Below are 57,671 nucleotides of genomic sequence, written 5' to 3'. Positions count from 1 at the left end.
GGGCACCGGGTCCAGGTTCAGCAGGTTCAGGGCATCCCGTTCCGGCTGTGGCAGGGACGCCAGAAAAGCCTGAATGGCCGCGGGACTGTCCGGAGAAGGAAGCCGTGCCAGGATTTTTTTCAGGATTCCCCCCCCTTGCAGCATCCGCATCGGCTCCAGCAATTCTTCAATACGGTCTACGATGAGCCCCTGGGCACGGGCGTTCTGGAGGGACAACTCGCAAAGCACGGCCACGGCACGGTCCATCTTCACGGGGGGCTGCGTCTGAGGAACTTCCGCAGCCGCCGCACGATCCGCGGACTGTGCCTGTTCCCTTCCCTTGCGGCGTCCGGCCGTCCTGACGGCGCTCCGCAGGTCATTCACGGTCGTGCGCATCCTGGTGGCGACGTCCGCCGTTGCCAGGTCGCGGGCCACGGGGTCGCTCATGCAGGCCAGCAGGGCCGTCATCTCACGGGCAAAGGCGGCGCTGGCGGCGGCGTCAGTCAGCAGGCCGCGTTCCTTGGCGCGTTCAATGCGGACCTCAAAGAAAGGACGGGCCTGCTCCACCATCTCTGAAAACGCTTCCTTCCCTTCCCTCTTCATGAAGGAGTCCGGATCGTCCCCCTCCGGAAGATTCACCAGGTAAACATCCTTGCCGAATGGGGCCAGCTCCCGGAAGGCGCGGTCCGCCGCCGCCATGCCCGCCTTGTCCGCGTCAAAACATACGACAATGCGGGAGGCATAGCGTGAAAGCGTTCTGGCGTGCTCCGGCGTGAACGCCGTTCCCAGGGGAGCCACGGCAAAGGAAATGCCGGCCTCATGGCAGGCGATGACGTCAAGCTGCCCTTCGCACAGCAGGGCCTTGCCGCTCTTCCCCATGGGACCGCGCGCCCTGTCCAGGGCAAACACCACATCCCCTTTCTTGAAAATGGACGTTTCCGGGGAGTTGACGTACTTGCCCACGTTTTCCTGGGGCCGCAGAATTCGTCCGGAGAACGCCACGCATTCCCCGTACACATTGTTAATGGGGAACATCAGCCTGTCCCGGAACCGGGCGTACAGGTCCCCGCGCTCTCCGCGGTTGGCAAGGCCGGAATCTATCAAAACCTGGTCCGGAAGCCCCTCCTTACGCGCCCAGGCCAGGAACTCCCGTGAAGAATCAGGAGCCCAGCCCACCTGCCAGCGCTTCGCCATGTCCGCCCCGTATCCGCGGGAATTCAGGTAGGCCCTGGCCTCCGCCGCCTTCGGGGAGCGGAGCAGGAGCCTGTGAAAAAACTCGGCCGCCTTCTTATGGGCCACCAGCAGGGCCGTGCGCGCCTTGCGCCGCTTTTCCTCCGCGGCGTCATACACTTCCTCCACCAGGGTAATGCCGGCTTTTTCCGCTAGCCGCCGCACGGTATCCGCAAAGCCCAGGTTTTCCATCTTCATCACGAAGGTGATGGCGGATCCCCCTTCCCCGCAGCCGAAGCATTTGAAGTTCTGCCGGGTCTGGTCCACGATGAAGGAAGGCGTCTTCTCATTATGGAACGGGCAGCACGCCTTCCACCGGGACCCGGCCCTTTTCAGGGAAAGATAGGAACCCACCACATCTACAATGTCAGTGGCTTCCAGAACGCGCCGGATGCTGTCTTCATCAATCCTTCCCATAAGGCGCGGCCAGTCTATCACAGCCCCGCCGGGTGCACAAGAAGACAGAATCAGGACGCCATTCACAGGAAAACAAGGGGAGGAAACAACCGGGCGCGCACTGGAAAAACAGAGGAGCTCCCGTGTTCCCTCAGGAAAACCGGGTGAAACGGCGCGGCGGCATCCGGCCTCCCCGTCCGCACGGAACGCATTTCCCCATTGAGCGCGGGCTCGGAACGTGTTAGCCTGTCTGCATGAAGCACATTCACCTTCTGTTGCTGGCTCTGCTGGCCCTGTTTGCCGGCTCCCCGTTCCGGGCGGCCGCGGAGGAATCCTTCCGCGACCGGGTAGTGGTCATTCCGGTGGGGGAGGACTCCCTGACCAGCAAGCAGAGCTTCGGCTTCATGAACCGCATCCTGAAGCGGGCGCAGGAGGAACAGGCGCGCGCCGTGGTGTTTGACCTGAACACGCCCGGCGGCCTGGCCTGGGAAACCAGCGAGATGATGATGAAAAGCATCCAGCCGCTGACCATCCCCACTTACGCCTACGTGAATCCCAAGGCCATGTCCGCCGGGGCGCTCATCTCCGCGGCGTGCGACAAGATTTACATGGCGCCCGTCTCCTCCATCGGCGCGGCGGGCATCATCACCTCCTCCGGGGAGGAGATGGACCCCGTCATGCGCAAGAAGGCGGAAAGCGCCTTCTGGGCCTTCACCCGCTCCGTGGTAACGGAAAAGGGCTACCGCCCGGAAGTAGTGAAGGCCATGATGATCCCCTCCGACCAGGAGCAGCAATTCGGCCCCGTCAAGCTGGAAAAAGGCGCGCTCCTGACCCTGACGGGCAAGGAGGCCGCCACGCGGCTGGAAGACGGCAGGCCCCTGCTGGCCCAGGGAACGGCCACCTCCGTCACGGACCTGCTGGCCCAGGAGAAGGTGGACGCCCCCACGGTCACGGCGGAACCCACCGCCTTTGAACGCATCGGCCTCTGGATTGCGTGGGCCTCCCCCATACTGATCCTGCTGGGAATCGGCGGCATCTACATGGAATTCAAGACGCCTGGGTTCGGCATCGGCGGCATCGTGGCCATTGCCGCGTTTGCCCTGTTCTTCTTCGGCAACAACATCGCCGGGAACCTGGCCGGTTATGAAACGGCGGCCCTGCTCATTCTGGGCGTGGTCCTGCTGTGCGTGGAATTCTTCGTCATCCCGGGCACCTTCATTGCGGCCATTGCGGGCGGTATCTGCATCTTCCTGGCCCTGTTCGGCGGCATGATCAGCTCCTGGGAATGGGACCACATCATCCGGGACGGACAGTGGGACGACGTCAACACGCTGGCGATGGTCCTGGGCATCCCCCTCCTGAAACTGGCCCTGGGCCTGACCGGGGGCGCCATCCTGATCGCCGTGCTGATGAAGTACCTGCCGGACTCCGTCCTGATGCGCCGCGTCACGAACGCCACGATCAGCGGTGGCCCCGCCGGGGAAGCCGTCAACATTGCGCGCGTGCAGGTAGGCGACCGGGGGAACGCCGTCACGGAACTGAAGCCCAACGGCAAGGCCATGATCCATGGCGAAATATGCGAGGTTTTCTCTCGACAAGGCATACTGATTAAGGGTACCCCTGTGCGCGTCGTGGACATCCGTCCGTTCGACCTCGTCGTCGTCAAGGACGAATCCCCCTCCGGGGACTGACGCCATCACGCTTTTCACTCACTGCCATGCCTCTCACCGTTGGACTCATTTCCCTGGGCTGCCCCAAGAACCTGATCGACTCTGAAATCATGATCGGCCACATGCAGAAGGCCGGCATGACCATGACTCCGGAACCTGAGCTGGCGGACGTGATGGTGGTCAACACCTGCGCTTTCATTGACCAGGCCAAGCAGGAAGCCATCGACGCCATTCTGGACGTCGTGCGCGCCAGGGAAAGCGGAGCCTATCCGGAAAACCAGAAGCTCATCGTGGCAGGCTGCCTGTCCCAGCGCTTTCAGAAGGAACTGCCCGCCCTGCTGCCGGAGGTGGACGCCTTCATCGGCCCGGACCAGATCACCAGGCTCCCGGAAATCATCACGGAGGTGATGGACCGGACCGTGCAGGACCGGAACTTCATCCAAGGCAAGTGCAAGTATGTTCCGGACTGGGACACGCCGCGCTACCGCCTTACTCCCCCGCATACGGCCTACATCAAGATAGCGGAAGGCTGCAACCACGGCTGCGCCTACTGCATCATCCCGATGATCCGGGGACGCCACCGCAGCCGCTCCCAGCAGGACGTGGTGCGTGAAGCGGAAGCCCTCATCCGGTCCGGCGTGAAGGAAATCTGCCTCATTGCGCAGGACATTACCTACTACGGCATGGACAAATGGACGGATGCGCGCCCGAACCGCCGCAGCGCGGTGGACTCCTCCCGCGGGGAATCCCTGGCCTCCCTGATCCGCGCCCTGAACGCCATTGAAGGGGAATTCTGGATCAGGCTTCTTTACACCCACCCCGCCCACTGGAGCGACGAACTGACCGCCGCCATCGCGGAAAGCCCCAAGGTGGCCCGCTACGTGGACATCCCCCTCCAGCACATTTCCGACAACATGCTCAGCGCCATGCAGCGCGTGACGGACGGGGACTACATCCGCAACCTCCTGCGGGACATCCGGAAGGCCGTTCCGGGAATCGCCATCCGCACCACCTTCATCACCGGATTCCCCGGAGAGACGGAGGACGACCATCAGGAATTGATGGAGTTCATTGAGGAGTTCCGCTTTGAACGGGCCGGCATCTTCACCTTCTCACGGGAGGAAGGCACGAAGGCCTACAAGATGCCGAACCAGGTGCACCACCGCACCAAGGCGCGCCGCTACAATGAAGCCACCATGCTCCTGACCCGCCTTGCCTCGGAAACGGGCCAGGAACAGATCGGCAGGCAAATCCGCGTGCTGGTGGACGCTCCCGGCGTTGCCAGAACGGAATGGGACGCCCCGGACATTGACGGCACCGTTTCCGTCCCCCTGACGCTGCCCGTCGGCCAATTCGCCACCGTCACCGTAACGGATGCCGTGGCGTATGAACTGACGGCGGAATAAGATTCCGCGGGCGACTGGATGGGAGCATCAGAGACAAGAGCGACAGGCACGGCGCAAGCCGGGATATATCTGATCCCTTATCACTCATCTCCGGCATCTGAGCCAAAGGCGCTTATTGTTTCACGCTTGATTCCGGGAGAGGCGCGCTGGCCGGAGGGGCTTCCTGCGGTGCGGCTCCCGAAGGTGACGGAGAAGCGGAATCCGGAACGGGGACCAGGGAAGTATCCATCCGGGACAAATCCAGTTCGCGGGAAGCCGCAGCGGCTTCCGGACTGACGGCGCCCATGTTCGCGGGCAACGGAAGCAGGGCTCCGTCCGGACCGACCATGTCGGGAGCGGTGACGGGATAAAAGCCCATCATTTCCTGTGGATTGACGATTTCCGACAGGCTCACGTAACCCTGGCTGCCGTCCTCAAACTCAACCTTGGCGAACAAATCACCGCAAACCAGCACCTTCCCGGTTTTCACGCCGCCCCTGACGGTTCCGCTCGTGGAAAAATTATTCTCCGGATTCTGCTCGAACACCATCATTTTTTCCTTCTTGAACGTAACGGATTCCCCCGGCTTGTAAAATGCCTGGTCCGCCTTGTTCTTGGCCGCCATTTTCTTGGAAGTGATGCCTACGGGATCCAGCGCTGAACTCTGGCGGTCCCAGGCATTCAAATGCTTGTTCGGACCACAGGAAGCCAGCAGCACCAGCAGAGCGGAAGGGAGAAGTGCCAATTTCATTTGCCGGGCATCTTAACTGCCACAGATTGCGGATGGAAGCAGAATTTGCGCCTGTTGATGCAGGATGCCGTTTCAACAAGAAAAATCCCGGCTTTCCCGCCAATAAGCGTTCCTTCGTGCTGGACAGTCAAGAAAACTTCCGTACAGGCTTGCGGCATATCAACCTCACTTCCAAATGATCAAGGGATTTTTCCCGGCGCTTTTCCTGGTTGTTTCGTCATGCTGCATGATGAAGGCAAAAGAAACCCAGGGCAACACTCTGATGCGCCCCCTGATGACTCGGACGGCGCCCCCTCCCTTGCCCTGCCGCGGGTCCGGCGCCTGCTTCGATTACTTCTCCACGCCGCTCTGCAAATACAAAATCCGCAGGGCGGAAGAAATCATGCCCGGCTCCTGCCGGGCCCCTTCACTTCATGGAAGGAAGACGGAAAAAAGCAGAGACCGGGACTTTCCATCAACAAACAGGGAACCCCGGCCATCATGCTGTTCCCCGCGGCGGAACCCATTCCATCCCTGAAACACGCTCCCGGCAGGCAGCCGGGGCCGGGAAAAGTAAGCGGTTCCGCAGGCGGGGAAAAACAGGCCGTCCTTACGGATTCCCTTCCCCGCTCTCTTCCCGGGGAAACCTCAAATCATGGCGCAAAGGCAACGTATTAGGCTTGCCGCATTCCTCCCGGCAATGCTATTCTGCCACCTGCGGTTCCCACGTTTGGCACAGTTCCATCCGGGGGAACCGTTCAAGCATTTGTTCTGTTATGGATGAGAAGAGATTAGCCGGCGTAGTTCTGCCATTGTTCTCCCTGCGCCGCAACAACGACCACGGCATCGGGGATCTGACGGCTCTGCGCCAGTGGATTGACTGGGCGGCGGATGCCCATGTGGGATTTCTCCAATTGCTGCCCGTCAACGCCCTGGGCCGGGACGAAAACCCTTCCCCCTATTCCGCCATCAGCTCCGTGGCTCTGGAGCCCCTGTACCTTTCCCTGGAACCATGGACCATTCCCGGCCTGGAAGAACGCGTATTCAATGAAACCGGGGACACGCTGCCGTGGGAACAACCCTCCGGCCCGAACCTGGTGGACTACCCCAAGGTCAGGTTCTGGAAAATGTGGATTCTGCGGGGCGCATGGAACAACTTTAAAACCAAGCCGGAATATGAGGGCATCATGCCCAAGTTCAGGGAATGGGTGAAGGAGCAGGGAAGCTGGCTGGAAGACTTTGTCTGCTTCCAGGTTCTCTGCGACCTGTTCGGCACGGAAATCTGGTGGCACTGGCCGGAGCAGGACCCGGCCCGGGCCAAAACCATCGCCGCCGATTACGAGGAAGAAAAGGACTTTGCCCGCTGGCTCCAGTGGCTCTGTGAAAAGCAATGGGAATTCATCCGGATTTATGCGGACGAACGCAACGTGAAACTGATGGGGGACATCCCCATCGGCGTTTCCCTGTGCAGTGCGGACGTCTTTTTTGAACGCTACCTGTTTGATACGGACTGGTGCGGAGGCGCTCCTGCGGAAGGCAACTACGCGGAAGACCCCTTCACGGGCAAATGGGGGCAAAACTGGGGCATTCCCCTGTACAAATGGGAAGTCATGGCCCAGGACAACTTCGCCTGGTGGCGGCGCCGGGTAAAATACTGCACCAAGATTTTCAGCATGTACAGGATTGACCATATCCTGGGCTTTTACCGCATTTACTCCTTCCCGTGGAAGCCTACGGAAAACGAGGTCTTCCTGCCGCTCACGCTGGAGCAGGCGGCCCAGAGAACGGGCGGCAGGCTGCCCGGCTTCAAGCCCCGCGGGGATGACAACGCCGTGGACCGCAACCTGAACCTGACGGACGGAGACCTGTACCTTCGCCTCCTGATCTCTGCCGCCCCCGGCGTCAGCGTGGTGGGGGAAGACCTGGGCTGCGTGCCGGAATACGTGCGCCCGAACATGCGCCAATTGGACATTCCCGGCTTCAAGATTCCCCATTGGGAAATCAAACCGGACGGCAACATCATCCCCGGAAAGGAATATCACGAATGCTCCTTCGCGGCATTCGGAACGCATGATTTTGAAACCATCATGCAGACCTGGAACGACAGCTACGCCAAAATCGAGCGTGCCCGCAAGCTGGGTCTGTGGGAGGGAGTCTCTCCCAAAACGCCGTCCAACCCGGAACAGGAAAACATCGTGCGCCAGGCGGAGGACGGAGCGCGCCTGCTGAAATGGTTTGCGGACTTCGCCGGGATGCAGCCGGACACTTGGCTCTCCTACTGGAACCTGGAAATCAAGACGGCCATGTACAATGCCCTGTTCCGTTCCAACTCCCGTTACGCGGCCATTCTCTGGCCTGCCCTCTTTGACGTCAACAAGCGCCTGAACATCCCCGGCACCACGGGAGGCACCAACTGGAGGGAACGCATGCCCTTTAAAGCCGTGGAAGCCCATAACATGCCCCAGACCGCGTGGCTACGCACCGTCATCAGCGGTTCCGACCGCACGCCGCTGCAGGGAGAAGACGCCATCAGGGCCCTCAAGTCAGCCAGAAGGCGCATCTTCCCGAAGGTCACCGTCAACAACGAACGCTTCCTGAAACGGATGCTGATGTGGCCCAACGGGAAATCCCTGTAAGTTCCGGCCAGTTTCCGGAGCGCCGCAAGCCCCTGCCCCGCTTCATGGCCTTTCCTTCAACTGTTCTTTCCATTGCATCCGTCCTTGCCTCCTGCCGGAAAAGCAACCATACTCCCCGCATGACCTGGAGCTGGAACAAACTGTCCCCCGCCAAATGGGAAGACGCGTGGAGTGAACGCATTGCCGGAAATCCCAATGCCTCCATCACCATCATCAAGGGAGGCAAGACCATCAGAATCACCGTCTACTGCGACCATGAGGAAGACGCCCTGACCTTGAAGGAATATTTTGGGGGGACCGTCCGGGAAATCAAAACCCGGGACTGGGTGGCGGCGCAGAGCCGGGAAGAACGCGCTCCGCTTAAAATAAGGGATGCCCTGGTCATTACGGAGCAGAGTTCTCCGGAGAAGCTGGCCGCCCTGCGGAAGCAATTCCCCGCGCGCCATATCCTGAGCGTTCCTGCGGAAATGGCCTTCGGGACCGGAGACCATGCCACTACGTCCACCTGCCTGCGCTTCATCTGTGACGCTGCCAAATCCCGCAGGGGAACCGCCTGGAGCATGACGGACATCGGCTGCGGAACCGCCGTGCTGGCCATTGCGGCGCTGAAGCTGGGAGCGGAACACGCCACGGCCTTCGACTTTGACCCCATGGCCATTGAAGTGGCACGGCACAACATGGAACGCAATGACGTCACCGGCGAAGAGCTTGATTTATTCGTCGGGGACGTCTTTGAATGGACGCCCGCAGCCCGGCAGAAGGGGGATCTGGTCGTCGCCAACCTGTTTTCCACCATCCTTCAAAAAGCCTTCCCGCACATCATCGCCGCCATGAAGAAGGATGCCGTGCTGGTCATTTCCGGGATTCTGGCCTCCCAATGGGAAGAAACGAAATCCGCGGCCGAACGCAACGGACTTTCCTTTGACCGGGTCATCAAACGCGGCAAATGGGTCACAGCCAAGGGCGGCATGGTGAAGTAAGCATTCCTTCACGGGGCATGGAATAACACTTGCCCCGGCATGCCAATCAACATCCAACTGGGAACCAGGGCCTCCCGGCCCTGGTGTTCTTCATCACGGATACCCTCCCGTCATCCAGCGCGTACTCCTTGAACAAGGTTTTTTCAGGGCCGGAAAGCCCTGTTCCCGGCAGGAAGTACCTTCACAAGCCAGCGGAATGCACCGTCCGCCCTGCACAAGCATCAATGCGCCCCGCGGGTTTCACACTTTGCCTCACTCTCCGGAAAGCCTCACCCCGCCGCGTTTTCACGGGCAGTAAACAGCTTTTCCACATACTTGGCCAGCATATCCACTTCCAGATTCGCCGGCTGGCCGGAAACGGCGCGCTGCAGGTTCGTACGTCCGAAGGTATGGGGCGTGATCCAGAATTCAAGCAGGGAGCCGTTCAAATTCGCAATCGTCAAGGAAATGCCGTCAATGGTGATGGAGCCCTTATCAATGCAGTAGCGGGCCAGTTCATCCGGAATGCGCACTTCCAGGCGGTGGTCCTGCCCCACGGGCTCCAGGGCCGTAATAGTTCCGGTATTGTCCACATGCCCCATCACGAAGTGGCCGCCGAAGCGGTCCATGGCGGACATGGCGCGTTCCAGGTTCACCAGCCCCCCCGGCTGGAGGTTTCCCAGGCTGGTGACGCGGAGGGTCTGGGAAAGCAGGTCAAAGGAGACGCGCTCACCGTCCAGGGCGTCCACCGTCAGGCAGCAGCCGTTGACGGCGACGGAATCCCCCAGGGAAAGTTCATGGCCGAATGGAATAATCAGCGTCAGTCTGGCTCCGCCGTTGATGGGCGTAAACCCTTCCACGGTTCCTGTTGTTTCAACGAGTCCGGTAAACATAAGAGTAAGCTCCGGTTCCGGCCCTTAATGGCCGAAGCAGGTGAAGAAGATGAACACGATGGCGGTGGGAAAAGCCGCCCAGGCAAACAGCCACAGGGGATTGATGCCCTTGAAGTACTTGCCCAGAATGGCCTGCCCCGCCGGGTTGGGGGCGTTGGCGATTACCGTCAGGCCGCCGCCCGTCACGGCGCCGGCCACCACGGAATACTTGACGGCTTCCGGCAGGTTGGGAACCGTGGACGCCAGGAAGGTGACGGCGGCATTGTCGTTGAACGCTGTCAGCAGCGTGGCCCCGATCATGGCGTAGTCCCCCAGCCGCGTCAGCACCGGTTCCAGCCACCAGGCCTGGACGCCGCCCAGAATGACCAGGCCCGCCAGGAAGAAGCCCACCATCATGGGAACGCGCAGGGACATCTGGTTCTGGTACTGCGGGGTAGCCACCGTAAAGCCAATGAAGAAGAGGAAGCTGCCGATGAACATGACCGGCTCATGGGCGAAGAGAACCGTCCAGGTCAGAAAGCAGACGTGCGCCAGCGTCACCCACGCCGGTATCTTGTCATTGCGGTCTTCCCAGGACTGGGGAACGGCGTCGTCAAACTCGTTGAACTCGCGTTGCTGGGCGGCCAGGCGGGCGAATTCCTTGCGGAAGAGGAAAAAGTAGGCCAGGTTGGAAATGATGATGGCTGAAACGGCCTTCCAGCCGAAGTGCTGGATCATGTGCGCAAGACCCCAGTCCCACTTTTCCGCCACCATCACCACGGGGGGGGCGGCAAAATGCGTCAGGGTGCCCCCGATGGAAATATTCACAAAAAGCAGCCCCAGCGTTGCATACATCAGGGTCTTCTTCGGCTTGAGGTCGTAAAACTTCTTGCTCAGGATCAGGGCGCCGATCGTCATGGCGGCAGGTTCCGTAATCAGGGAGCCGAGCAGGGGGGCAAGGGTCATCACGGAAATCCACCAGGCCCCGGGCGAAGATTTTCCAAGTTTGGCGCCGTAGTTGACTACGGATTCCGCCAGCTTGAAGATGGGGCGGGAAGAGGCGATGATCATGATAATCATCACGAACATGGGCTCCGTGAAGGAGCAGTCGTAATTCAAGTAGGCCGAGAAGTCCTCAAAGGAATAATACTTCCAGCACACGAACATGAAGGGGATGATCCAGATGCCGAACACGGCTTCCACTTCCCCCAGGAAATGGAAGATGGCGGACGCGAAGGAGACCGGAAGACGCTCCTCCGGGTGCATCACGCGGAAGTTGGTTTCCTTGAGCTTTTCCTTGTAGCGCAGGGCCAGCTTGTGGGAATAGCGTTCAAACCGCCCGGCCAGGAACGTATGGATAATAGCCCCCAGGAACACGAGCGTCACGGCCAGGTTGAACCCGCCGGACTGCTTGTTGCGCTCCGTGAGCACCTGGGACAGGCTGGCATCCGGCGGCGCGGGCTTGTACTGGTTCAGGGGAATGGGAAAATGGCTGTACTGTGATTCCCCCCCCACTTCCGTAGCGGGATAGGCAGGTTCCGCCGCGCGAGCCGAAGCTTCACCGGCAGGAGCCCCCAGGAAAAAGGCGGCGGCAGCCACGGTAGTGAGCAGACCCGCACGGCGCGCCAGAACTTTGAAGAAATGACAAATACAGCTCATGTCTGCGGACAGACTAAACACCTCCCCTTTCTTCCGCGAGCTGAAAATGAGTCTGTATGCTTTTTAACGGGAACGCGTTCAGGCGGGAAAAGCCCGCACGGACCTGAAAAGGAGCGCGCACGGCAGGGAAAAGGCTGTCATGCCTGCCTGAGTTTAAGGTTGAACAGGAAACTTAAAAATAGTAGTTGCAGGTATGCGCTCCGCCCCAGGCCTCCTTTCCATTTTCTTGATTGCAGCCGGTGTCGCGTGCGCGGAGCTTCCGCCCGACCTGCCGCCCGCCACTCCCCTTCCCCTCGCGCCCGGACCGGTCATCGGCGGCACTATCAAGGGGAACCCTGCCGCCGGCGTTGTCCCCGTCAGGGAACTGATTGAAGCCAACCGCAGGAATGAAAACATTCCCATGGCGGAACCCATTCCCGGAGAAACGGTTTCCTCCATCCCCCAGGCGGAGCCCATCCCGAATGCGGAGCCTATTCCCGGGGAAACGAACCTGCATGCCCCGGTGCAGCCCGCAGGCCCGGTCCCGGTCATTCCTCCCACGGCCTTTTCCCCCGTTCCGGTTCCCCAGCATGAAACCCGCGTTGCCATCCTGGGCTATCATGATTTCAGCCGTACCCTTCCCGCCACGGAAATGCGCATGAATACGGACGTGTTCCGCGCCCAGATGCAGGCCCTGAAGGCCAGCGGCGTGCCCGTCATTTCCATGAAGGAATTCCTGGAATGGAAACTGGGAAGCAGGCAGCTCCCCGCCAAATGCGTGATGATCACCATTGACGACGGCTGGAAGAGCGTTTACACGGATGCCTACCCCATCCTGAAGGAAACGGGATTCCCGTTCACCGTTTTCCCCTATACCAAATTCATCACGGGCCGCGGCTCCGCCATGAGCCATGACCAAATCCAGGAAATGCTGGATAACGGCGCCACGCTGGGCAGCCACTCCGTCAGCCACCTGTACCCCAGATCATGGCGCGCCGCCCAGCGGAAGGGAACCCAGGCGGTTCTGGACCTGGCTACGGCGGAAATAAGCAATTCCCGGAAAATCCTTCAGGAAAAATTCCCCGGTTCCGCCGTGGAAGCCTACTGCTACCCGGGCGGATTCGTCCTGCCGGACATGATCACCAAGGCGGAGGAAGCCGGATTCCAGGCGGCCTTCACGGTGATTCCCAAGAAAGTAACCAAGGACACGGACCGCTGGCGGGTTCACCGCTACATGGTTTTTGGCAAGGATCCCAAGACATTCACCAGAGCCCTGAATTTCAACGTGCCCACGGCTCCGGAAACGCCGTCGGCCACTCCCGGCAACAATAGCAGCAGCGGGAACAGCCTGAATTCCTATCCGGCCCCGGCCCAGCCTGTCTACCCGGCGGCCAATACCGTGGTGAAAAACCAGAACCCGGACATCTCCATTTCCCTGGCCCGTGAACCAGCCTTCGATCCCAAACAGGTGGAAATGCGCGTTTCCGGCTTCGGCCTGGTGAATGCCCAGTATGACCCCAAGGAAAAAATCCTGAAATGGACGCCTTCCCGCCCCCTGCGCCTCAGCCCCGTAACCGTCCAGGTGCGCTGGAAAAACCTTGCCGCCAACCTGTGGCAGACAGCCACCTGGCAATTCGGCATCGCGGAGCAGGAAATGCACTTCATTCCCCAGAATGTAGTCAAATAATTCCGGCTGCTGTCGCAGCCATCGTCCCTCCGGAGCGCGGGTAAACGGGCAACCGGAAACTTCATACCCGTGTTTTCCGCCATAAACTCCTTCCTGGGAACAAGGGGCTCCGGCCCCTTGTAAAAACTCCGAACGGAAAAAGAGATGGCACTCTCCCTCCGCAATGTGGCGGAAAAAGCTCCTAAAAACCCGCAAGTCTCAAAACCCCTGAGAAACCAGGGCTCTTTCCAGCAAATTGAAGGGAGCGCTGCAAGCTCTTGCGGCAGCTGAGAGCATATGCGGCCAGAAGCCGCATCTTTTGCAAAACGTGAGAAAATGGAGAAAATCATTAACACCCTCTCCGTTCTCCTGCGGAAAAGTTTTATGCCGGAAAATCCGCCGCCCTCTCTTCCCGGACATAGAGTCCTCCGGACAGAAAAAAATATCCCCGGTTCATGTTTTTCCTGCCGTTGCAGACGGCATGGGATTCCAAATGCATTCCTCCTCCCATTCCTCCTCTCCCACACGGGGGCTCAATGTTAGAATAGCCTAACATTCATAAGTTGAGGAGACTTCCGCATCAACACGGAAAGCTCCCCCGGAATGCCAAAAAAACTGACATTTGGCTTGCCCGCATGGTGTGAAGTGGCATAATCATTTGGCACCATTATCAGGTTCAGCCAGGCACGGACATCCACATGAAGACGAGCACTAAAACTTTCGCCATTGCAGATACAGCCGCTAACGCAGACTATCTCACCAATACTTCCGAACCGCTCGGAGAAACGATGACCCTGAACGTGGGCCCCTCCCACCCCGCCACCCACGGCGTGCTGCGGCTGGTGCTGGAACTCGATGGTGAAGAGATCATTAGCTGCGATCCGGTGGTGGGCCACCTGCACCGCGGCATGGAAAAGATCGGGGAGACCATCCAGTACAACCAGTTCGTCCCCTACACCGACCGCTTTGACTACCTGGCCCCTCTTTCCAACAACATCGCCTATGCCTGCGCGGTGGAAAAACTGCTGGGCTGGGAGCTGCCGCCCCGCGGGCAGGCCCTGCGCGTGCTGGCCCTGGAGCTTTCCCGTTTTTCCTCCCATATCCTGGGCGTCGGCGTGTACGGCATGGACGTAGGCGCCATGACCGTGTTCCTGTACTGTTATGAGGAACGCGAAAAAATCCATAACTTTTACGAACAGCTCACCGGAGCGCGCTTCACCTCCTCCTACACCCGCATCGGCGGACAGACGCGCGACGTCCCCAATGAAATGCTGAAGGAAGTGCTCGTCTTCTGTGATGAAGCCGCCAAGACCCTGGATGAAACGGAAGCCCTGCTGCTCAAGAACAAAATCTTCATCGACCGCCTTCAGGGCGTGGGCGTCATCAGCCGTGAAAAGGCGCTCTCCTGGGCCATTACCGGAGCCAACCTGCGCGCCAGCGGCGTCAAGCGCGACCTGCGCAAAACCAACCCCTACCTGGGTTATGAGAATTACGAGTTCGACGTTCCCGTGGGTGAACACGGCGACTGCTACGACCGCTTTACCGTGCGCATTGAGGAAATGCGCCAGTCCCTGCGCATCATCCGCCAGGTCATTGAAACCATGCCGGACGGCCCCATCAACATGGTGGACACCAAGGGCACGCTGCCTGAAAAGAAAAAGGTCATGACGGACATGGAATCCCTGATCCGCCAGTTCATGGCCACCACCATGGGCGTGAACGCCCCCGCCGGGCAGGTTTACTTTGCCGCGGAAAACCCGAAGGGCGAGCTGGGCTTCTTCCTGGACTCCAAGGGGGGCGGACTTCCCAACCGCCTGCGCATGCGCTCCCCCTCCTTCTGCAATCTTTCCATCCTGCCGGAACTGCTGAAAGGCCACCTGGTTTCCGACGTTCCGGCCATTCTCGGCTCCTTCGACTTCGTGATGGGCGAATGCGACCGCTAAACACACGCTTCCCTTTTCCTTTCCAACTCAAACACCAAATTTCCTCCCCATGTCCGATTACGCTGAAAACGCCATCGACGCGACTATCGCCCACCAGCCCAGCCCGGGCGAACGGTTTTACCCGGCCTTTGAAGTAACGCCGGAGCTTGACGCCGCCGCCAGCGAATACGTCACGCATTATCCGGAAGGCAAGCAGAAATCCGCCGTGCTTCCCATCCTGCATGAAATCCAGAAAAAATTCGGCTTCATCAGCGCAGACGCCATCACCTGGGTGGGTGAAAAACTGAACATCTCCGCCGCCCACGTGCTGGGCGTGGTCACCTTCTATCCCGGCCTGCGCCAGATGTGCCCCGGCAAGACCCACATCCGCGTGTGCCGCACCCTCTCCTGCGCCATGGCGGGAGCGGACAGCCTCTTTGACGCCATCTGCGCGCGCCTGGGCATTGACAAGAGCGGCATTGACCATCACCACCCCATCGGCGTCAGCCCGGACGGCCTGTGGAGCGTGGAGGGAGTGGAATGCCTGGCCAACTGCGGATTCGGCCCCAACATGATGGTCAACGACCTTCTGTATGAAAAAGTCACTCCGGAACTGCTGGAGGAAGTGATCGCCAAGCACCAGAACGCCTAACCCTTTCCACCCCGCACCAGATTTTCGCCATGAGCATCACCTATCTTCCCGGTAAAGAACCCCACCCCAGGGAAACGCGCCGCATCCTGAAAAACGTCAACCGCGAAGGATGGAACACTTCCATTGACTGCTATCTGGCCGACGGCGGCTATGAGGAACTGAAAAAGGCGCTCGGCATGGAGCCGAAGGCCGTCATTGACGAGGTGAAAAAATCCGGACTGCGCGGCCGCGGCGGCGCGGGTTTCCCCACCGGCGTGAAGTGGACCTTCATTCCGCCGAACAACACGAAGCCCGTTTATCTGGTCTGCAACTGCGACGAATCCGAACCCGGTACCTTCAAGGACCGCTACATCGTCCACCAGGACCCCCACCAGCTCATTGAAGGGATGGTCATCTCCAGCTACGCGGTAGGCGCGCACCTGGCTTACATCTACATGCGGGAGGAATTCCCCATTGCCGCGGAAGTCATGCTCAAGGCCCTTCAGGAAGCGCGCGAACGCGGCTTCCTGGGCAGCAACATCCAGGGTTCCGGCTACGATCTGGAAATCCACGTGCACCGCGGCGCGGGCGCCTACATCTGCGGTGAGGAAACGGCCCTGCTCAACTCCCTGGAAGGCCAGCGCCCCTACCCGCGCATCAAGCCTCCCTTCTTCCCGGCCGCCATCGGCCTGTACGGCTGCCCCACCATCGTGAACAACGTGGAGTCCCTCTGCCAGGTGAAGCACGTCATCGCCATGGGCGGAGAAGCCTACAGCCAGGAAGGTGCCCGGCGCTCCCCCGGCACCCGCATCATCGGCGTTTCCGGCGACGTGAAACGCCCGGGGTTCTATGAAATCGTTTCCGGCTCCATGACCTTCGGCGAACTGCTGTATGACGTCTGCGGAGGCCCGCGGGACGGCCGCGAGTTCAAGGCCGTCATTCCCGGCGGCTCCTCCTCCAAGGTCATGCGCACGGACGTGGAATACAAGGTGCAGAACCCGGACGGCACCATGGGCAAAATCTCCTTCTTCGACATTCCGCTGGACCTGGACAGCATCTCCCAGCACGGCTCCATGTCCGGCTCCGGCGCGGTCATCGTCATGGACGACTCCCGCTCCATGCCCTGGGCCATGAACAACATCAACCGCTTTTACGCGCATGAATCCTGCGGCCAGTGCACCCCCTGCCGAGAAGGCTGCCCGTGGATGATGAAGCTCAGCACCCGCATTCTGGAAGGCAAGGCCGCCCCGTCCGACGTGGACCTGCTGATTGAAGTGGCCAACCAGATTGAAGGGAAAACGGTCTGCGCCTTCGGTGAAGCCGCCTCATGGCCCACCCAGGCCATGGTCTCCAAGTTCAAGGAGGAATTCGTGGCCCTGACGGATCCCTTCAACGCCTGCCTGCCCCATACCAGGGAAGGCCGGGAACAAACCCGTTTCCTCACCCGCTAACAGCAGAACGCAACACCACTTTTCAATACCATTTCCCTCCCATCCGTCATCATGAGTGAAGAAGCTTCCAAACTCCCCAAAGACATTGCCGCCGAGGAAGGCAAGGTGAACGTCCAGATCAACGGAACGTGGCACCGGTTCCCGCGCGGCACGCGGATTGCAGACGCCTGCCGTTCCGTAGGCGTTCCCATCCCGTGCTTCTGCTACCACCCCAAGCTGGCCGTCGTCGGCTCCTGCCGCATGTGCATGGTGGAACAGGGGATGCCGCCCAGGCTGGCTCCGGGCCAGACTCCCTCCTATGATGAAAACGGCTACCAGCGCATCCAGTGGATGCCGCGCCCCATCATCTCCTGCGCGAACACGGTGGCGGAAAACATGGGCATCCGTACGGACAGCCCCCTCGCCAGCGAGGCGCGCCGCGGCGTGATGGAATTCCTGCTTACCAGCCACCCGCTGGACTGTCCCATCTGCGACCAGGCCGGGGAATGCAAGCTCCAGGAATACTCCAACGACTACGGCCAGGTGGAAGGCCGCTATGAGGAAAAGAAGACCAAGAAGGGCAAGAACCTGAGCATCGGCCCGCGCGTGAACCTGGACCAGGAGCGCTGCGTGCTCTGCGGCCGCTGCGTGCGCTTCATGCGCGACATCATGCATGACGAAGTTCTCACGATGGCCCAGCGCGGCACCTTCAACGCCATCACGGTCTATCCGGGCCGTGAGCTGGACAGCAACTACTCCCTGAACACCGTGGACCTCTGCCCGGTAGGCGCCCTCACCTCCAAGGACTTCCGCTTCAAGATGCGCGTCTGGTTCCTGAAGGAAACCAAGACCATTGACGTGGACTGCGGCACGGGCACCAACATCATCCTCTGGACGCGTGAAGACAAGGTGTACCGCATCACCCCGCGCCCGAACGACGCCGTGAACTCCTGCTGGATGCCGGACTCCCACCGCCTGAATTACAAATACATCAACGCGGAAACGCGCATTCCCCAGCCCGTCATACGCACGGACGCGGGAGCGCCCCACCGCCCGTCCACCTGGGAACCCGCCCTGGCCTCCGTCACGGAAGCCGTCAAGCGCGTCGCCCCGCACCAGCTCGCCATCATCGCCTCCGGGCGCATGACCAACGAAGAACTTTACATGGTCCGCCACCTGGCCGCGCAAATCGGCACGGACATGGTGGACATCGTCCCCCGCATGGGAGAAAGCGACGGCATGCTGATCGCCGCGGACCGCAACCCGAACACGAACGGGGCCAGACTGGTACTGGGCATTGAACCCGGCTCCAGGCTGGCCGCCATCCGCGACGGCGTGCGCAACGGCTCCATCAAGGGCATCCTCACGCTGGGGGAAGACCTCACCGCCCCGGAAGCCGGCTTCACGGCGGAAGACCTGAAAAAGCTGGACTACCTGTTCATGACCGCCCACAGCGTGAATGAAACGGCGCGCCATGCGGACCTGGTTCTGCCGGGCGTCACGTATGCTGAAAAATTCGGAACGATGATCAACGTCACGGGCCGCATTCAGCGCCTGAACCGCGCCATCCAGCCCGTGGGCTACGCCCGGGATGACTGGCAGATTTTCCGGGACATCACCCTTCTGCTGGGCGGCAACCCCGCGCTGAAAGACTTCAACTCCGCCCTGGACGTCCTCACCGTCATGAGCACGGAATACGACGCCCTTAACGGCGTCACCTGGGGCTCCATCGGAGACGGGGGCCAGCCCATTCTGGAAACCGGCGTCACCATCCCCGTGGTGGAACATGAAAAAAGCCAGGGCCGCTAATCACACTTCACACGCACACAACCTGTTAATCCGCCATGATTGATTCGATTCTAACCTTTTGCGACGAAGTGCTCAGCAACCCTGTGTGGTTCTACGTCATCACCCTGCTGATCAAAATCGTCATCTGCTTCGCCATCACCATCCTGTTCATTCCGGTCTGCGTGTACATTGAACGCCGGGTGGCCGCCTGGATTCAGGACCGCGTGGGGCCCAACCGCGCCGGCATCCCGCTGAGCATCTTCCGCCGCTTCGGGGCTAAGTCCGACCTGCCGTTCAAAAAGACGCTGGACTACTTCGGCCTTCCCCACGACGGCAAAATCGCCAACCTGTGCCGCTTCTTCCGCCTGGACCGCGACATTCCGATCTTCGGCCTCGTGCAGCCCATGGTGGACGGCGGCAAGCTGTTCCTGAAGCAGGACTTCACGCCTCCCTTCGTGCGCCGCGTGTACTTCTGGATCGCCCCCATCCTGGTGCTGGCCCCCCCCGCTGATGACGGCGGCCGTGGTCCCCTTTGCCGGGGACCTGCACACCTCCTACGGCAACGTAAACATGGCGGTGGCCAACCTCAGCGTAGGGCCCCTGTGGATGTTCGCCATCTCCTCCCTCTCCGTATACGGCCTGGTGCTGGCCGGCTGGTCCTCCAACTCCAAATTCCCCTTCCTGGGCGGCGTGCGCTCCTCCGCCCAGATGATCTCCTACGAAATCAGCATGGGCCTGTCCATCATCCCCGTGCTGATGATTTACAGCACGCTGGACCTCTCCAACATCGTGGAATACCAGGCCGCCAACGGATGGCTGCTGCTTCCCGTGTGGGGCGAGGGCCTGAGCTGGCAGCGCTGGATTCTCCTGGTTCCCATCGCCATCAGCTTCATCATCTTCCTGACCTCCATCTTCGCGGAAGCCAACCGCACGCCCTTTGACATGTCCGAATGTGAAACGGACCTCGTGGGCGGCTACCACACGGAATACTCCTCCATGAAATTCGCGCAGTTCTTCATGGGTGAATACGCCGCCATGGTGGTGGGCTCCTCCCTGGTCATCACGCTGTTCCTGGGCGGCTGGTCCATCGGCTTCGGCCTGGACGGGTGGCTCAACGAACACGTAGCCAACTGGGTGACGGTCATCTGCCAGCTCATCGCGTACGTGCTCAAGCTTCTCTTCTTCGTCTTCTTCTTCGTCTGGGTGCGCTGGACGCTCCCCCGCTTCCGTTACGACCAGGTGATGAAGCTCGGCTGGATGGTCTTCTTTGAACTGGCCGTCATCAACATCTTCATCACGGCCGCCATCCTGTACTTCGTCAAGTAATCAACCTTCTTCATCCCGACAACATCACTATTATGGCCTTCAAAACGATCAAGCGCCCGAAGATTTCCCTCGGAGAGCGGTTCTACTTGCAATCCATCCTTGGCGGTCTCTGGATCACCATCAAGCACCTCGTTCTGGCTCTGCTGGGCAAATCCCGCAACAAGAAGGAACTGGCCGGCTCCGGCATAGGAGTCACGATGCAGTACCCGGAATTCCGCTGGGACAAGCACCTGCCGGAATACTACCGCGGGGCTCCCGTCCTGGTGAAGGGGGAAGACGGCCGCGAACGCTGCGTGTCCTGCCAGCTCTGCGAATTCATCTGCCCTGCCCGCGCCATCACCATCACCCCCGGCGCCATCAAGGAAGGCCCCTGGGGCAAGGTGGAAAAAGCGCCCAGGGAATTCCAGATCGACATGCTCCGCTGCATCTACTGCGGCATGTGCGAGGAAGCCTGCCCGGAACAGGCCATCTTCATGAGCCAGGACTACCTGTTCACCCCCACGGACAAAGCCCAGGCCATCCACAACAAGGCCAAGCTCTACGAAATGGGCGGCACCCGCAAGGGACTGGTCAACAAGTGGAACCAATACAAATAAATCACCCCGAAACATTCACTCCAATTTCCGTACGTTATGAACATTTTTGCCAGTGACATACTCTTTTACGTCTTCGGGGCCCTGGCCGTGATCCTGTCCCTGATGGTCGTCTTCATGCGCAACCCCGTTTCCTCCGCCATGATGATGGCCCTCTCCTTCGGAGCCACTGCCGCCATTATGATCGGGCTGGGCGCCCACTTCCTGGGCATTCTCCAGATTCTGGTATACGCCGGAGCCATCATGGTGCTCTTCGCGTTCATCATCATGCTTCTGAACGTGAAGCGGGAAACCTCCCCCTTCCGGCGGCCCGTATCCGTCGCCATCGGCGTCATCATTGCCGGCCTCTTCCTGGGCCAGCTCATCGGCATCATCTACTCCCTGCCCGGCGCGAAGGAAACGCACCGCTGCCCGATGGCCACCGCGGAACAGGCATGGAACGATCTGAAGATCGGCCAGGACAGCGCCAACTCCGGGAAAACGGAAACCAACAACCTTTCCGGGGAATGCGCGCAGAAACCCTGCGTTGCTTCCGGCGGATGCACACGAGGATCGGACTATGCCATCACCAAGGCATCTCTTGACCAATTGCTCCATTCCACCTGCGGCATAGCACCGTCCATCACCCTCCCTCCCCTCTCCCCCCAATGTTCCGCACACCTCTATCCGGAAGGCACCACCATCCGCGCGGAAATAGACAACGGGGAATTCCCGGATACCGCCCTGCTGGGCCGCACCCTGTTTGACAAATACAACCGGAGCCTGGTCATCGCCGGGCTGGCCCTGCTGGTAGCCTCCATCGGCGTCGTCGTGCTGAGCCGCCGCCCCTCCGGCAAATAACCCGAACCCCTTACCACAGCCATCATCATGATACCTCTTACGCATTACCTGATCCTCTCCGGCGTCCTGTTCGCCATCGGCCTGATGGGGGTGATTGTCCGGCGTGACATCATCGTCATCTTCATGTGCCTGGAAATGATGCTCAGCGCGGCCAACCTGTCCCTGGTGGCGTTTTCACGCGCCCAGGGCACCATGGGGCTGCCCAATTACGACGGACAGGCCCTGTCCATCTTCATCCTGACCATCGCCGCGGCGGAAGTGGCCATCGGGCTGGCCCTCATCGTCTCCCTGTACCGGGCCAGGCGCACGGCCAGCACGCAGGACCTCAACACGCTGAAAGACTAAGAGCAACATACCACTCCACGAACATGTTTAATATTGATATTCAATACACCTGGCTCCTGCTCTTCCTGCCGCTGGTCGTAGCCGCCTTCAACTGGTTCCTGCTGACCCGGCGCCCGAACGTCGCGGCCCTCACCTCCACCTTCTCCTGCCTGGCGACCTTCGTTCTTTCCCTGGGCCTGCTGGACCAGACCGGCTCGGACTCCTTCTCCTGGCTTCCGATCTCCGACGTCTTTTCCGTTGACCTGGGCTTTGTGCTGGACCCCCTTTCCACCCGCATGATGCTGGTGGTCACGGGCATCGGCCTGCTGGTCCACATCTTCTCCCTGAGCTACATGGCGGACGACAAGGCGAAAACGCGCTACTTCGCGTGCCTGAGCCTCTTCATGTTCTCCATGACGGGCATCGTCCTGGCGAACAACATCGCCATGACCTTCATCTTCTGGGAGCTGGTGGGCCTTTCCTCCTACCTGCTCATCGGCCACTGGTACACCAGGGACGCCGCCGCAAACGCCGCCAAAAAGGCCTTCATCTGCAACCGCGTGGGGGACTTCGGCTTCCTGATCGGCATCCTGACCCTCTGGGCGCTGACCAACACGCTGGACTTCAGCCTGATGGAAATGCCCGCGGGCCTCAGTGAAACCCTGCTGAACATCACGGTGCTGTGCCTCTTCTGCGGGGCGGTGGGCAAATCCGCCCAGTTCCCGCTGCACGTGTGGCTTCCGGACGCCATGGAAGGCCCCACCCCCGTCTCCGCCCTGATCCATGCGGCCACCATGGTGGCCGCCGGGGTGTACATGATGGTGCGCGTCCAGTACTCCATCGGCGTGGAAGCCTTCCCCGCCCTGGCCTGCAACGTCATTGCCGTCATCGGCGCCGTCACGGCCGTCATCGCCGCCTTCATGGCCACCCAGCAGAATGACATCAAGCGCGTGCTGGCCTACTCCACCCTCTCCCAGCTGGGCTACATGGTCATGGCCCTGGGTCTGCTGGCCGGGGAAGCGGCCATGTTCCACCTCTTCACCCACGCCTGGTTCAAGGCCCTGCTCTTCCTGGGCGCGGGCGCCATCATCTTCGCCTGCCACCATGAACAGGACATCTGGAAAATGGGCGGCATCATGAAGCGCATGAAGCTGACCTCCCTCACCTTCATCATCGCGACCATGGCGCTGGTCGCCATTCCGTTCACGTCCGGCTTCTTCTCCAAGGAAGCCATTCTGGAAGCCGCCCTGCACAAAAACCCGGTCTTCTTCTGGATCGGCGCGGGCGTGGCCCTGCTGACCACCTTCTACATGATGCGCGTGATCTTCGTGGTCTTCTTCGGCAAGAGCCGCAGCCACAGCTCGGAACACGCCACGGAAGTGGGCGGCCTCATGCTGGTTCCCCTGCTGATTCTGGCCGTGCTGGCCCTCATCTCCGGCTACGGCTTCATGGCTGACAGGCTGGTGCCCTTCAACGGGTTCGTTTCCGAAAGCTTCCATATCGGCATGCCCTTCTACGTCTCCATGGGGGCTCTGGTGCTCGGCATCCTGCTGGCGGCCGTTTTCTATGCGGGCTCCCCGGCCTCCGACAAGCTCTCCGGCAACGCCGTTTCCCGCGCCCTCGCCAACCGCCTCTACATTGACTGGTTCTATGACAAGGTGCTGGTCAGGGGCATCCAGGGCTCCCTGGCCGCCATCATCGACTTCATGGACCAGTTCATCATCTCCGGCCTCATCGTGGGCGGCCTGGCGCGGCTGACCGCCGCCGTGGGCTCCCTCCTGCGCCGCCTCCAGTCCGGCAGCATGGCCGCCTACACGGCCCTCTTCGGCATCGGCCTGCTCCTGGTCATCTACTTCACCGTCTTCTATTCCTGCTAACCTACCAACCAATCACACACCATGCTTATCTGGCTTGTTCTCATTCCTCTGATTGCCACGGCCCTCATCGGTCTGTGCAAGGCGCCCGCACGCCCGACAGCCCTGCTCAGCGCCACGCTGACGCTGGCCCTCGGCATCTGGGCCCTGGTTAGCTTTGACGGCTGCTCCTCCTGCTGGTCCCGCTTTGAAGGGATGGACCTCCAGCTCACCCTGGCCCCGGCCCTGGCCAAAGTGATGCTGCTGCTGACCATCCTGGTGACCTTCGCCACCGTGCTGGGCACCAATCCGCCCAAGGGAGGGGAAGCCTCCTGGTACAACTCCGCCCTGCTGATTTCCGCGGGCGCCACCGGGGCCTTCCTGTCCGACAACATCATCTCCTTCTTCGCCTTCCATGAGCTGGCCCTCATCCCCACCTTCGTGATGATCGGCCTGTACGGACGGGGCGACCGCCGCACCACGGCCTGGCGCGCCACGCTTTACCTGGGGCTTGCCTCCATGGTGCTGCTGGCCGCCCTGCTGATGATCGGCACGCAGGCGGGCTTCACCTTCTCCGGATTGAAAGACTTCATGGCCGGCGGCCGGGAACTCGCCCACGCGGAGCTCATCGGCGCCCTGCTGATCGCCGGGTTCGGCACGCTGATTTCCCTCTTCCCCTTCCACTCCTGGGCAGCCCCCGCGTATGCCTCCGCCCCCGCTCCGGTGGCGATGATGCATGCGGGCGTGCTCAAGAAGTTCGGCCTGTACGGCCTCTTCATGTTCCAGCCGCTGATGGAAACTGGCTTCCTTCCCTGGACGAACATCCTCCTTGTCCTGCTCGTATGCAACGTCATCTGGGTAGGCTACGTGACCGTCAACCAGAAGAGGCTGGACCTGCTCCTGGGCAACTCCTCCGTGATGCACATGGGCTACATTTTCCTGGCCTTCGCCGCCCTGGTGGCCTCCGGTTCCGCGGAAGCCAACCCCTGGGCGCTGAAAGGGGCAGCCCTGCTTATGCTGGCCCACGGCCTGACCATCGCCCTGCTCTTCCTGCTCTGCGGACAGATTGAAAAGCAGACCGGCACGCTGGAAATCAACTCCCTGGGCGGCCTGAGCACCAGGCTGCCGCGCATGGCCTTCGTCTTCGGCCTGGCGGGCATGGCCTCCATCGGCCTCCCCGGCCTCGCCAACTTCCCGGGGGAATTCATGGTCTTCTTCTCCGGCTTCGCCGGATTTAACGACAGCTTCGGCCCTGTCCAGATCGCCACCATCCTGTGCCTCTGGGGCCTGGTCATCGGCGCGGTGTACATGCTGAGGGCCTACCGCAACATCTTCCAGGGGGACCTCTCCAAGGCCGCAGCCTACGCCACGGAACTGCTGCCTTCCGAACGGGCGGCCAACTACTTCCTGACGATCACCCTGGCGGTCTTCGGCTTCTTCCCCACGCTGGTGCTCCAGTTCTTCTCCTGATTCCCCTTCCGAATACAATCCAAGTTTAACCCGATCTTCTTTTACCCATGCAAGCGTATATTCCGGAATTCATCCTGGCCGGCCTGGCGATGCTTATGCTCCTGGCCGAGACCTTCTGCAAAAAGACGCCCAAATTCGTCTTCGGGCTGATTGGCGCGGCGGGTGCCCTGGCGATGCTCCCCTTCTACATGGGGGGGCTCTATGACAATGTCTACATCATCCTGGCGCTTGTCGCCACGGCAGTCACCCTGCTGCTGTCCGTGGACTTCCGGGCCGTCATCAACCTCTCTTCCAACGACTCCAAGTCCCAGGACGGCACGGGGGAATTCTACATCCTTCCCCTGCTGGCCTGCGTGGGCATCACCTCCCTGTGCAAAGCCTCCAACCTGGTGGAACTGTTCGTCTCCCTGGAAGTGCTTACCCTGAGCTCCTTCATCATGGTGGGCTACTTCCGCCGGAACCTGGGCTCCACGGAAGCGGGCATCAAGTACCTGATTCTGGGCGCCGTCAGCACGGGCTTCCTCGTCTTCGGCCTGGCCTGGTACTTCGGCGTCACGGGAACCTTCATCTATGACGGAGCCATCGTCAGCCACGCGCTGGCGGGCCAGACGGCCCCCGCCATGTACCTGGCCCTCGCCATGCTGCTGCTCGGCACGGCCTTCAAAATCGGCGCGGTTCCCATGCAATTGTGGATTCCGGACGTATACCAGGGCGCACCCACTCCAGTGACGGCTTTCCTCTCCGTGGCCTCCAAGGTGGCCGGCTTTGCCCTGCTCAGCATCATCCTGGCCCCCTTCGCCGCCCTGCCTCCCGTTGAATTCGTCATAGCCCTGATGGCTGCGGCTACGCTGCTGGTGGGCAACCTGGGCGCCATTCCGCAGACCAACCTGAAGCGCATGATGGGTTACTCCTCCATCGCCCAGGCCGGGTTCATCCTGCCCCTCTTCATCGGCACCGTGGACGGCCGGCTTGCCCCGAACGCCCCGTTCTACCTGGCCGTGTACCTGGTCATGACCTTCGGCGCCTTCTTCGCCCTCGCCATGGTCCGCATCCAGCGCGGGAGCGAGGAAATCTCCGCCTTCCGCGGCCTGGGCAAGACCAATCCCCGGCTGGCGCTGGCCATCACCATCATGTTCGCCTCCCTGGCGGGCGTGCCGCTGACAGCCGGTTTCTTCGCCAAAATGATCTCCTTCGTGCACGTCATCAACACGGGCCTGTACCTGGGCTGGATGCTCCCCGTCATGATCATCTGCGCGGCCTCCGGCTTCTATTACTACTTCAAGGTCATCCGCTCCATGTACTGGGACAAGCCCGCAGAAGACGCGGACCCCGTACAGGTTCCCGTCATTTCCGGAGTGATGCTGGCGGCCTTCTCCATCTTCATCGTGCTGGGAGGCCTGATGCCCCTCTTCCTGAACCCCATCCGGTAGAACGACATTTCCCGTTCATCATCCCGAAGGCCGTTCCCGCATCCGCGCGGGACGGCCTTCTTCATTCCGGAAGCGCCGCGGGCCTTTGCGGCAGTTAAAGGAATCAATCAGCCGCATTGAACGAAAGCAAACAAATGGAAGACCACATCATGGGGGCGTCCTTCCGGATATGCAATTCCGGTTGCCGTAAAGGCTTGCGGTTCTCCCCCAGTTTCATGAATTTCTCCGGAATGCTCATGCCGAAAAAATCTTGAAAAAAGTGCAGTTTCCATGCGAGATTTCCCACAGGGCAAACGTAATTAGCCCGTACTAATTATTTGCTAGCCTCCATCCCTCCGGACGGAGAGCGGCCAACCATCAATCAATCATTCAAAACCATGCGTCTTTTCTCCGCCACAGCCGTCGTTTGCGCCGCCCTGTTCTCCGGAACCACTCTCCTGCATGCCCAGGAAGACCCGGAACTGCTGGCAAAACGCCAGTGCCGTTCCGTCCATGTCATGCAGCAGGGCCACCCGGCCCAGGCGAGCGCCCTGTACAATGAAGTGAAAGCCAAGACATCCGTTCCGGGCACCTACTTCTGCGCCATGAATTTTGACGACGGCTACATCGGCTTTCAGGAACAGTCCAACGGTAAAAAAGTCATCATCTTTTCCATCTGGGACCCGGTGGCCCATGGGGACAACCCCAACAGCGTGCCGGAAGAAGAGCGCACCAAACTGGTAAAGCTGGGTGAAAACGCGCGCTCCGGCCGCTTCGGCGGCGAAGGAACGGGCGGCCAGAGCTTCGTGGACTATCCCTGGACCGTCGGGGAAAACATGCGTTTCCTCGTCTGCGTCAAAAAGATGGGGAAATTCAAGGAAATCAGCGGCTACTACTTCAACAACAAGGACAAGTCCTGGGACCTCATTTCCAAATGGAAAACGCATTCCTCGGAAAAGGAACTTTCCTTCTCCGTCGGATTCGTGGAAGACTTCATGCGCAACTTTGAATCCGCCAAGAAAGCCCGCGGCGCCTTCTTCGGCCCCAGCTTCGCGTACAAGGACGGCAAATGGCACCCCAACACCAGCGTGACGTTCACCGGCGATCCCACCCCCTCCACCAACGTCATGGCAGACATCCAGCCCAACGGTTCCGTTCTGCTCCAGACGGGCGGAGAAACAAAAATGACGGATTTCAAACTGTTCCAGAACCGTCCCCTGCCCCAGGATGCCAATCCTGTCCAGCCTGATGAAGTCGTCACCAGGCTCGTTCAGGAGAACATCAAATAATCATGTCCCTTACCGGCTGGCTAACCATGATCGTTTCCATCGGCGGCGTATTGACCGCCGCCGCATGGGCGTATTACAAGGTGCTCTCCACTCCCAAGGAGACGGAACACCTGGGCAGCCCTACCCCTCCCATGCCGGAGGACCCGGAGGAATAAGGCTCCGGCCCGGCGCATGAACAATTCCCGGTCCGCGGAAACTGCCCGGATTTGTCCTGCCCATCCGGGGATTGCCGCAGCTCCCCCGCGGCCCCCAAGGTAAAACTGAGCGCCAGCGGACTTTTTATCCTGAAAACCAGTACCCCCCTGCCGGACGTTTTTCATTTCAGCTGACGCAGGGCTTGCGGCGCTTCCGCAACGCGTGCCAGCCAAAAACCTGGAACAGGATAAATACGCCGTCCATCTGCTCAATAGCCACGCAAACGCACGACGCACGCGCCAGCCATCCCCAGCGCATCCACGCATGCAGTCCGGGCCGTCCGCCATTCAGGCAGTATCCGGTTCACGGATATTCCTTGAACAATTTTCCCTTTTAACCGTCCGACGGGGGAAGGATGAAACCCAGCCGGTCAATGCCGTACCTGGCGCATTCCTGCCACAGGGATTTTTCCAGGGCTTCCGCCGTCCGGCGGCGTTCCTCCTCCGGCATGCTTTCAAAGTACTCCGGCCCCAGGTGTTCGCTGATGGCCTTGTCCGCCATGCGCGTCACCAGGTCCGCCCAGAAAATGTTGTCCCGGTACTCGTCCAGGCAGTCCTGGAAAAAGGCGTTTTCCTCATATTCCCGGGTGAAGGCGTACCCACCCAGATCGTCCGCGTAGGCAATGCGGCCCTTCAGTTTGGGCGTGGCGGATAGTTCCTCCATCAGCCGGGAGACCAGCTTTCCCCATGCCACCAGGCGTCCTTCCGCCCCGTCCTGCTGGTTGGAGGCGGCCACCGTGGCGGCGGTGGAAAGCATTTCCGCCAGATCGCGCGCCTCGTCGTCGGATAATTTCAATGTCACCGGCATGGAGTCAGATCAATCCGAGTTTCATCCTGCCTTCCTCGCTGACCATGTCCTGATTCCAGGGGGGGTCCCACACCATTTCCACATCCGCGGCCTCCACGCCTTCCAGCGCTTCAATGCGGTCCTTGGCCTCCATCACCAGATGGGGTCCCATGCCGCAGCCGGGCGCCGTAAGAGTCATTTTGACCGCCACGTGATGCAGGCCGTTTTCCAGCTCGATGACGGTCACGTCGTAAATCAGGCCCAGGTTGACGATATCCACGGGGATTTCCGGATCGTACACGCATTTCAGCGTATCCCATACCCGTTCTTCAAGCGTGGCGTTTTCATCCAGTTCAGCCGCCTCCGGGGAGGCTTCCGCCGCTTCCGCTCCCAGGGCGTCCGCATTTTCCCTGGAGATGCGGGCCAGGCCATGGTCCGTAGCCACGGTATAGGAGCCGCCCAGTATCTGGGTGATATACACGCGTTCCCCCTCCGGCAGCGTGAGCACATCCCCTCTGGGGATCTGGACCGCCGTCACTTCTCTTTTGAGTTCTACTACCTGGTTCAGCATAAATCCTTGCGATTAAAGGAACATCCGGCTACGGACATGCGCGGGAGGGAACAGGCCCCACGAGGCCGGACCGCCCTGCGGCATCCGGAACCTTCCGCGCAGGAGCAACATAAGGGGTATTTGCATCACCGTCGAGGTCAAAAACTGTTCTGCCGTGACCGGAAACGCCCTTCATGACAGGAAAGCGCATGCCGCAATGTTTTGGAAAAGCCGCCGGAAGCGGAAAGCTTCGTTCTTGCCTAGCGGCGGGAAAAGGTGTAAAAGGTCCGGGCTGTCCAGGCTGCCGTCAGTCCGGGACCGGCCACACGCGCATCTTCAACTTAACATTCCATGTTAGATTACTTACGTAAACATACAATCGTCATCATGGCAGCCATGGCCCTGGTGTTTGTGGGCCTCATGTTCATCGGCGGGGACGTAAGCGGCGGCTCCCTGACCGGCATGTTCAAGCAAACCTTCGTTTCCGTGGACGGCAAGTCTTACGGAGAAAAGGATTACAACAGCATGGGCAGAACCGGCCTGTCCGTGGCTTTCTCCTTCCCTTCCACCTTCGGCCCGCTGCTCCAGGACAATTTCAGCTCGGAAGAAAGCCTGCGGGAACTCTGCCACCTGCTGAAAACGAATAATCCCAACGCCGCTTTCCTGGCCTACCGCGGCATCATCCGCAGGGAGGCGAGCCGGCTGGGCCTGACGCCCAATACTACGGAGATTGACGACGCCATCTGCAACATTCCCGAATTCCAGGATGAGAAGGGCGTCTTCGACCCCCGGAAGTACGACAATTTCATTTCCATGCGCGGCAACATGGGCAAGAAGCTTCAGGAGGAACTGCTGCGCGGCCTGATGGAAGACACCATCAGCCTGGTGCGCATCAAGGACGTGCTGACCGGCGGCATTTCCGTGGAATCCGGTTTTGCCGAAGCCGTGGCGGAGTCCAACAGCCAGCAGATCACGGTCAACACCGCCTTCCTGGAAAAGAGCGCCTTCCGTCCCAAGACGGACCCGGGAGAAGAGGAAATCAAAACCTTCTGGGACAAGCACAAGGAAAATTACAAGAACGAGGAAGCCCGCTTCTTCACCGTGTACACCTTCACCCCCGCGGGCGATGCCCAGGCTCCCAAGCCCGGCGATATTTCCAACGCCACCATGGAAACCATGAACCTGGTGGAAAATGACATCTGGGAACCGCTGAACGCCACCAACGGCAGGAACATGGACCAAGCCATCAGTGAAGCCCTGGCCAAGACTCCCGACGTCTGCAAGATGGAGAAGAAGTCCTACACGGCCGTGACGCGCAAGAATGCGCCCCAGGAAATCAACCAGCCGATCAACCAGTCCGCCTCCGACGGACGCAGCGCCACCCTGCTGGACGTGGCCTTCTCCCTGACGGGAGCCCCCGCCCTGAATGCGGATGCGGACGCCAAGGCCATTGAAGAAGCGCGCGCCAAGACCGGAGCCGAACAGATCAGCACCATGCAGGTGCTGGAAAACGGACAGGTCGTCCTGGTCCGCCTGGAAGGCGTTACCCCGGTAAAGGCGCTGCCTTATGAAACCGCCCGCAACAGCGCCCGCGCCGACCTGCTGGAAAGCATGACCGTGGAATCCATGAACAAGGCCGCCGCCGAACTCAACACGGAATTGCAGAAGGCTGAAAAGCCCGTGGAACAGTTCAACGCCATCGCCGGGAAGGCCGGAGCCAAGACCGCCGCCTACGGTCCCTTCATCAATCCGAACGCCCTCCTGAGCAGCGTCAACCTCCAAAACGCCAGAAGCCAGGAAGAACTCCAGGCCCTTCTGGACCGCGCCATGAATTCCCGCCTGGCTCCGCCCAAGGAACTCCCGGTCCCTGAAGAAGTATTCCAGGCGGTTTCCGTCATTAACCCCGGCCGGATGGCCCAGCCCATCAACACGGGGGACGGCATCCTGCTGACCCAGCTCGTCAAGCGCGAACTGGAGGATACGCCGGAGTTCCAGATCAAGGCCACCCAGCAGATTGCCCCGGCCCTGACCGCCCAGGCCAAATCCATGATCATGCTGGACTGGCTGAAAGCGTGCATCGCCCAGTACAAGGTGGAGATCGCCCCCATCCTGAACCAGGAACGCTAACACCCTTCCTTTCCTGGCAGCCGTCATTACCCCCGTGTCCCGCCGCACAGGGGCGGAATGCCGCCAAAATACCTTCCTATGATGGCCCCCGCACCGGGGCCATCATTTTTATTGCCCTTGTTCCGCCATCCCTGACCCCCTTCCCCCTTCATCATCCATGAGCGCCCTCCCCGCCCAGTCCAGGTACATCATCGGAACGGAAGCCTGCGAACGCTTCAGCTTCTACGGCATGAAGTCCATCCTCATGCTGTACATGACGGGCCACCTGCTGATGAGCGAAAACTGGGCCACCGCCACCCTCCACGTCTTCGCGGGAATGGTTTACCTGCTTCCCCTGGCGGGCGCATGGCTGGCGGACAAGGTATGGGGCCGGTACAAGACCATTCTTTACATTTCCCTGCTTTACTGCGTAGGGCACGGAGTCCTGGCCATGGCGGACCTCTTCCATACCATTGAAGCGCGCCGTTACATCCTGATGACGGGCCTGTTCATCATCGCGCTGGGCGCGGGAGGCATCAAGCCCTGCGTCTCCGCCTTCATGGGGGACCAGATTCCGGACAAATCCCCGCAGTTGATGACCAAGGCCTTCAATGCCTTTTACTGGGCTATCAACCTGGGCTCCTTCTTCTCCTTCCTGGTCATTCCGGCCATGGAACAGCATTACGGGTACAGTTGGGCGTTTGCCGTTCCGGGCATTTTCATGGGCATCGCCACCTTCGTCTTCTGGCTGGGCCGCAAGAAGTACCACAGAACGCCGCCTGAACGCAACAACGGCCGCGCCGGCTTCTGGAAAGTGCTCTTCATCGTCCTGTTCCACGGGGGCTGGAAGAATGCGGAGCAACGCTGCGGAGCTTCCGCCGTGGAGGACGCCCGGCACATCCTGAAAATCCTCTCCATCTTTGTCTTCATCATTCCCTTCTGGTCCATCTTTGAACAGACGGCCTCCTCCTGGGTGGCCCAGGGCAGCAGGATGATTCCCCTTTCCATCCCGCTCCCGGGCGGCGGAGACTGGTCCATCGGGCCGGCGCAAATCCAGGCGGCCAATCCCATTTTCGTGATGGTGTTCATTCCACTGATCACCGTATTCGTCTATCCGAAGGTGGTGACGCTGGCGCGGCCCCTGGTGCGCCTTGGAACGGGGCTGGCCCTGAGCTCTGTGACGTTCCTGATTGTCGCTTTCCTGCAATACAGGCTGGAGGGAGGCGCCTCCATGTCCATCGCGTGGCAATTGATCCCCTACTGCGTGCTCACCATTTCCGAGATCCTGCTCAGCACCACCGGCCTCGAATTCGCCTACACGCAGGCTCCGCTGCATTTGAAAAGCGTCATCACCAGCTTCTGGAACCTCACCATCTTTGCAGGCAACATGCTGGTGGCCGCCATCACCTTTTTCCTGTCCAACGGAGAATCCGCCAACGCCATCTCCACAGACCGCTTCATCCTGTACGCCATACTCGCCGCCGTGGTGGCGGTAGCCTATTCCTTCCGGGCGCGCAGGTACGGAAAGACGGAGTAGAGGAAGCATCCCCGACGCGCGGGAATGACGTTTTTTCCGGCTCCGGAGAACAGCAGACATAATAATGTCTTGAAAAAGACAGCCGGACCGTGCGAAATTCCGGCACGGCCCGCACATCCTGTCCGCGGGCATACTTTCGGGAAAGTATTGGAAATACAAATTACAGAGAAGATATGAGGCGAACGGGGATTTACCCCTGTTCCCCGCCGCACCGGAAAAGTTGCTTCTGAAACAATCTTATCGGCAGCGCATTTCCAGTCCGGCACAAGACGATATATCTTTGCTTCATGTTTAATACTTCATTTAAATCGGCCTCGGCCTTGTAAACAACCGGTACTTTCCGTAGCGGTTGTCCCCTTTTGTTTGCTCCCGGATTATCCCTTCCGGGAGGAAGTTCCGTATTATTGGAATTTCAACGTTAATCTATCTGCCACGATGACGGCGCCGCTGTGCCGTGCCCTCATGGCATACAACATTTACTAAATTAATGAGTAATAAAAACAAAACAATTCACGAATTCGATTTCAATTTCATCTGCGAATATTTCTCGCGCCTGGAACGGCAGGGCCCCGGCAGCCCGGAGGCTACCCTCAAGGCCCTCGGCTTCATTGACAATCTGACCGGACAATCCCGCATCGCCGACCTCGGCTGCGGCACGGGCGGACAGACCAGGACGCTTGCCGCACATGTTCAGGGAAGCGTTACGGGGCTTGACCTGTTCCCGGATTTCATCCGCATCTTCAACCGCCAGGCAACACAGTCAGGCTTGCAGGACAGGGTAGAAGGCATCGTCGGTTCCATGGACAAGCTCCCTTTTGCAGAAGAAGAACTGGACCTGATCTGGTCGGAAGGGGCCATTTACAATATCGGCTTTGAACGGGGGCTGAACGAATGGCGCAAGTTCCTGAAACCGGGAGGCTACCTGGCCATTTCCGAAAGCTCGTGGTTTACCGCGGAACGTCCGGAAGAGATTCACCGCTTCTGGATGGACATGTATCCGGAGATAGACACCATACCCAACAAGATAGCCCAGATACAGAGGGCCGGGTACGTGCCTGTCGCTTCCTTCATTCTGCCGGAAAGCTGCTGGACGGAGCATTATTACGCTCCGCAGGTTCCCGTGCAGGAAATGTTCCTTCATCAATATCCGGGAAATGAAGCCGCCGCGGAATTAGTCGCATCCCTGCGCCATGAAGAGGAATTATACCGCAGGTACAAGGAATTCTACGGCTACGTGTTTTACATCGCAAAAAAGACGGAACAATGATTCATTTAAATGCTTACGGCTGGAATGAGAAGTTAAGCCGGCTCAAACGGGAATCTACGTACAGCGCCCTGCCCCATGGCCGCATCGCCATCGTGCACAGGACGTGTTATGAGATCGTGGCGGAGAACGGAGTGTTCCAGTGCGAATTAAGGGGAAACATGATGTATGAAAAACCAGCCTTTGAACTGCCCTGCACGGGCGACTGGGTGATTTTCCAGCCCTTTGATGAAACGAAAGGAATCATCGTCGATGTGCTGCCCCATGAACGGACCCTGTACCGCAAGAAAAGCGGAACGGTTTCCGACAGGCAGGCCATCGCCTCTTACGTGGACAAGGCATTCATTGTCCAGAGCCTGGATGATAATTTCAATATCCGCAGAGCCGAGCGTTTCATGGTTCAGATATTGGAAGAGGGAATCAAACCCGTACTGGTGCTGAACAAGGCCGATCTAGGGTTTGACAGGCAGGGCATTGAAGAACAGGTCAAACACCTGGAGCGCCGGATGCCTGTATTTTTTACAAGCATTCATGAACCCCAGTCGATTCTACGGCTGCGGGAGTCCATTCCGGAAGGGGAAACAGTGGTGTTTGTCGGTTCCTCAGGCGTCGGGAAAAGTTCCCTGGTGAATGCGCTGTGCGGAAAACCGGTCCTGTCCACCTCCCATATAAGCTCCTCCACGGGCAAAGGACGGCACACGTCCACCCGCCGGGAAATGGTATTGATGGACGGTTCGGGCGTTTTAATAGACACTCCGGGCGTCCGGGAATTCGGCCTGGCGATCGGCCAGCCCGGTTCCCTTGCAGAAGCGCTGGATATTTCCGACTTCGCGGCGGCATGCCGTTTCAAGAATTGCGGGCATATCCATGAGCCCGGATGCGCCGTCCTGGAAGCAGTGAACACCGGCCTGCTGGACCGCGAGGTTTATGAAAGCTATCTGAAGCTCCGGCGGGAAGCGGAATACTTTTCCGCTTCGGAACATGATAAGCGCAAAAAGGGAAAATCCCTTTCCAAACTCGTAGAGGAAGTGAAGAAGCGGAATTCCAAATTCTAACCTGCGTTGAAACGGTGCGGGCATTCCTGAAACGGGAATGCCCGCATTCTTGTTTTACCCGCTATAACGGCCTATTCCGTATTCCAGTTAAACCGTGGCCGCGCTCCTATCCCCTGATGTCAATGTCCAGATGGGCGAGCAGCCCTTCCAGCCCATGCCGGGAAAAGACCGCCTTTTTCAGCTTGCACATGGCGGGATTGATCGAAAAGTTGAAAGAGGTTGAAAAATCGGCTTTCTCCAAATTGGTTCCGACGAAAGAAACCCGTTCCAGGTCACAGCGGTCAAAAACGGATTCCGCCATGTCGGCGTCATTGAAGTACCCCTCATACATCTTGCAGCCGCGAAAAACGGTTTTCCGCAACCTGGCTTCTACAAAGCTGGCATAATCAAGATGCGAGTTTTCAAAGACCAGGCCGTCCGAAAACCTGTCGATGTCCGTAAAGTCTGCGCCAGTCATCTTGCAGTCGGCAAAGGCAACATCCCGGAGGGCTCCCTTGAAGCTGGCCAGCGTGAAATTGCACGCCCTGAACTCGCACTTCTCAAAATCGGTATTCCGGATGACCAGCTTTGAAAAATCACACGCGACGAATACGCAATCATAGTATTCATCATCCAGCTCCATTTCATGGAAATCCACTTTCTCAAAGGTCTCGTTTTCAGTCATATCATGTTGATGGGAGTTGCCGCTCCGTGTTTGCTTCAATGTTCCGGAATCACCGTTTTCCGGGAAGCAGAACGCAGGAGAAAACTTTCCTTCCATACCCGCCGAATTATTCTACTTTCCTTCCCTGCCTTTTAGCATGGAAGCTGGCTGTCTGCAAGCCGTCCCGCCTCCGCGCATGCTCGCAGGCCCGGCTGACGCCTGAGGAAAAAGATAAAACCATTCCGGATGCTCCCTGCCGCCGCCAAAAAACGCGTTGCCCCTCTCCATTTGCTATCTACCTGTTCCCATCCGTATAGTTCCAAACGAGCCAACGCTACACCCCGAATCCTGAATACGGCGCCCTTTTCCAACATGGTTTAGGCGCCTTTTAAAAACCGGATGCCTCCTCCCGCCAAGCCAGCCTTTCCGGAATTTTCCTCCAGCCGTATATCTTCATTCACCGGCTCCATGAACCCCGGTAATCAAGATGACACGGAACCAAAATATACTCGCCTTCTCCTCAGCCCATTACGCAGGCTACGTCATGTGTACCGTTCCCAATACCTATCGGGAGGAGATGGACCGGCAGACGTCCCACCCCTCCTGCGGCTTTTACGCAGCCTCCTATGTCCTCAATTGCTTCAATCCTGATGCCGCATGGACGAATATGGAGCTTTTAAAATTGGCCGTTCAATATCCCCTCACCAATCGTGCAGAGGGCTGTTTAAGCGAGGTAGGGGAAGTTTTCCATCCCCACGATTTTGCCCGTTTCATCCATGCGAGAGCCAACGGAAGCTGCTCCGCCGCCTGCCAGTTATTTCATGAACAAACCATCCGGGACACCATTGATCAGGGAGGGTATGCCCTCGTTCCTTTTCAAGTTATCAATGATAAGCAAAACGAAAAACACGGTTTCCCCCGGACTGGCGTCCAGTGGACGGACCTTCCGCATGCACATTGGTGCGTTATTGCCGGATATGCAACAACGGATAACTCCAAACTGCTCGCCAAGCACTGGGGAGAAAACCGGTTATTTGATATAGATGAGCTCGGTAACAGCAATCAAGGGTGTTATCCCCTCCAGCAAACCAATAACATCACAGCACAGCGCGCCTCCAAAGTGCAGTTGCTGCAGAACCAAATCATCACCATCCTGCCCGCACAAGCTTCGCCAGGCCGCCGGAGAGGCTGCGCCTGCTGACCTGCAAGGCATCTTCATCGGTCTCCCGCTCTAAAAAAGCCAGCCCATGGAAACGGATTTTCCGTCCAGTGAAGCAGGGAGGCACGCAGGCCCGGATAGAGGGACCGTTTCATGAGGAAGGAGCCCTGGGAAACGGTCCCGGTTTAAAAAAATGCCACGGAGCCTGCCTTCGTGAACAGCGTTCTGGATTCCAGACAAGTTGCCGAAGTCCATTTCCGGAAACCGTCCTCCCTTTTTAAGGATGTGAATGAAGCTCAGGAGATACGGCAGTCGTTGAGCAACTCGTCCATGTAGAAGGTCATTTCCGCCAGGGCCTCACGGTATTCCGTCTGGGGAAGGAGCCACAGGATTTCACGGGCAGCCTCGTTTTTCTCCAGAGCCACCTGGATCGACTTGTCCAGGGCCTCCGCAAAAACGGGGTTGTCCTGAAAGGCGGAGTAATCCACCACTTCACGGTTTTCAATGGCGTCCCTGAGCGTGGCTTCCACGTTCCTGTCCCCGCATTCCAGCAGGTTGAAGATGGGGAGGGTCAGCTTGCCCTTGGTGGCGTCCGTGTGGAGCGTTTTGCCGGCATCGTCTTCATCGCCCACCATGTCCAGGCAGTCGTCGTAAATCTGGTAGGCTACCCCCAGCAGGTCTCCCAGCTGGTAAAGGGATTCCTCCACTTCCGGGGCCACTCCGGAGATCCACGCCGCGCCGCCCGTAGCGGCGGAGAACAGGGAGGCGGTTTTTTTCCGGATGATTTCAAAGTATTCCTCGCGGGTCATGCTCAGGTCATACAGGCGGCTGGACTGGGCCACTTCCCCCTGGCATACGTCCCTGACGGTGTTCGCCAGCCTGCGGCAGAATTCCGTGCTGCCGAACTCGGTACCAAGCACCATGGCATGGGAAAAGAGAACATCCCCCAGCAGTACGGCCAGGCTGTTGCCCCACAGGGCGTTCGCGGTGGCCTCGTCACGGCGCTTGTCGGCCTCGTCAATCACGTCATCATGCACGAGGGAGGCCAGATGCACCATTTCCAGCAGGGCTCCCAGCCGGATGTGGGCTTCCTTGATGCCGCCCGTGGCGCCGGCTACCAGCAGAACCAGGGCCGGCCGGAGCATTTTCCCCTTGGACTGGCACACTGTTTCCAAGTAGTCGGTGACTTCCGGGTCAAAACAGGATGCCTGGGCTTCCACAAACTCAGAAACTTGCTTCAATTCCGGCTTGACCAGTTGAAGATAGTGCTTCTGGGATCGTAATTTCGAAAAGAACGGGATGGACATGATATGGACGAGGGCCGGCGCTGGTCAGCGCCGCAGGAATTGTGGCATATTTGAAGTTCTCTAGCAATGTATTTCACAGGCCATCTTTGCATGGCCGGGCGGCAATGAGCCAAACCCGCGCTGCCGGACGCCGGGAACCCTGCGGAGATAAGGCTCACTTTGACCTTGAGCCGGGATGTTTTCCTTCTACACTGGCCTATCATGAGAGCCTTGGTCTATGATTGCAGCGCGGGCATCAGCGGAGACATGAATCTGGCCGCCCTGATTGATTTGGGCGTGGACAGGGAAAGCCTGGAACGGGAGCTGTCCAAATTGCACGTGCACGGGGAATGGAAACTGGAATGCCGCCGTGCGCAGCAGTCCGGCATCCAGGGAACGCGGATTGACGTACTGACGGTGGAAGAAGGCCATTCCGGCCACGGCCATGCACACCATCACCGGACCATGGCGGATATCCGCAGGCTTATTGGGGCAAGCGGCCTTTCAGACGCCGTAAAGCGGACGGCCCTTTCCATTTTCTCCCTGCTGGCGGAGGCGGAGGCCCAGGTGCACGGCACCACGCCGGAGGAAGTCCATTTCCATGAAGTGGGAGCGGTGGACTCCATCATTGACATCACGGGGGCCGCCATCTGCCTGGAGCTGCTCCGGGCGGACGCCGTCTTCACTGGACCGGTGGAACTGGGCTCAGGCACCGTGACCTGCCAGCACGGAACGATGCCCGTTCCGGCCCCGGCCACAGCCCTGCTGGCGAGCCGCTTCCAGTCCACCCTGAACGGAACCACCCATGAGGCCACCACTCCCACCGGAGCAGCTTATATTGCCGCCCTGGCGCGGCCTGTCCCGGCCCCGCTGGCGGGCCGCATCACCGGAACCGGCTACGGCATCGGCCACCGCCAGGGGCTCCCCCTGCCTAATATCCTCCGGGTGATGCTGGTGGAAACGGAGGAACAGGAGAGTTCCCCGGAATTGCTGACGGAGCTGTGCGCCAATATAGACGACATGACGCCGGAACAGACCGCCTACCTGGCGGAAAAGCTGATGGAGGCCGGCGCGCTGGACGCCTGGCAGGAGTCCATCTGCATGAAGAAGGGGCGCCTGGCGGTCAAAGTCTGCGCCCTGTGCCTGCCGGAACAGGCGGACCGCGTGAGGGAAGCGTTTTTCCTGCACAGCAGCACGCCGGGGATACGCCAGCATGATACGTGCCGCCACATCCTGCGCCGGGAGAGCGCCTCCGTATGCACTCCCCACGGAACGGTGCATGTAAAAACCTCTTTCATGAACGGACGCCCCCATCACCGGAAGGCGGAATTTGAAGATTGCAGAACCCTGGCGGAAAACACCGGACTGCCGCTGGAACAGTGCCAGTTGATGGGGCTTTTCCCCACCCCCTCCCATGACTCCTCCTCCACAGACTCCGTTTGAACGGCTGCGCGCCGTCCTGCTCCCCAGGGAGCGCATCGCCGTCGCCCTGTCCGGCGGGCTGGACAGCAGCGTGCTGCTGGCTGCTGCTGCCAAGGTTCTGGGGCCGGAACACTGCCTGGCCCTGACCGCGCAAACTCCCTATGTAATGGAGGAGGAAGTGCGGGACAGCGCGGAGCTGTGCCGCCGCCTGGGCATTCGCCAGGAGACACTGGCGTTCCCCATCCTGCCTTCCCTTGCGGATAATCCGCCACTGCGCTGCTACCTGTGCAAGCATGCCCTGTTTTCCGCCCTGGCTGCCAGAGCCGCGGAAGCGGGCTTTCCCCTGCTGGCAGACGGCTCCAACACGGATGACCTGGGCGACTACCGCCCCGGGCGCAAAGCCTTGCAGGAACTCGGCATTCTGAGCCCCTTTCTGGAAGCCGCCATGGACAAGGCGGACATCCGCAGCGTGGCCCGCGGACTTGGCCTGCCGGAGTCCGTCAGCGGCAAGCCGGCCTATGCCTGCCTGCTGACCCGGCTGGAGCACAACCGCCCCGTGACGGAATCCCTGCTGCGGCGCGTGGATGCGGCGGAGGCCTTCCTGCGCTCCCTGGGGCTGAAAGGCTGCCGCGTCCGGGTTCACGGGGACGACCTGGCCCGCATTGAACTGCCGGAGGAGGAACGCGGACTGTTCCGGAGCGGGGAGCTTGCCGCTCCCATAGCGCACCGCCTGCGGGAGCTGGGCTTCCGCTACATCACCCTGGACCTGGAAGGATATTCCAGAGGCAGCATGAACGAACCATCATGAATGACATTACCGCCATCCTGCATCAGCTTGAGGAAGGCCGCCTTTCCACGGAGGAAGCGGCGGAAAAAATCCGGGCCGCCACTGCGCCCGCATCTTCCCATACGGATATTGATTACGGCCGCCTGGAGCGCACCGGATGCCCGGAAGTGATTTACGGCGCAGGAAAAACCCCGGACCAGATTGAAGAGATAGCCCGCGGCCTGCTTGCCGCCGGACAGAACGTGCTGGCCACGCGCCTGAACGTGGAGGCGCTGGACTACCTGAACCGCGCCTTTCCGGAGGCGGACATGCACCCGGAAGCGCGCCTCATGCGCATCATGGCGAACCCCGTTCCGCAGACGGAGGGCTTCGTCGGCATCGTCAGCGCGGGCACCTCGGACCAGTCCGTAGCGGAGGAAGCCGCCCTGACGGCGGAATTCCTGGGCAGCCGGGTGCTCCGGTACCGGGATTGCGGCGTGGCGGGCCTGCACCGCCTGGTTTCCCATCTGGATTCCATCCGCCGGGCCACCGTGCTGGTGGCTGTGGCAGGCATGGAAGGAGCGCTTCCCAGCGTGCTGGCCGGGCTGGTAAAAGCCCCCGTGATCGCCGTACCCACCAGCGTGGGCTACGGAGCCAATTTCCGCGGAGTAACCACGCTGCTCGCCATGATGAACTCCTGCGCCAACGGCGTGTCCGTCGTCAATATAGACAACGGTTTCGGGGCCGGATTCAACGCTCATCTGGTCAACAGCCTGGCGTCCCGGCCCCGCTGAATGCCGCGGCCGCCGCCCTTCCATGACGGAACCGCCGGCATCCGCCATGGACAGATTCACCGAATGGGCGTTAAATGTCCCGGAAGCATTCCTCACCATCCCATCATGACCAGATTTCCCTTTTTCCATGCCCTTTCCTGCTCCCTGCTGGCCCTGGCCTCCCAGGCGCTGGGGTGGCAGCCCTCCGGAGAATCCGTCCCCGCCGCCCCGCAGGAATTCCGCGCGGCGTGGATTTCCACCGTCCATAACATTGACTGGCCCTCCCGTTCCGGCCTTTCCGGCGCTGCCCAGCGTGCGGAGCTGCTGACGATCCTGAATACCTGCGCTCAGTTGAAGCTGAATGCCGTCTTTCTCCAGGTGCGCCCGAACGCGGACGCCCTGTACCAGTCCTCCCTGGAGCCGTGGAGCCAGTGGCTCTCCGGGCCCGGCGTCAATCCGGGGTATGACCCCCTGGCCTTCGCCATTCAGGAGGCCCACCGCCGCGGCATTGAACTGCACGCCTGGTTCAACCCCTTCCGGGCAAAGGCGAACGTAAAGCACGCCGTGGGCCGCAACCATATTTCCCTCACCCGTCCGGACCTGATGAAGCGCAACGGCTCCGTTCTGCTGATGAATCCCAGCGCCTCCGCCTCCCGCGACCACGCGATGAGGGTCATCCTGGACGTCGTGCGCCGCTACGATATTGACGGCGTGCACCTGGACGACTATTTCTACCCCTACCCCACGCCCGGCCGCACCTGGTCCCCCGCCAGCTTCAGCGACGGAAAGTCGCCCTCCCAGCGCCGGGCCTGCATTGACGACTTCGTGCATGACATGTACAAATCCGTCAAATCCTCCAAACCCTGGGTGCGCGTGGGCATCAGCCCGTTCGGCATCTGGCGTCCGGGCGTTCCCGGCGGCATTGAAGCGGGAGTGGACGCTTACGAGCACCTGGCCTGCGACGCCCGCAAGTGGCTTTCCCGCGGATGGGTGGATTACCTGGCCCCCGCAGCTTTACTGGCGCTGCAGCCCGGCCAAGCAGAGCTTTCCGGTCCTGATGCAGTGGTGGGCCGCCCAGAACACGAGCCGCCCGGTGTGGCCCGGCATCGCCACCGCGCGCATCATGAGCAGCGAGGACCCGGGACGCCCCGCCTCTGAAATCGCCGCGCAGGTCAACTATTCCCGCTCCCTGGCCAGAACCGCCCCCGGGCAGTGCTTCTGGAGCGTCAAATCCATCATGCGGAATGCCGGAGGCATCCAGAAATACCTGAACAAGCTGTACCCCTCCATGGCCGTTCCTCCCGCCATGCCCTGGTGCGGAAGCGGGACGCCCGGACAGCCGCGGAATTTTCAAGTGGAGGACAACGGTTCCACCGTGACCCTTTCCTGGCAGCCGTCCGGCAATCCCTCCCGGAAATGGGCCGTCCAGGCGCGCTACGGCAGCCAGTGGGCCACGCGCATCCTTCTGCCGGGCAGCCAGACCCGCGTGACGCTGCCCAAATCCTTCCTGGGGGATGCCGGGTCCGTCGCCGTCAGGGGCGTCAGCGCCTACGGAGCCCAGGGCCCAGCCGCGGCGGCCAGAAGGTAGGAAGCTTTTTCCGGCAGCCTCCGGCGGGAAAGGAAAAAAATGCCCGATGTTCTAAGTTTTTTGAACAACTCCAAATCCATCCATGTCCAAACTTCCATGAATTCCCGTGGCGCGGACATGAACAGAAGGCGTTTCATCGCCCTTTCCTCATTGGCGGCGCTGGGAACAATCAGCCAGGCCCGGGCAACAGGGCCGTCTATACAACCACAGCACAAGATGACTAAAAAGCAAGATCCCTCCACGGTCGGCTATGCCGACGGCAAGTACGTGTTACCGCCCCTTCCGTACGCCTACGACGCGCTTGAACCCATGCTGGATGAAAAAACCGTGCGCATCCACCATGACAAGCACCATGCGGCCTATGTCGCCGGCGCCAACGCCGCGGCTGAAAAGCTCCGTGAAATCGCGGACGGCAAGCTGGATGCCTCCGCCACCACCAACTGGGTGCGCAACCTGTCCTTCAATGTTTCCGGCCATGTCCTCCACACCATTTACTGGACCAACATGACGCCCGATCCCAAGAAGGAACCGCAGGGCCCCCTGGTGGACGCCATCAAGGAAAAATTCGGTTCCCTGGAAGCCATGATGAAGGAATTCAAGGCCGCCTCCCAGGGCGTGGAAGGTTCCGGCTGGGGCATTCTGGGAGTGGACCCCATGAGCAAGACGCTGGTGATCTGCGGCGCGGAAAAGCACCAGAACCTGGAAATTCCCGGTCTCGTCCCCATCCTCGTCTGCGACGTCTGGGAACACGCCTATTATCTGAAGCACCAGAACCTCCGGGCGGATTATATTGAAGATTTCTGCCGCTTCATCAACTGGGACGACGTGGAACGCCGCTACCAGGAAGCCATGGCGTCCTGACCGGTTCCGGCAGACATTGATTTTTCTTTTTCTTCAACGGCACGGGCCTTCTAAGGTCCGTGCCGTTTTTTGGCGTACTTCCACCCGGCTCTTGCATCCGGCGGAGCAATAGGGCATACTGCCGTGGACTAATTATCTATCACCACGCGCATGAAAAAAGTTTTCGTTTCAGGCTGCTATGACATCGTTCACGCCGGTCACATCCAGTTTTTTGAAGAAGCCCGGGCCCTGGGCGACTATCTGATCGTCTCCTTTGCCTCGGAACCCGTGCTGTGGCACCACAAGCAGCGCAAACCGTCCATTCCGGACGAACACAAGAAAGTGCTGCTGGAAAGCCTGCGCATGGTGGACAAGGTCATTCTGGGCACCGGCATGAAGAAGGGCCTGGACTTTGAAGAGGAATTTCTTCAGGAAAGGCCCGACGTCCTGGCCGTGACGGAGGACGACCTTTACAGCGGCATCAAGAAGGAGCTGTGCTCCCGTGTGGGCGCGAGTTATGTGGTGCTTCCCAAGACGCCTCCCAAATTCGCCCCCGTTTCCACCACCATGCTGGTGAACCGGATCAAGGCCCCGTCCACCGTGCCGCTCCGCGTGGACTTTGCCGGAGGATGGCTGGACGTTCCCCGCTACGCCAGAAAAGGCTCCTATGTGGTCAACTGCGCCATCACCCCCATGGTGTCCCTCTGCGAATGGCCGTATGAAAAGCGGTCCGGACTGGGCGGCAGCGGCGCGTGGGCCATGCTGGAAGGACGCGACCCGGTCGCTTCCGAACTCGCTCTGGGCGTCGGCTGGCAGGACCCCGCCGTCATTGCGGAAACGGGGCTGTGCGTCTGGCGTTCCGGCAGTTCCCCCGTGCTGGACGTCAAGGGCACGGGCGACTTCCTGGAAGGAAGAATGGCCATTCTGTACACGGGGGAGGAACACGACACTCCCAGAATGGCGGACGAACAGCGCGATTACGTGCGCATCTCCCAATCCTCCCTCATTGCCCGCACCGGCGTGCTGGAACGCAACATCAATACCCTGGCCGCTGGCGTGGCCCTGTATTACAGCGTTCAGCTTGACGAAGGAATGCAGCCCCTGCCGGACATCCCGAACGCCCTTGCCAAAAAATACCTGGGCGGCGGCTACGGAGGGTACGCCCTGTATCTCTTCCCCTGCCGGGACGACCGCGACCAGGCCGTCAAGGACAATCCGGCCATGAAGCGCGTGGAACCGTACTGCCGCCAACTGTTCAAGTAAGCCCTTCTCTTTCATGTCCCTGATGCGGAACAGCCTGGTAGCCTCCGGCGCCATTTTCGCCTGCCGCCTGACAGGCATGGCCAGGGAAATCGTGTACACTTCCCTGTTCGGCGCTACGGGAGTGCTGGATGCCTTTTATACGGCCTTCCGAATCCCCAACCTGTTGAGGGACCTGTTTGCGGAAGGGGCTCTCTCCCAGTCCTACACCAGCGTAGCCTCCAAAACACGGGAGGCGGAAGGCGACGCGGCCGCCTGGGAGCTGACCAACAAGGTAGCCACCCAGCTTTCCACGCTGATGGTCGCCATCGTGACGCTGGGAATTCTTTTTGCCGGCCCCGTCATGGAGGCCCTGTACAGCGGGGACCATTCCCTGACGGACCAGTTGTTCGCCACGGACCTGAGCCGCATCATGTGGCCATTCATCGGCTTCGCCTCCCTGTCCGCCCTCGTCATGGGGGCGCTGAACATGGTGGGGGTCTTTGGGCTGCCCATGCTGGCTTCCGCCGCCTTTAACGTCACCTCCATCCTGTTCGGCCTGCTGATCGGGTACTTCATTGACCCCTCCTTCGGCCCGAAGGCCCTGTACGGTTTTGCCTGCGGCGTCACGATCGGGGGGGCGGCCCAGATTGCCGTGCAGCTCCCCAAGCTCCGTAAAACCGGCTTCCGGTGGAAGCCCAATTTCCATTGGGACGATCCCCGCGTGCGTAAAATCTGGGGGCTGATGCTCCCGTCCGTGCTCGCTTCCGGTGTCACGCAGTTTACCATCTTCATCAATACGGGCTTCGCCCTGGACCTCCAGAAAGGCTCCGTCACGGCCCTGACCACGGCGTTCCGCCTCTGGCAGCTTCCCGTGGGCCTCTTCGGCGTGGCTACGGGCATGGTGGTCCTCCCCGCGGTTTCCCGCATGATGGTGGGGGACGGCAGAAAGGAAGTGGCCGTCCACATTGCCAAGGGGCTGCGGCTGGTGGCGTTTTTTGCGGTTCCCGCCTTCCTGATCCTCTTCATCCTGGGAACGGAATTCGTCTCCTCCGTGTACCAGTGGGGCCGCTTCAACCAGGACGCCGTGCGCTACACCGGGGAGGTGCTGGGCGCCTACTCCCTGGGCCTGCTGGGCTATGCCGGAACCAAGGTGGTCCAGCCCGTCTTCCTGGCCCTGGAAAAACGCTGGGTCCCCCTGATTGCCGCCGCCGTGGCGCTGGCCATCAGCATAGGCCTCAACTACTACTTTGTCTACGGCCTGCATAAAAACGCGGCGTGGCTGGCGCTGACCACCTCCGTGGTCACCACCTTCAACTTCCTCTTCTACTTCCTTTACCTGCGCCGCCAGCTGGGCGGCGTGGACGGACGGACGCTGGTTTCCGGCCTGGGCCGCATCCTGGCGGCGGGAGCCCTGCTGGGGGCCGTATGCTGGGCGGGTAAAACGTGGTTCCTCCAGGGCTTTCTGGACTGGTCCTTCCCGGCCAGGCTCCTGGGCATCTCCCTGGTCTGCGGCTGCGCCGGAATTGTTTACCTGGCGGCGGCCTTCCTGTTCAAGACGCCGGAACTGGACGCGGTACGGGCCAAATTCATGAAACGCTGACATTGAAACTTCCCTTCCGCGAGGGGAGGCGCGCTCTCCGCAAGAAAAAGAATGGTCTTCACAAGCATTCTCCTTGCCAGGGGTGCGCTCAGTGAGTAAAGTTTTTCCGCCTGTGCGGGGAATAGCCTGTTTTCCGCCAGGGCATCAAAATTCTACGATCGCACCACAACAATGGACATGATTTCCCCCAGCATTGCTGCATTGACCCCTTCCCTGACCCTCAAGGTGACCAACCGGGCCAAGGCTATGAAGGCCGCCGGTGAAGAAGTTTACGGTTTGGCAGGCGGTGAACCGGAAATGGACACCCCTGAAAACATCAAGCAGGCAGCCATCACGGCCCTGAACAACGGAGCTACCAAGTACACTCCTTCCGCCGGTCTGCCCGCACTCCGCCAGGCCATTGCCGACAAGCTCAAGAGGGAAAACAATCTGGAATATGATCCCAGCCAGATCACCGTGGGCGCCGGCGCCAAGCACGCCTGCTTCAACGCCATCATGGCGACCGTCTCCGAGGGGGACGAAGTCATCATCCCCTCCCCGTACTGGGTCAGCTATCCGGAAATGGTCCGCATGTGCGGCGGCATTCCCGTCATCGTGGAAACCACGCCGGAAAACGGCTGGAAGCTCACTGCGGAACAGTTTGAGGAAGCCATGACCCCCCGCACCAAGATGGTCATCCTCACCACGCCGAACAACCCGACCGGAGCCGTTTATTCAGAAGAAGAACTGCGCGCCCTGGGAGAAGTGGCCCTGAGCGAAGACATCCTCATCCTGGCTGACGAAATCTACGAACACCTCGTGTACGGAGACACCAGGCACGTCAGCATCGCCTCCCTCAGCCCTGAGTTGTACGACCTGACCATCACCATCAACGGCTTCTCCAAGGGCTATGCCATGACCGGCTGGCGCATGGGCTACTCCGCAGCTCCGGCCCCCATTGCCAAGGCCATCCAGATGATTCAGGACCACACCACCTCCAACGTCTGCACCTTCGCGCAGTACGGCGGCATTGAGGCCCTCACGGGAGACCAGAGCTTCATCAGCGACATGCGTGACGAATACGACATGCGCCGCCAGTACGTCCTCTCCCGCCTCAACGCCATCCCGAACGTCAGCGTTGTGGAACCGCAGGGAGCCTTCTACTTCTTTGTGGACACCAGCAAGCTGGGGCTCACCTCCCTGAACCTGTGCGACAAGCTTCTGGAACGCTACAAGGTGGCGGCCGTCCCCGGCATCGCCTTCGGCAATGACAAGGCCATCCGCATCAGCTACTGCACCACGCTGGACATTCTGAAAGAAGCGCTGGACCGCTTTGAAGAATTCTGCAAGGCGCACTAAGCGTCAAATACTGATTTTTCCAATCTTCAGGACCGCTTCATTCATGAAGCGGTCTTTTTTATTCCTCATGAGAAGACTTTCCGGCAGGACCGGCAGAAACAAAACACCCGGCAAGAGTGAACTTGCCGGGTGGAGGAAGAGATATGAATTCCTTCGTGCCTAAAAACTCCGCGTATACCCCAAATTGATCGTCCAGGGACGATCGTATTTGTCTCCGTAGACATATTCGTAGTCCAGGTGCACCTGATCGCGGGCGCTGAGCTGCCATGCTACGCCGCAGCCAACCATGCCGCGGGTTCCATCCGTATTCGGACGCCACTGATTGCCGGCGGCCTTTACTTCACCGCCATTGCTTGCCTGCTGCGTAACACCGGTTTTCACGTAGCCCTGCACCAGCTGCCTGCCTCCGTTGACGCTCCATGTGCGTCCGGCTCGCAGGCGTCCGGCAAATTGCCAGATGTCGGCTGCGCTTCCCGCCACTTCCAGGCCCTGGTTCGTGACGATATGCGTGGAACCGGAATGAAGCCATGCGATTTGCACGGAGGGTTCCAGGAACCATCCTCCGGCGCTGCTCCACTGCCGCCCGGCTTCCATGCTCATTCCCAATCCCCAGTTGTCATAGCTGCCCCGTTCCGTGCCCCCGGGCTGGACCGCGGTCCATGCGGCATTGTAGCTCATTCCCTTGAGAACCGCGTCCGCAAACCACCCCCTGCTGTGCAGCCATGAGGCGTAAAGGCCTCCGTAACCGCTGTCCGTGCTGCCCTTGCTTCCCCAGCCGTCATGGAAGCGGCGGTCACTCCGGCGATATCCTCCGAAGAGGCCGGCAGCCAGCATGCTGTTTCTCCCGGATGCAACAATCCAGTCCGCGCCGCTGTCTGCCCCATACTGGTATTCCGTAAAGCCGCATACTCCGGCGATGCCCAGGTCCGTGTCCGTGCGTCCGGAAGCCGTGCGCGCCCAGTAGTGCCCCCTGGGCGCCTCTCCGGCGTTCCTGGCCTGTTGGTCCTGCTGCCTGTAAAAGTCCGCTCCCATGCGCAGCTCTCCCATGCGTTTGGAGAGGGTGTCAAGCTGTTCAAACCATCCCGTACTCATGCAGCCAAGCACATTGAGCAGTACGCCGCCCAGGTTGTTGTAGCCCTCCGGCGACAGGTCGTATCCATTACCTGCGGCGTTGAGTTTAAGGCCGTAGGAGTAAAAACCCGCATCAAGCGTTCCGGTAAAGAGCGTTGCCGCATTACTGTCTTCCGCCAGACTGTCCCATGTGATCATGTCGTGTATGAAGGACGGGGAGGAGGGAATGCCGCCTTGCAGGATGAAATGAACCGTGTGCGTGCCGGAAGCCTCCCCGGCGATGGCGATGCGGTCGCTTGTTCCGGCGGCCAGGTTGATGTTCATTGTAAAGGCCTGCGATCCGGAGAGGGAGCCGAGCTTCAATGTGTCACGGCCGCTTCCTTCAAAGGCTACATGCCCTCCGTCGCCCTTCAGGCCTCCTGAAAACTGGAAGTCCTGCCCTGTGCCCGTTGTATTGGCCAATAGGAGCGTTCCGGTGTTGGCAAGGGCCGATTCCACCTGCGCGCTGGTGAAGACATACATGGCGCCCGTGTTGGAGAATGCCTGGCCGCCCTTGAGCAAGCCTTGCAGAATAAACCCTTTGCTGTTGGTTTGCGTAGTGGCGGCCGTGTCAAATGTTGCACCTTCCTTGACCTCCAGGATTCCGGCGCTGAAGAGGTTGTCCGCTCCGGCAGTGACCAGGCCGGAGTTGATGAGGGTTCCCCCCGTGTGGTTCGCAGCGGAGGTGATGGTGATGCCGGCCGCATCGCTGTTCAGCTGCAGCGCGCCGCCGCCTGTAATCCGGGCAACGAGCGTCCGGTCGCTGTCCGGATCGGCCGGAGCGTCCAGAACCCAGGTTTTCCCATCATGGATGTTCAATTCCTTGAGTCCGTAGGTGAGGTGGATCCCCGTCTGGCCGCTGTGCTCATTGGTGCCGGCTACGGCAATATAGCTGTAGGTCGCGGTAACGGTATCCTGGTAGGTAACTTCGCGTTCCTCGCCGCCGGTGATGGCCTCGCCCGTATCAGCATCCACCAAGTCCAGAAGAGTTGTATTCGCGACGTTTCCGGCTTGTACCACCAGCAGGGCGTCCGCATTGATGGTGCCGTCCAGAGCCAGTTCCTGAAGATCGCGGTCCAGGAAGCCCGGTTGAGGAGCTATGTGGTCCAGACTGTCTTTCAGACCGGAGACGGCCAGCGTGGATGCCGACGTGATGTCAAGACTGCCGGAGACGGAGAGCTGGTGTTCCAGCCGGGAAGCGTCACCGTCCACCTGGACGGTAAGCGTTCCTCCGGCCAGATGCAGCTTGCTGATGGAAAAATTTTCCGTGACGGAGAGTTCGGAGCCGCTTCCGAGCCGCAGGGTTGCGGTGCCGAGCACGGTTTGTCCTGTGGCGTCCGGACGGAGCCGGGTATCAGTCAGGGCGATGGTTCCGCCAAATCCGGCCAGCGAATCCGGGAGGGTTACGGTGCCTGCGGACCGGATGTCCAGTGTGCCGGAACCTGTGATGTACGCGCCTGAGCCGGTCCGAATCTGTTCCATGTCGTTAATCAGGATGCTGCCTTCGTTGAGCGCAACTCCGTTCGTGAACAGATTGGTTCCGGTATTCCTCAGGTCAAGGGCTCCCTGTCCGGTTTTGAGCATTGCGTCGGAGGCTGTGACGTTTCCGTTCAGCAGGAGCGTGCCTTCGGTGTCTACCGTGCCGTTGAGGACGATCGAGGCGGCGTTGATCTCACTGACGGCGCCTTTGCTTCGAAGAGTGGCTCCGGCATTAAGCGTAAAGGATGTTCCCGTATCCGTCATGCTCCCCGTGCGCCCGAAAACGACTCCGTCCCTGAGTTCCAGCGTGCCTCCGTATACCGTGGTCTTTCCCCGGAAGTTGTTGTAACGGCTGGCAACCAGATGGGCGTCCGTACCCTGATAGCGTGTTCCGCTGAAGACGACCGTGCCGGAAGTGTCGTGATCAGTCCCATTGTCATCCGTATACCGGTTGATCGCGAGCGTTATTGCGTAGTCCGTTCCTGAGGTGATCGGGTCGTCAAACTGGATGTTCCGTCCTTCCCCGGCAGCCAACTGCAAGGAGCCTAACCTTTCAACATGGATGGCGTTGGCTGTTCCCCCGTCTACGGTAAACGTTCCGTTATCGTTGCGCGTGAAGGTTCCCCCTGTCATATTGCCGCTGAAAAGAACGTCGTGGGTCTGCGCCAGGAATTGCTGGGCGGCGTTGGTGCCGAAATTGTTGATCAGGATGGCTCCCCCTGCCGTGGGCGCGTAATTGTTCGTGAAATTCGCCCCGTCCTGAATGGTCAGCTGCTGATTCTTCAGGTAAATCGCCCCGCCGCTGCCGGAAGACGCCTGAATGTAATTTCCGATGAAGGAAACGTTGGCTCCCAGCGTGCACTCCCCCCCTGAAGACATCCAGATGGCACCTCCGTCACCGGATGATGCGGAGATGTAGTTGCCCGTGAAGCTTGCACCCGCCCCAACAGTGAGGGACGCAGGCCCTCCATTTGCCCGCACCGCAACCGCCCCGCCGGCTCCTTTTCCCGTTCCGGCGGCCAGGATGTAATTCCCGGTGAAGACGGCTCTGTCTCCCAGCGTGACGGAGGCGTCTCCGATCGTGATGTAGGTGCTGATCGCTCCGCCTTCACTGGCTGCTCCGTCTGCCGAGGTGGAAATATGGTTGCCGCTGAAAGTCGCGCGGTCTCCCAGAGTAATGGAGGTGGCGTTTCTATCGGCGCCTATCGCTCCTCCGTAGCTGGACTTGCCAGCCTGGACATAGTTGTCCGTGAACGTGGCGTCATCACCTATTTCAATGGAGGAGGAACCGCCCTTGGTAAACATTGCGCCACCCCCGCCGCCTGCTTTGTCTGACGCCAAAACATAGTTGGCATGGAAAACGGCGCCGATGCCCAGAGTGATCCGGGCATCGTTGGAGAACGCCAGAACTGCGCCTCCTCTAACCTCTCCGCTTGCGGAAGACGCGTAATTTCCGATGAAAACGGCATTGTCATCCAGCGAGACTGAAGCGAGACCTTGACCCTGAATGGCAATCGCGCCGCCGCCCGGAGCGGTGGAATCATCATAGATTCCCGTATTGTTGCGGAACGTGACTGCTCCGGTAAGATTCAGAGTGGCATTGCTGCCGAATCCCTCCACACGCAGGACCCGGTTGCCCGCATTCTCCCAGATGATGGAATTCATGTCAGCGCCATGGTCTCCTTTCTTCAGGAAAAACATGGGAGTTGTCCCCAGCCCAGCCAGATCCAGCGTGCGCGCTGCCGCCGTGTTGTCAGACTGAACGTTAATGAGAAGATTCAGGCCTCCGGTCAGCGTGGAGTCGTCGTTATGCAGGACTACCGTGTCGTTGGCACGCAGCAAACCGGACGCCCTCAATTCTTCCAATGTGCCGTACAGGTTGCTGCCCGGCATGGTGGACTGGGTGTTGTTCACAGTGTAGTCCGCACCGGATGCGGCCGGAAAGGTGCCGATGAACAGGCCGGCAAGCACGTAGCGGAGCAAAGGGGAAGGAAGATGTAGTCTCATGGTATTGAATGGATTTGGAAGCGAATTAATCTATTTGGAGCAATTTTCAGAAGTTATACGCCTGAAAGGCTATATTAGGCTATGACTGGGGAATCGGCAGCTGCACGCGGCGAGGAAGTAGTCATGGAGGATGAATATTCTTCAGGAAGGGGAACTGCATGCGCAGCAAAACAGGATAAGTTTAGCAGGAGATAAAATCTTGACGCTGAATGGTTCATGGATATAAATGTCATGTTTTCCAGTAGGGAATGAATGCAAATTAGCGGATTTCCAATCCGGAGACAGGGCCCATGCGCCAACAGCCTGAAAGGAGGCTCCATCCCTGGAACGGGAAATAATATCAGTGCAACTAACCTATAACATTTTGACGACAAGCTTTTTGGTTCCTTGAAAAATCCTGATGGCAACAGGAAGAATAGAAAAATTCCCATCTGTTTCTTTCCCGGATGCACGTCTTCCGTCCATTCAAATTTTCTGTCTATGGTCCAAATAATTTTGTATTAAATGCTTTTTTTCAAATTTATAGCTTGTCTCCGGATTGGAAATCCGATTTTGATACAAATAATTGATTGTGAGATTCATAGAAATCGCTTCAACACTGAGGCAGAAAGAAACAATGAAAATGAAAGCAAAAGGGAAAAAAGGACTTACAGCGCAAACCCGGCGGCCGCGCCATAGCCCCAAGCGTAAAATCAACGAAGAACTCATCAAACTGGTTATGGAGCTCCGAAAGGTTCGCAACATTGGAATCCGGCTGCTCAATGTGAACTTCTTTTGAAGCAGGGGAAGAAAAGTCATTCCCCATTCAGCCTATTCAGACAGACCGTTCTTTGCAGAACCGGAGCTTCCCTGGCTCAAAAAACTGATGGATTGAAGGACAAATTATCCCGTTCTACCAGAATGCAGACAAGATACGGAAAGAAGCCGGACGTGCTGAAGGAAGCGCTGGACCGCTTCGAATAATTCTGCAAGGCGCACTAATCGCCGACTCAGCTACTTCTCACTTTCCAGGGACCGCCTCATTCATGGAGCGGTCCTTTTTATTGAGGAGTGAAAAGACAATTCCACCTCTATGAACTTCAAACACAGTATCTAACATATTGTTGGCTTCATTGACATTTGAATGCATAAAAGGCTATCATAAGTACCGTTTCCGTTAATCCTGCATCTGCATGAACTCTCCCTCTTTCAGCGCTCTCTCTTCCGTCCTCCTGCTGTATTCCCTGGCTGCACTGCCCCATGCAGAAGATGTTCCAACTACGGACGACCGCTCCCTCTACATCGAATCGGAAACGGAAGTTGCCTCCCCTCAATGCCTCCTGGACAAGGGAGACCAGGATGAGGACAAAAAACGCACGGAGGTGGGTATCGGGGAAGTGGTCATCTTGACTTTAAACGGAAAGCGATTACGGGGGGTGGACCTGGACTCTCTTGAATGGTCCCTGGAGCCGGAGAAGGCGGCCGCCATTGAAAAATCGGACCAGGAAAAAAATCAGGCTACACTGACAATCAATAGCGACCTCACTCAGGACACCACGCTGAAGGTTCGGGTCAAAACCAGCCTTGACGACGAATTGCCGGAAAGAGACCCCTTCATTTTCAGCATTCTCGTTCCTTCCGGCATTAAGGCGGAACATTCCGGGAAACGAGTGGAAAAGCACCCCCAGGACAAGGAGAAAGACAGACCGGGAGCTTCCTCCAAGCTTGTCATGACCTTTCATCCCCTGGCTGTCAGCTTCAGCAACATTTCCATCATGGAACGGGCGGAAGACCCGGAAGGATTCACCCCCGTGCATATCCCGGGAAAGCTGCGGATAAGGCCCAACGCTCTCAACATTCACCGTCATGACAACATCGGCTGGAGATGGGACAAGGAGCAGGAGATTCGCTTAAGGCATTTGCAGAACATGACGCTTCCCGATTCCTTTTCATGGACCTGCGGATGGTACGTACGCGCCGACGGCAAGGACTGCTGCAAGATTGGCAATGACACGTACGGCCAGGATTTCAGTTTTGAGTACGAAGATGAAAGGGAAACCAATAAAGACTCCCCCACCAGGGGCTTGAAAAACATCAAGGTAAGCATCACCAAATTCGGATGCACCGTCACGCGCAGCACAGCAGACGACGCCCTGCATGCCGACTCTACCGCCAATCCATAACCTCCTGATTGCAGCATCATGAATAAATCTTATCCACTCCTTCTGTTATTCGTCTTTTTCTCGCTGTCTTTTCCCTGTGCAGCCTCTCCGGAGCAGGGCGGGCTCCCCCTCCCCTCCGCTATCAGGAATCTGAACAAACAGAACCCGGAACTCCTGCGGCTCAAGAAACTGCTGGCCAGCGGCCAGGTCATCCTGTTCTACCAGGGGGCCGACAAAATGCGGAAAGAAGCCAGACGCTACCGGAAAAAGGGCGTTACGCCTCAGGAGCTGACGGACGGGCTTTTTCTGTGCTACCTGATTGCCACGGCACCGTTCATTGACCTCAATGATTACAACAATGTCGAATGGGTTTCCGAATATACTGATGTGGATCACACCGTCAAAGAATTCATGTCCAACACCATCCCGTTCATCGCGCTGACGGACAAAAACAGCAAGCTCCCGAACAAGGAAGAAGCCCTGCGGTTTTATTTAAGCGCCACTGCTCTGGTAATTAAACAATTCCACAGGCAGGTGGATTACGCTTTTGACGCTACGGAGATTTGCGCCTGCATGCTCATTGATTACGCCTCCAACATGTCCGACGAGCAGGAAACGAAGCTGTTCAACAAGACAAGTGCAATAAGTGCAAGAAGCAACCATGCTCGAGCCGTTATCAAAAGAAGAGAACGCGGATTCATTAGGGAACTGATGGCATGCTTTCCGACCAAGGCCCAGGAGGTCAAAAAATACCTGCATTTGGCCGGATACGGAGACAAGGATATTCCGGCTCTGCTGGAGAGGACTGTCGGTAGGGCGCCGGAAGCCGCCTACCTGTACAAGGGCTTGCCTAAACGAAGGGATTAAGATGCCTCTTGCGCATGATCCCGACGACTTTCCGATTCTCATACCGCAAAAAAACTTTTCGCCTTGAGGAATTTCTATCGGAATACCAAAAGCATGAGCCGCTGAAATAAGTTATTTTCCATTCCACAAGGAGCTCCTCATTCACAGAGCGGTCCTTTTATTCTTCGGGGGAAGGCTCGCCGTCCCCCTGTGACACCCGGCACCAGAATCCCCCGTCCAGCTCCGGCATCAAAGGCTTATAGCCGTGCTGCCGCAGAAAAGAATCATCATCCCGTGAACTGGTGTGGATGATGTCCGGTATGCCCTGCTCAATGTAATCATACTGCTCCCTGACCATTTCCTCCGACGGGAAGTTTTGAAGGAACCAGTATCTTCCGCACGGCTTCCAGTCCCAGGTAATGCCGAAGCCCCTGTCCAGCCAGCCCAGATACAGGACGGAGGCTTCGGAAAAAGAGGCCAGCCGTTCCCGGACGGCGGGGGAATAAAACTCCCTGCCATTCCAGACAAAGTCTCCTTTCCGGACGGCGCCCGTCAGCCCGGCAGCCACTCCGGCCCCCGTGAGGCAGGCGATTGCCAGCGTTGCGGCCGCCATCCGCGGCATGCACAGGGAAAAGCGCCGTTCCGCCCGGGCCACAAAGAAGATAGTCACCCAGATCATCATGGGTGAAAGGATGGAATTGTAATAGTAGTTGTACACGCTGAACATCTCCACCTTGAAGAAGATATACAGCAGGGCCGTAAAGAGGAGCGCCTTTTGCGTTTTTAATTGACGCCAGCCCGCTATCGCCAGAGCCCAGATGACGGCCACCCACATCAGTACGTCGGACAGGCAGCGGACCGGAGCCGGCCTGAGCAGCCTGGCCCACCATGTGGTATCCTGGGACACCGTTCCATAACGCACGGAGCACAACAGGTACTCATTCATCGCTTCTTTCCAAACACCGTTGGATACCAGCCAGGCCGAACAGGGGACAACCACGGCCAGGAAGCCGGCTAGCGCCACCCCTAAAGCCACCGCCGCTTCTTTTCTCCGCCCGTTCCACCACAGCCACAGGCACAGAACCCCGCCTAAAGCGCACACGGGAAAGGCTATGGAGAACTTCATCATGGAGGCTGCCCCGGCAAATACCCCGGCCGTGCCGAACAGAAACAGCAGGCTGCGCCTGTCCCGCATCCGGAAATACCGGACCAGCCCGTAAACCACGGCCGCCATCCCCGGCCAGCACAATTCCTCCACCCCTCCCCCGCGCTGGAAGGGAAACGAATCAAACAGAAACAGGCACAACAGCATGGAAGCCAGCAGGCTGCCGCGTTGTGACAGATAAAAACGCGCCGTCCCGCAAGCCAGCAGAAGCGTCGTAAAAAGGGTTACGCACTGAATGAGGAATATTCCGGCAAATGAATGCCCGTCAATCCACGCGGCGGCATAATAAATCCAAACCAGCAGGGGCCCCTTGCTGTCCGCCATTTCCACATAGGGGAGAAGCCCGTGAAGCAGCCCCCGCCCGAACATGAAAAAAATGGAAGGGTCCGGAGATGGATAAAAGGAGTACAAGGGAGAGGTATCCGAACACGCTCCAATCACGATAACGGACCAGATAAGAAGCGTCAGCGGGATTTTCCACCCCAGCATAGCCATGGAATCATTTTTCCCTGTCATAGGTTGGGTAGCAACAAGTGGGATTGTGCGGATTACAAATCCGAACTAGATAGGCAACAATGCGAATGTAAGAAGAATATTCATCATATTCAAGCATATATGACAATTTCTAACAAATATTCTTCTTGTTAAGAATATCCGGGGAAATAATGGGTAGAGTTGGAGAAATGCATTTGATATGAAAAAGTAGTATTGACTTCGGATTTGTAATCCGCAACAGG

Annotated in this window: 46 protein-coding genes and 1 pseudogene (1 of these 47 cut by a window edge); 37 read left to right on the top strand and 10 right to left on the bottom strand. The window is 59.3% G+C overall.

Going from position 1 to position 57,671, the window contains the following annotated elements; genetic code table 11:
- Nucleotides 1–1,626: the 5' portion of a DNA primase gene (gene dnaG / locus J5W70_RS09140; RefSeq protein ID WP_022396681.1), read on the bottom strand. The gene continues 177 nt to the left of window position 1, outside the view; only the first 1,626 of its 1,803 coding nucleotides appear in the window; its start codon is at nt 1,624–1,626; its stop codon lies beyond the left edge, outside the window.
- A 233-nt stretch (nt 1,627–1,859) separates the two neighbouring features.
- On the opposite strand from dnaG, the gene J5W70_RS09135 reads away from it, so the two are divergent.
- Nucleotides 1,860–3,296 carry an NfeD family protein gene (locus tag J5W70_RS09135; RefSeq protein ID WP_022396680.1) on the top strand — a complete coding sequence of 479 codons (1,437 nt, stop codon included), beginning with the start codon at nt 1,860–1,862 and terminating at the stop codon, nt 3,294–3,296.
- Nucleotides 3,297–3,322: 26 nt separating this feature from the next.
- A complete protein-coding gene (gene rimO, locus J5W70_RS09130) occupies nt 3,323–4,681 on the top strand; it encodes a 30S ribosomal protein S12 methylthiotransferase RimO (protein WP_022396679.1) in 1,359 nt (452 codons plus the stop codon).
- Between the two features lie 112 nt (nt 4,682–4,793).
- Here the strand turns inward: rimO and J5W70_RS09125 are convergent, their stop codons facing one another.
- Entirely contained in the window at nt 4,794–5,411 is a 618-nt protein-coding gene (locus J5W70_RS09125; RefSeq protein ID WP_022396678.1) for a hypothetical protein, read from the bottom strand.
- Between the two features lie 32 nt (nt 5,412–5,443).
- On the opposite strand from J5W70_RS09125, the gene J5W70_RS09120 reads away from it, so the two are divergent.
- The 3 genes from J5W70_RS09120 (at nt 5,444) to J5W70_RS09110 (ending at nt 9,006) form a co-directional block, all read left to right on the top strand.
- Nucleotides 5,444–5,590, top strand: coding sequence for a hypothetical protein (locus J5W70_RS09120; protein ID WP_180972925.1), 147 nt, complete (start codon nt 5,444–5,446; stop codon nt 5,588–5,590).
- A 576-nt stretch (nt 5,591–6,166) separates the two neighbouring features.
- Nucleotides 6,167–8,026 carry a 4-alpha-glucanotransferase gene (locus tag J5W70_RS09115; protein ID WP_022396677.1) on the top strand — a complete coding sequence of 620 codons (1,860 nt, stop codon included), beginning with the start codon at nt 6,167–6,169 and terminating at the stop codon, nt 8,024–8,026.
- Nucleotides 8,027–8,145: 119 nt separating this feature from the next.
- Complete coding sequence (locus tag J5W70_RS09110) at nt 8,146–9,006, top strand: 50S ribosomal protein L11 methyltransferase (protein WP_022396676.1); 861 nt, start codon at nt 8,146–8,148, stop codon at nt 9,004–9,006.
- 269 nt (nt 9,007–9,275) lie between these two features.
- Here the strand turns inward: J5W70_RS09110 and J5W70_RS09105 are convergent, their stop codons facing one another.
- Together J5W70_RS09105 and J5W70_RS09100 are read right to left on the bottom strand one after the other, a co-directional pair.
- Nucleotides 9,276–9,878: a riboflavin synthase gene (locus J5W70_RS09105; protein WP_022396675.1), complete on the bottom strand. Its 603-nt coding sequence runs from the start codon at nt 9,876–9,878 to the stop codon at nt 9,276–9,278.
- Nucleotides 9,879–9,902: 24 nt separating this feature from the next.
- Complete coding sequence (locus J5W70_RS09100; RefSeq protein WP_022396674.1) at nt 9,903–11,516, bottom strand: putative Na+/H+ antiporter; 1,614 nt, start codon at nt 11,514–11,516, stop codon at nt 9,903–9,905.
- A gap of 226 nt (nt 11,517–11,742) precedes the next feature.
- Between J5W70_RS09100 and J5W70_RS09095 the strand changes: the two genes are divergently transcribed.
- The 15 genes and pseudogenes from J5W70_RS09095 (at nt 11,743) to J5W70_RS09030 (ending at nt 28,191) form a co-directional block, all read left to right on the top strand.
- Nucleotides 11,743–13,182, top strand: a complete 1,440-nt coding sequence (locus tag J5W70_RS09095; RefSeq protein ID WP_180975164.1) for a polysaccharide deacetylase family protein — start codon at nt 11,743–11,745, stop codon at nt 13,180–13,182.
- Nucleotides 13,183–13,859: 677 nt separating this feature from the next.
- Nucleotides 13,860–15,104, top strand: coding sequence for an NADH dehydrogenase (quinone) subunit D (gene nuoD / locus J5W70_RS09090; protein WP_022396672.1), 1,245 nt, complete (start codon nt 13,860–13,862; stop codon nt 15,102–15,104).
- Nucleotides 15,105–15,153: 49 nt separating this feature from the next.
- Complete coding sequence (locus J5W70_RS09085) at nt 15,154–15,735, top strand: NADH-quinone oxidoreductase subunit NuoE family protein (protein ID WP_022396671.1); 582 nt, start codon at nt 15,154–15,156, stop codon at nt 15,733–15,735.
- A 29-nt stretch (nt 15,736–15,764) separates the two neighbouring features.
- Nucleotides 15,765–17,165: an NADH-quinone oxidoreductase subunit NuoF gene (gene nuoF / locus J5W70_RS09080; RefSeq protein ID WP_022396670.1), complete on the top strand. Its 1,401-nt coding sequence runs from the start codon at nt 15,765–15,767 to the stop codon at nt 17,163–17,165.
- A 51-nt stretch (nt 17,166–17,216) separates the two neighbouring features.
- Nucleotides 17,217–18,953 (top strand): NADH-quinone oxidoreductase subunit G, encoded by a 1,737-nt coding sequence (locus tag J5W70_RS09075; protein ID WP_022396669.1) that lies wholly within the window; start codon nt 17,217–17,219, stop codon nt 18,951–18,953.
- Between the two features lie 35 nt (nt 18,954–18,988).
- Nucleotides 18,989–19,378: pseudogene (locus J5W70_RS12820) on the top strand (NADH-quinone oxidoreductase subunit H); the annotation flags it as partial.
- Between the two features lie 64 nt (nt 19,379–19,442).
- Nucleotides 19,443–20,258: a complex I subunit 1/NuoH family protein gene (locus J5W70_RS12815; RefSeq protein WP_257228416.1), complete on the top strand. Its 816-nt coding sequence runs from the start codon at nt 19,443–19,445 to the stop codon at nt 20,256–20,258.
- A 32-nt stretch (nt 20,259–20,290) separates the two neighbouring features.
- Nucleotides 20,291–20,854 carry a NuoI/complex I 23 kDa subunit family protein gene (locus J5W70_RS09065; RefSeq protein ID WP_022396667.1) on the top strand — a complete coding sequence of 188 codons (564 nt, stop codon included), beginning with the start codon at nt 20,291–20,293 and terminating at the stop codon, nt 20,852–20,854.
- A 36-nt stretch (nt 20,855–20,890) separates the two neighbouring features.
- Nucleotides 20,891–21,691, top strand: a complete 801-nt coding sequence (locus J5W70_RS09060) for an NADH-quinone oxidoreductase subunit J family protein (protein ID WP_022396666.1) — start codon at nt 20,891–20,893, stop codon at nt 21,689–21,691.
- 27 nt (nt 21,692–21,718) lie between these two features.
- A complete protein-coding gene (nuoK, locus tag J5W70_RS09055; protein WP_012420642.1) occupies nt 21,719–22,036 on the top strand; it encodes an NADH-quinone oxidoreductase subunit NuoK in 318 nt (105 codons plus the stop codon).
- A gap of 23 nt (nt 22,037–22,059) precedes the next feature.
- On the top strand, nt 22,060–23,892 hold the full coding sequence (nuoL, locus tag J5W70_RS09050) for an NADH-quinone oxidoreductase subunit L (protein WP_022396665.1): 1,833 nt from the start codon (nt 22,060–22,062) through the stop codon (nt 23,890–23,892).
- 21 nt (nt 23,893–23,913) lie between these two features.
- Entirely contained in the window at nt 23,914–25,338 is a 1,425-nt protein-coding gene (locus tag J5W70_RS09045) for a complex I subunit 4 family protein (protein ID WP_022396664.1), read from the top strand.
- 47 nt (nt 25,339–25,385) lie between these two features.
- Nucleotides 25,386–26,768 carry an NADH-quinone oxidoreductase subunit N gene (locus J5W70_RS09040; protein ID WP_022396663.1) on the top strand — a complete coding sequence of 461 codons (1,383 nt, stop codon included), beginning with the start codon at nt 25,386–25,388 and terminating at the stop codon, nt 26,766–26,768.
- Nucleotides 26,769–27,145: 377 nt separating this feature from the next.
- Nucleotides 27,146–28,036, top strand: a complete 891-nt coding sequence (locus J5W70_RS09035) for a DUF3472 domain-containing protein (RefSeq protein ID WP_022396661.1) — start codon at nt 27,146–27,148, stop codon at nt 28,034–28,036.
- A 2-nt stretch (nt 28,037–28,038) separates the two neighbouring features.
- On the top strand, nt 28,039–28,191 hold the full coding sequence (locus tag J5W70_RS09030) for a hypothetical protein (protein WP_022396660.1): 153 nt from the start codon (nt 28,039–28,041) through the stop codon (nt 28,189–28,191).
- A 373-nt stretch (nt 28,192–28,564) separates the two neighbouring features.
- Here the strand turns inward: J5W70_RS09030 and J5W70_RS09025 are convergent, their stop codons facing one another.
- Complete coding sequence (locus J5W70_RS09025; RefSeq protein WP_022396659.1) at nt 28,565–29,038, bottom strand: hypothetical protein; 474 nt, start codon at nt 29,036–29,038, stop codon at nt 28,565–28,567.
- Between the two features lie 4 nt (nt 29,039–29,042).
- Entirely contained in the window at nt 29,043–29,588 is a 546-nt protein-coding gene (gene sufT, locus J5W70_RS09020) for a putative Fe-S cluster assembly protein SufT (protein ID WP_022396658.1), read from the bottom strand.
- A gap of 330 nt (nt 29,589–29,918) precedes the next feature.
- On the opposite strand from sufT, the gene J5W70_RS09015 reads away from it, so the two are divergent.
- The 4 genes from J5W70_RS09015 to rsgA all read left to right on the top strand — a co-directional run bounded on the left by J5W70_RS09015 (nt 29,919) and on the right by rsgA (nt 35,529).
- Complete coding sequence (locus J5W70_RS09015) at nt 29,919–31,694, top strand: peptidylprolyl isomerase (protein WP_102728268.1); 1,776 nt, start codon at nt 29,919–29,921, stop codon at nt 31,692–31,694.
- A gap of 157 nt (nt 31,695–31,851) precedes the next feature.
- Nucleotides 31,852–33,210: a POT-type proton-dependent oligopeptide transporter gene (locus J5W70_RS09010; RefSeq protein WP_022396656.1), complete on the top strand. Its 1,359-nt coding sequence runs from the start codon at nt 31,852–31,854 to the stop codon at nt 33,208–33,210.
- Between the two features lie 487 nt (nt 33,211–33,697).
- Nucleotides 33,698–34,477, top strand: a complete 780-nt coding sequence (locus J5W70_RS09005; protein ID WP_022396655.1) for a class I SAM-dependent methyltransferase — start codon at nt 33,698–33,700, stop codon at nt 34,475–34,477.
- Nucleotides 34,474–35,529, top strand: a complete 1,056-nt coding sequence (gene rsgA, locus J5W70_RS09000; protein ID WP_022396654.1) for a ribosome small subunit-dependent GTPase A — start codon at nt 34,474–34,476, stop codon at nt 35,527–35,529. Before J5W70_RS09005 ends, rsgA begins: the two co-directional genes overlap by 4 nt.
- A 106-nt stretch (nt 35,530–35,635) precedes the next feature.
- On the opposite strand, the gene J5W70_RS08995 is transcribed toward rsgA, so the two are convergent.
- Nucleotides 35,636–36,193, bottom strand: a complete 558-nt coding sequence (locus J5W70_RS08995) for a pentapeptide repeat-containing protein (protein ID WP_022396653.1) — start codon at nt 36,191–36,193, stop codon at nt 35,636–35,638.
- 523 nt (nt 36,194–36,716) lie between these two features.
- On the opposite strand from J5W70_RS08995, the gene J5W70_RS08990 reads away from it, so the two are divergent.
- Nucleotides 36,717–37,373, top strand: coding sequence for a hypothetical protein (locus J5W70_RS08990; RefSeq protein ID WP_022396652.1), 657 nt, complete (start codon nt 36,717–36,719; stop codon nt 37,371–37,373).
- A gap of 254 nt (nt 37,374–37,627) precedes the next feature.
- Here the strand turns inward: J5W70_RS08990 and J5W70_RS08985 are convergent, their stop codons facing one another.
- Nucleotides 37,628–38,638 (bottom strand): polyprenyl synthetase family protein, encoded by a 1,011-nt coding sequence (locus J5W70_RS08985; protein ID WP_022396651.1) that lies wholly within the window; start codon nt 38,636–38,638, stop codon nt 37,628–37,630.
- Between the two features lie 201 nt (nt 38,639–38,839).
- On the opposite strand from J5W70_RS08985, the gene larC reads away from it, so the two are divergent.
- The 9 genes from larC (at nt 38,840) to J5W70_RS08940 (ending at nt 48,186) form a co-directional block, all read left to right on the top strand.
- On the top strand, nt 38,840–40,060 hold the full coding sequence (larC, locus tag J5W70_RS08980) for a nickel pincer cofactor biosynthesis protein LarC (protein ID WP_022396650.1): 1,221 nt from the start codon (nt 38,840–38,842) through the stop codon (nt 40,058–40,060).
- Nucleotides 40,032–40,847, top strand: a complete 816-nt coding sequence (larE, locus tag J5W70_RS08975; RefSeq protein ID WP_022396649.1) for an ATP-dependent sacrificial sulfur transferase LarE — start codon at nt 40,032–40,034, stop codon at nt 40,845–40,847. The genes larC and larE overlap by 29 nt, the downstream gene beginning before the upstream one ends.
- Entirely contained in the window at nt 40,844–41,599 is a 756-nt protein-coding gene (gene larB, locus J5W70_RS08970) for a nickel pincer cofactor biosynthesis protein LarB (protein ID WP_022396648.1), read from the top strand. Before larE ends, larB begins: the two co-directional genes overlap by 4 nt.
- Before the next feature lie 105 nt (nt 41,600–41,704).
- Nucleotides 41,705–42,736, top strand: a complete 1,032-nt coding sequence (locus tag J5W70_RS08965) for a glycoside hydrolase family 10-like protein (RefSeq protein WP_215841911.1) — start codon at nt 41,705–41,707, stop codon at nt 42,734–42,736.
- Nucleotides 42,702–43,166 (top strand): glycoside hydrolase family protein, encoded by a 465-nt coding sequence (locus J5W70_RS08960; protein WP_215841910.1) that lies wholly within the window; start codon nt 42,702–42,704, stop codon nt 43,164–43,166. Before J5W70_RS08965 ends, J5W70_RS08960 begins: the two co-directional genes overlap by 35 nt.
- 216 nt (nt 43,167–43,382) lie before the next feature.
- On the top strand, nt 43,383–44,027 hold the full coding sequence (locus J5W70_RS08955) for a superoxide dismutase (protein WP_215832724.1): 645 nt from the start codon (nt 43,383–43,385) through the stop codon (nt 44,025–44,027).
- 150 nt (nt 44,028–44,177) lie between these two features.
- Nucleotides 44,178–45,269 carry an adenylyltransferase/cytidyltransferase family protein gene (locus tag J5W70_RS08950; protein WP_022396645.1) on the top strand — a complete coding sequence of 364 codons (1,092 nt, stop codon included), beginning with the start codon at nt 44,178–44,180 and terminating at the stop codon, nt 45,267–45,269.
- 13 nt (nt 45,270–45,282) lie between these two features.
- Nucleotides 45,283–46,848, top strand: coding sequence for a murein biosynthesis integral membrane protein MurJ (gene murJ / locus J5W70_RS08945; protein ID WP_022396644.1), 1,566 nt, complete (start codon nt 45,283–45,285; stop codon nt 46,846–46,848).
- 171 nt (nt 46,849–47,019) lie between these two features.
- Nucleotides 47,020–48,186 carry a pyridoxal phosphate-dependent aminotransferase gene (locus tag J5W70_RS08940; protein WP_022396643.1) on the top strand — a complete coding sequence of 389 codons (1,167 nt, stop codon included), beginning with the start codon at nt 47,020–47,022 and terminating at the stop codon, nt 48,184–48,186.
- A 159-nt stretch (nt 48,187–48,345) separates the two neighbouring features.
- Here the strand turns inward: J5W70_RS08940 and J5W70_RS08935 are convergent, their stop codons facing one another.
- On the bottom strand, nt 48,346–52,782 hold the full coding sequence (locus tag J5W70_RS08935; RefSeq protein WP_022396642.1) for an autotransporter outer membrane beta-barrel domain-containing protein: 4,437 nt from the start codon (nt 52,780–52,782) through the stop codon (nt 48,346–48,348).
- Nucleotides 52,783–53,398: 616 nt separating this feature from the next.
- Here J5W70_RS08935 and J5W70_RS08930 point away from each other — a divergent pair.
- The 3 genes from J5W70_RS08930 to J5W70_RS08920 all read left to right on the top strand — a co-directional run bounded on the left by J5W70_RS08930 (nt 53,399) and on the right by J5W70_RS08920 (nt 55,790).
- A complete protein-coding gene (locus J5W70_RS08930; RefSeq protein WP_022396641.1) occupies nt 53,399–53,560 on the top strand; it encodes a hypothetical protein in 162 nt (53 codons plus the stop codon).
- 394 nt (nt 53,561–53,954) lie between these two features.
- Nucleotides 53,955–54,944, top strand: coding sequence for a hypothetical protein (locus J5W70_RS08925; protein WP_022396640.1), 990 nt, complete (start codon nt 53,955–53,957; stop codon nt 54,942–54,944).
- Nucleotides 54,945–54,962: 18 nt separating this feature from the next.
- Nucleotides 54,963–55,790 (top strand): hypothetical protein, encoded by an 828-nt coding sequence (locus J5W70_RS08920; RefSeq protein WP_022396639.1) that lies wholly within the window; start codon nt 54,963–54,965, stop codon nt 55,788–55,790.
- A gap of 157 nt (nt 55,791–55,947) precedes the next feature.
- Here the strand turns inward: J5W70_RS08920 and J5W70_RS08915 are convergent, their stop codons facing one another.
- Nucleotides 55,948–57,429: a glycosyltransferase family 39 protein gene (locus tag J5W70_RS08915; RefSeq protein ID WP_022396638.1), complete on the bottom strand. Its 1,482-nt coding sequence runs from the start codon at nt 57,427–57,429 to the stop codon at nt 55,948–55,950.
- Nucleotides 57,430–57,671: the final 242 nt, after the last annotated feature.

It is taken from the genome of Akkermansia massiliensis (assembly GCF_018847375.1).
GTDB lineage: Bacteria > Verrucomicrobiota > Verrucomicrobiia > Verrucomicrobiales > Akkermansiaceae > Akkermansia > Akkermansia massiliensis.
The sequence above is the reverse complement of the archived record's forward strand: the minus strand, read 5'-3'. Positions and strand labels throughout refer to the sequence as shown.

What these genes read in the sequence shown, in the direction of transcription:
- J5W70_RS09135 (WP_022396680.1), top strand. Translation starts at nt 1,860, where the DNA reads ATGAAGCACATTCACCTTCTGTTGCTGGCTCTGCTGGCCCTGTTTGCC.
- rimO (WP_022396679.1), top strand. Translation starts at nt 3,323, where the DNA reads ATGCCTCTCACCGTTGGACTCATTTCCCTGGGCTGCCCCAAGAACCTG.
- J5W70_RS09125 (WP_022396678.1), bottom strand. Translation starts at nt 5,411, where the DNA reads ATGAAATTGGCACTTCTCCCTTCCGCTCTGCTGGTGCTGCTGGCTTCC.
- J5W70_RS09120 (WP_180972925.1), top strand. Translation starts at nt 5,444, where the DNA reads ATGGAAGCAGAATTTGCGCCTGTTGATGCAGGATGCCGTTTCAACAAG.
- J5W70_RS09115 (WP_022396677.1), top strand. Translation starts at nt 6,167, where the DNA reads ATGGATGAGAAGAGATTAGCCGGCGTAGTTCTGCCATTGTTCTCCCTG.
- J5W70_RS09110 (WP_022396676.1), top strand. Translation starts at nt 8,146, where the DNA reads ATGACCTGGAGCTGGAACAAACTGTCCCCCGCCAAATGGGAAGACGCG.
- J5W70_RS09105 (WP_022396675.1), bottom strand. Translation starts at nt 9,878, where the DNA reads ATGTTTACCGGACTCGTTGAAACAACAGGAACCGTGGAAGGGTTTACG.
- J5W70_RS09100 (WP_022396674.1), bottom strand. Translation starts at nt 11,516, where the DNA reads ATGAGCTGTATTTGTCATTTCTTCAAAGTTCTGGCGCGCCGTGCGGGT.
- nuoD (WP_022396672.1), top strand. Translation starts at nt 13,860, where the DNA reads ATGAAGACGAGCACTAAAACTTTCGCCATTGCAGATACAGCCGCTAAC.
- J5W70_RS09085 (WP_022396671.1), top strand. Translation starts at nt 15,154, where the DNA reads ATGTCCGATTACGCTGAAAACGCCATCGACGCGACTATCGCCCACCAG.
- nuoF (WP_022396670.1), top strand. Translation starts at nt 15,765, where the DNA reads ATGAGCATCACCTATCTTCCCGGTAAAGAACCCCACCCCAGGGAAACG.
- J5W70_RS09075 (WP_022396669.1), top strand. Translation starts at nt 17,217, where the DNA reads ATGAGTGAAGAAGCTTCCAAACTCCCCAAAGACATTGCCGCCGAGGAA.
- J5W70_RS12815 (WP_257228416.1), top strand. Translation starts at nt 19,443, where the DNA reads ATGACGGCGGCCGTGGTCCCCTTTGCCGGGGACCTGCACACCTCCTAC.
- J5W70_RS09065 (WP_022396667.1), top strand. Translation starts at nt 20,291, where the DNA reads ATGGCCTTCAAAACGATCAAGCGCCCGAAGATTTCCCTCGGAGAGCGG.
- J5W70_RS09060 (WP_022396666.1), top strand. Translation starts at nt 20,891, where the DNA reads ATGAACATTTTTGCCAGTGACATACTCTTTTACGTCTTCGGGGCCCTG.
- nuoK (WP_012420642.1), top strand. Translation starts at nt 21,719, where the DNA reads ATGATACCTCTTACGCATTACCTGATCCTCTCCGGCGTCCTGTTCGCC.
- nuoL (WP_022396665.1), top strand. Translation starts at nt 22,060, where the DNA reads ATGTTTAATATTGATATTCAATACACCTGGCTCCTGCTCTTCCTGCCG.
- J5W70_RS09045 (WP_022396664.1), top strand. Translation starts at nt 23,914, where the DNA reads ATGCTTATCTGGCTTGTTCTCATTCCTCTGATTGCCACGGCCCTCATC.
- J5W70_RS09040 (WP_022396663.1), top strand. Translation starts at nt 25,386, where the DNA reads ATGCAAGCGTATATTCCGGAATTCATCCTGGCCGGCCTGGCGATGCTT.
- J5W70_RS09035 (WP_022396661.1), top strand. Translation starts at nt 27,146, where the DNA reads ATGCGTCTTTTCTCCGCCACAGCCGTCGTTTGCGCCGCCCTGTTCTCC.
- J5W70_RS09030 (WP_022396660.1), top strand. Translation starts at nt 28,039, where the DNA reads ATGTCCCTTACCGGCTGGCTAACCATGATCGTTTCCATCGGCGGCGTA.
- J5W70_RS09025 (WP_022396659.1), bottom strand. Translation starts at nt 29,038, where the DNA reads ATGCCGGTGACATTGAAATTATCCGACGACGAGGCGCGCGATCTGGCG.
- sufT (WP_022396658.1), bottom strand. Translation starts at nt 29,588, where the DNA reads ATGCTGAACCAGGTAGTAGAACTCAAAAGAGAAGTGACGGCGGTCCAG.
- J5W70_RS09015 (WP_102728268.1), top strand. Translation starts at nt 29,919, where the DNA reads ATGTTAGATTACTTACGTAAACATACAATCGTCATCATGGCAGCCATG.
- J5W70_RS09010 (WP_022396656.1), top strand. Translation starts at nt 31,852, where the DNA reads ATGAGCGCCCTCCCCGCCCAGTCCAGGTACATCATCGGAACGGAAGCC.
- J5W70_RS09005 (WP_022396655.1), top strand. Translation starts at nt 33,698, where the DNA reads ATGAGTAATAAAAACAAAACAATTCACGAATTCGATTTCAATTTCATC.
- rsgA (WP_022396654.1), top strand. Translation starts at nt 34,474, where the DNA reads ATGATTCATTTAAATGCTTACGGCTGGAATGAGAAGTTAAGCCGGCTC.
- J5W70_RS08995 (WP_022396653.1), bottom strand. Translation starts at nt 36,193, where the DNA reads ATGACTGAAAACGAGACCTTTGAGAAAGTGGATTTCCATGAAATGGAG.
- J5W70_RS08990 (WP_022396652.1), top strand. Translation starts at nt 36,717, where the DNA reads ATGTGTACCGTTCCCAATACCTATCGGGAGGAGATGGACCGGCAGACG.
- J5W70_RS08985 (WP_022396651.1), bottom strand. Translation starts at nt 38,638, where the DNA reads ATGTCCATCCCGTTCTTTTCGAAATTACGATCCCAGAAGCACTATCTT.
- larC (WP_022396650.1), top strand. Translation starts at nt 38,840, where the DNA reads ATGAGAGCCTTGGTCTATGATTGCAGCGCGGGCATCAGCGGAGACATG.
- larE (WP_022396649.1), top strand. Translation starts at nt 40,032, where the DNA reads ATGACTCCTCCTCCACAGACTCCGTTTGAACGGCTGCGCGCCGTCCTG.
- larB (WP_022396648.1), top strand. Translation starts at nt 40,844, where the DNA reads ATGAATGACATTACCGCCATCCTGCATCAGCTTGAGGAAGGCCGCCTT.
- J5W70_RS08965 (WP_215841911.1), top strand. Translation starts at nt 41,705, where the DNA reads ATGACCAGATTTCCCTTTTTCCATGCCCTTTCCTGCTCCCTGCTGGCC.
- J5W70_RS08960 (WP_215841910.1), top strand. Translation starts at nt 42,702, where the DNA reads ATGAGCAGCGAGGACCCGGGACGCCCCGCCTCTGAAATCGCCGCGCAG.
- J5W70_RS08955 (WP_215832724.1), top strand. Translation starts at nt 43,383, where the DNA reads ATGACTAAAAAGCAAGATCCCTCCACGGTCGGCTATGCCGACGGCAAG.
- J5W70_RS08950 (WP_022396645.1), top strand. Translation starts at nt 44,178, where the DNA reads ATGAAAAAAGTTTTCGTTTCAGGCTGCTATGACATCGTTCACGCCGGT.
- murJ (WP_022396644.1), top strand. Translation starts at nt 45,283, where the DNA reads ATGTCCCTGATGCGGAACAGCCTGGTAGCCTCCGGCGCCATTTTCGCC.
- J5W70_RS08940 (WP_022396643.1), top strand. Translation starts at nt 47,020, where the DNA reads ATGGACATGATTTCCCCCAGCATTGCTGCATTGACCCCTTCCCTGACC.
- J5W70_RS08935 (WP_022396642.1), bottom strand. Translation starts at nt 52,782, where the DNA reads ATGAGACTACATCTTCCTTCCCCTTTGCTCCGCTACGTGCTTGCCGGC.
- J5W70_RS08930 (WP_022396641.1), top strand. Translation starts at nt 53,399, where the DNA reads ATGAAAATGAAAGCAAAAGGGAAAAAAGGACTTACAGCGCAAACCCGG.
- J5W70_RS08925 (WP_022396640.1), top strand. Translation starts at nt 53,955, where the DNA reads ATGAACTCTCCCTCTTTCAGCGCTCTCTCTTCCGTCCTCCTGCTGTAT.
- J5W70_RS08920 (WP_022396639.1), top strand. Translation starts at nt 54,963, where the DNA reads ATGAATAAATCTTATCCACTCCTTCTGTTATTCGTCTTTTTCTCGCTG.
- J5W70_RS08915 (WP_022396638.1), bottom strand. Translation starts at nt 57,429, where the DNA reads ATGGCTATGCTGGGGTGGAAAATCCCGCTGACGCTTCTTATCTGGTCC.